The organism is Sphingorhabdus sp. EL138 (assembly GCF_945862485.1).
Taxonomy (GTDB): domain Bacteria; phylum Pseudomonadota; class Alphaproteobacteria; order Sphingomonadales; family Sphingomonadaceae; genus Sphingorhabdus_B.
The window spans coordinates 1-54,564 of record NZ_CAMAYF010000008.1; the positions used below are offsets into that span (position 1 = coordinate 1).

Sequence of the window (54,564 nt, forward strand, 5' to 3'; positions counted from 1 at the left end):
GTGCAAGCAAGTTTAAACGTCAAATTAGGTCTTGCACAACTTTACCGCCGTCCCTAATAGCGGCGCTCCAGTGCACCCGTAGCTCAGCTGGATAGAGCATCAGACTACGAATCTGAGGGCCGGGCGTTCGAATCGCTCCGGGTGCACCATTTTTTCAACGGCTTAGCTGCACTTTTTTGTGCAGATGTGGTACAGATGGTTCGCAGCAACCGTATGATAATCACGACCCATTAGAACTTTCTAGATTGTTATGCGGCTTTTTCATACGCGCCTGAGAAGTCGAAGTTGTGCCCAACAAACAAACTCGACGTTAATACCATAGGTGCGCAGGCCGATCGCAATACAGAACAGTTGAAATTAGTGTCAGAAGCGGAAGGGCGTCTTGCGACCGCTATCGACGATAAGGGTGGCCGGTTTGTTGACCAACTCGACTCTCTGCGTAAGGAGCTGTCGGTTGCCCAACATGGGGTGTTCCCGGTATTTGGACGGCTGGGGCTTGCCTTTGCGGTTATCGGGGCACTTGCGGGACTTGCTGCAGCTGCGCTTTCGCTCGGTTCGGCTACTGTCGCCACCTCGCCGAATGTCACTCCTGCCGCTGTCGTTGCGCCAACAACCGTTGCACCAAAATCGGAATCGGTGCCAGCTGTGGAGGTAGCCACAGAGGCGCCGGTAACCGCCGACATCGCGCCGGAGCAGGTGATCGTTGCCGAAGGTGACAGCCTATCCAGAATAGCAATGAGAAGGGGTATTCCCATTGAAGCCATGATTGCGGCAAACCCGCAATTGGCTGATCCCACGCGACTATATCCGGTATATCCGGGCGATATGGTTAATCTGCCAAAAGCGGCACCGTCACCTGCGGAGTAAAGTGGATCCACGCAACAATTCGCTTTACCGAACATGTGAAGATAAAAGGCGGGGTGCGTAGCCCCGCCTTTTTTTTATGGATTGCTCGGCCCGCGTTATAACGCTTCCTTCAAAACCAAATGATTGTAGGGACCCGAACACCGACATGAAAAAGCCCGCCGCTGCGTAAGCGCAGGGCGGGCTGATATTCTACGCGAAAGCAAAACCGATTATTCGGCAGCTTTCTGCATTTCTTTGCCAGCTTCTTCAACAGCAGCGCCGGCTTCGGCAGTTGCGTCAGCGGCGGCCTCTGCGGTTGCGTCGGCTGCACCTTCTGTGGCCATCATTGCGTTTTCCGCACCAGCTTCCATAGCATCGCCAGTTGCGTCGGCGGCTTCGGCGGTTTCTTCCGCAGCCTTTTCACCAGCTTCACCACATGCGGTCAAGGATGCTGCAAAGGCAAGAGCAGCAACAGTTGCGACTAATTTCTTCATCTTGATTCTCCTAAGTCCCTATAATCCCTCACGGGTGTGTAGGGGTAACGGATGTTGTTGGCTTTATGCAACTATTTTTCCAGCCCGCGTGAAATACCCCATTGGCGAGCGACGGTGTAACCGAGATAGCCCGTGCCAAATAGTGCATATAAAGGCTCTGGCAGTCCGTTCAGATACGCGTTCATACCACGCGCGATATTGGCTGCGGCCTCTGGCTGCACGGCGGCAATCAACCCCATCGGGATCGCCCACAACAGCATGGCATACATGACATATAGAAAACTTGGCCGTGCGCGGCTTGTCCATGGGTCTGCGGATTGCGCTTCCGCCAAGACGGCGGACAATTGCGTGCGCAATGCATCCATTTCCTGACTGCCTTGCAGTTTGATGAGTTCCAGCTTTGCCGCATCCCGGGCTTTCGGGTCGGGAATGATTTTGTCGATCAGGCCGGCAATCGGGCCGATGATACCTTCAATGAGTGACATGGCATGTTCCTTTTTTAAGATTAACCAATACGGCTTGTGAGCCAGCCATATAGAAATGCCTCTTGTGCAGGCCGTGCTTCGGCCAAGCGGACATAATGCGCCCCTTGCAGTGCATCGATTGCCTTGGTCAGAACGCCCTCGGCTGCTGGCCCGCGTGTCGCCAAAAATGCTTCCAGCGCGCGCAACGTGTCGGGGCCGATTGTGCGGTCTATAGCGATCTCTGGATAATCTGCGCCATTGCGGTTCAGTGCATTCAACGCGCGTTGCAAAAATCCGGTTGCTGTGCCGGGGCCCATATTGACGCCAGTGTCCAATAGCTCCTGTGCCAATATCGGCGCCATCTGTGCCACTTTATCGAAGGCGGGCGCCCGCCAATAATGCTTTTTGTAAATCAACACCGCAACGCTGCGTGGCAAGATTTCCATCTGCCCCATATAGCCATGCTGACGGGCGACGGCCTGCGTAATGCCCCAACGCGTCGGCCCGCCTTTGTCGGCGGGATGATCGACAAAACCGCCCTCGCGCGCAATCAGGTCGTCAATCCATTCGTCAATAATGTCACGCATCGGCATAACCTCACTTTCGTTTATAAAATAACCAAATAGGTTATTTGTAGGAAAGTAAAATGTGCCAGTTGCGCGGCCACCGCGCGTTTGCGCGCGGTTTGTCTTGAAATTTTATCTTGAATTATTGGTCGGGACGACAGGATTCGAACCTGCGACCCCCACACCCCCAGTGTGATGCGCTACCAGGCTGCGCTACGTCCCGACCGCCAATGACCTCGCCGAGGTCAGTGGAAGCGCGCGTATATGGTGGTGGTTTTGGAAAAGCAAGCGCGCTGTCTGCGCTTTGACGTTGCGTCAGCAGGGTGCAGGTGATAATCGCGCCCGATTGGTTCGAGGCGGCGCTGCATGTTGGCGCTTAATTTCATTAGTGCGAGGTTTTTCATGGCGTTTGTTATCTTGACTGCTGCCGTCGGTGGTGCCGGTGGTTCTGCATTTTTCGTGCAGTTGTTTCCGCTCCTGCTGATCTTTGTGGTATTCTACTTCTTCCTCATCCGCCCGCAACAAAAGCGTGCCAAGGCGCACGAGGCCAAAATTGCCGCCGTGCAGAAGAATGACGACGTCGTAACCGCAGGTGGCCTGATGGGCAAAGTGACTAAGGTCGCCGACGAATATGTTGAAGTTGAAATTGCGCCGAATGTCCGGGTGAAGGCGGTTAAGTCGACTATTGCCAACGTGCAGCCGCGCAATGCCAAAGCGGCGAACGATTAACCGTCGGGGTTGAACGGCTTTGCCGCCGACCCCAGATATTGATTTCATAGTTCGTTCGGAACCCATCTATGCTTGATTTTCCCCGTTGGCGCATATGGATGCTCAACACCTTAATTGTCGTGGGGATGGCCTTTGCTATTCCGAGCCTGCTACCAGCGTCGATGCGGGCGCAGCTTGCCCAATTTGTGCCGACCCCGACGATCAACCTGGGGCTCGACCTTGCCGGCGGTAGCCATATCTTGCTGGAGGCGGACACGTCGCAACTTGCAGAGGCCCGGCTCGAAGCGTTGGAGGATAGCGTCCGCACTGCCATGCGCCGTGCCAATCCGCAAATTGCGATTGCGGATGTTTCGCGCAGTGAGGGCGAACTCAGCTTTAACGTCACCGACATGTCCAAGGTGGATGCGGCGCGTGAAGTTATCTTGCCGCTGATCAGCAACGCGACTGGCACGCGCGACTGGAACATCGGCGTCAACAACGGCAACCGAATTATCCTGTCCCCAGCAAGCTCTGGCGACGAAACGGCGCTGGACCAAGCGATGGATACGGCCAAGGACGTTATTGACCGCCGGATTAACGCGCTTGGTACGTTGGAGCCTACGATCATTCGGCAGGGTGATAACCGCATCGTGGTTCAGGTTCCCGGATTAGATGATCCAGAAGCGCTGAAGGCACTGATTGGTAAGACAGCAAAGCTTGAATTCAAGCTGGTCGATGAACAAGCCGACCCCGATCAAACCGCACAGGGCAAGGCGCGCGTTGGTAGCCAAGTTCTGCCCTATCCCGACAACCCCACTGGGTTGCCGTATATCGCGGTGCGCCGCCTGGGCGGTATATCCGGGGACAAGTTGGTCAAAGCGGACCCGACATTTGACCCGCAGACCAATGAGCCTGCTGTCACCATCCAATTTGATTCCGAAGGTGGACAAAGATTTGCCCGCATGACTCAGCAAAATGTGAACAAATTGTTCGCGATTGTGCTCGACGGCCAAGTCATATCCGCACCGCAAATTCGGGAACCGATTTTCGGCGGGGTTTCGCAGATTTCGGGTAGCTTCACGACCGAAAGCGCCAATGCACTATCGATCTCTCTGCGCTCAGGTGCATTGCCGGTGGATTTAACCATCGTCGAGGAACGTTCGGTTGGTCCTGACCTTGGCGCTGACTCTATCCGCCGCGGGGTTTTGGCTGCGGTCATTGGTACCACTGCCATTCTGGTGCTCATGTTCCTCGTCTATGGCCGGTTCGGCATGTATGCGAATGTCGCCCTCATCGTTAACGTTTTGATGATTTTGGGTGTCATGTCCTTTGCCAATGCGACATTGACCTTGCCGGGGATCGCGGGATTTGTTCTGACGATTGGTGCGGCCGTTGACGCAAACGTGCTGATCAACGAACGTATCCGCGAAGAACTGAAACGAGGCCGCCGTGTGGTGCAGGCCATCGAGTTCGGCTATAAAGAAGCGAGCCGCGCGATTTTCGACGCAAACAGTACAAACGTTATTGCGGCGGTTTTGCTCTTCATTTTCGGGTCGGGACCTATTCGCGGATTTGCCGTGGTGCTGATGATCGGGATTGTAACCTCGGTTTTCACCGCTGTGACCATCACCCGCATGTGGGTGTCGCTCTGGGTGAAGCGCACGCGTCCCACTGACTTGACGATTTGAGGATATTGCCATGAAACTGCTCAAACTCGTTCGGGATGACACCAATATCGACTTTCTCAAATGGCGCGGTTGGGCCTTTGCGATCAGCTTGGTTTTGATGGCGGCATCGGTGGGCTTGGTCGCGACCAAGGGCCTCAATTTTGGCGTCGATTTCATCGGTGGCCAGATGATCCGCGCGACATTTACGCAAAGCGCGACGGCTCCGGTGACCGAGTTGCGCGAGACCGTGGGTAGCCTTGGCTATGGGGATCCGACAATTCAGCGTTTCGGCGCGGAAAATCAGGTTTCGATCCGCATGAAACTGCCCGAAGGCGCGGACAAAAATCCTGAACTCGCTAATGCGATGGCGGAAAAAATCACCAGCAAGTTGAAGGCCGATCATCCTGATGTGCGAATTGACGGGGTCGACTCCGTGTCCGGCAAGGTTTCGGAGGAATTGTTCGGCAAGGGTGTTTTGGCACTTCTGGCCGCCATGGCGGGGGTTTCGATCTATATCTGGTTCCGTTTCGAGTGGCAGTTTGGTGTCGGCGCAATCTGGTCTTTGGTCCACGACGTAACGCTAACCTTCGGGCTATTTTCGCTTACGGGGTGGGAATTTGACCTGAACATCATTGCCGCCTTGCTGACCATCATCGGCTATTCCTTGAACGATACCGTTGTGATTTACGACCGGATCCGCGAAAACCTGATGAAGTTCCGAAAAATGGAAATGGCGTCATTGTTGAACCTGTCGGTCAATGAAACCTTATCGCGTACAGTGATGACCAGCGTATCGATTTCGCTGCCATTGATCGTTCTGGTGCTGTTCGGACCGGACGTCATCTTTGGTTTCAGCATGGCAATGGCATTTGGTATTGTTGTCGGAACCTACTCGTCCATCTATCAGGCGGCACCAATCCTGATTTGGCTCAAGGTTGGATCGCATAGCTTTGTCCCGACCGACGAAGGGACGGGATCGAAGGCTGAGCGGATCGGCGCAGACTTCGGCGCGCAGCCTTAAGGGCTATAACTTGCGGATGAGCCGGACGGCTTTGGCAATCCAGGCTGGATCGGTCACGACCTGTTGACGTGCGCCTGCCTCAAGCGGCAGAAGGTGGAGCTTGCTTGCGTCACGGCCAAGCAAGCGGCCAAAGATGAACCGCCCGCCCGGCCGGGGCACAAGCACATCCAAATTCAGCGCAGAGGAAAAATCGTCCGGTTGTAGCTGCTCAAGCCATAATTCATCGCCGCGTCGATATTCGCCCATTGCCGCTGCAACCCGAAGCCCGACCATGCGGCCGCCAACATTGGGAACCATCATGCGTTCAGCCTGTGCTGGCGCATAATTTCCATCCTCCTGCAGCACCGCCGCGACGGGCAAAAATTGTTGTTCGGGCAGGGCAACGAGATCACTTGAATCGACGCCCAATGCATCCGCAATGCGGTTAATCCAAATGAGCGACAGGACGCGCATGCCGGTCTCTAGGCGGCCGATGGTTTGTGCCGTTGTTGGTGGATTGCAGCGTTCGGCCACATCAGCAAGTGTTAGGCCCTTCGCCCTTCGAACATCGCGAATTCGACTTTGCATGGCGCACTCCATTACCAAATAGGTTTTTTCTTTCCTACAATATTTACCACATGGCAAGGGTGATTCGAACAGTCAAAGGAGATTATCGATGCCCAGCAAATCCCATTCGAACCGAAAATGTCACCATCAACGCATGCTGGCCGAACATCCTGTGGCAGAAGCTTGTGCAACCCGGCGCACTGTCACGATTAACCTTTCGGAATCACCACTGTCGTGGCTGCACGCGCGCGGCCATTTGTCGAACCGACAAATGTTAGCAGGCGAGACATTACGCGGGGATTATGAAACCGCCGCACTTGGACCGCATGTGACCATGTCGTGGGAGAATATTCCGCGCAGCCGGCAAAAACGCGGCGCACCATCGGGGCTGAACCAAACGGAACGGATGATGCAGGCCAAACGCCGCTTTGACGGCGCGCTGATCGCGCTTGGGCCCGATTTGTCGGATATTGCATGGCGCGTCATTTGCGTTGGGGAAAGCGTACCCGCGGCGGAACGCGAAATGTCGTGGCCCGTGCGATCGGGAAAGCTCGTGTTAAAAATCGCGCTAGACCGGCTTGCGGCTTTTTACCGCATCCCCGGCTAGGATGCGGAATCCTCGACCATCATCGCGAGTTCGAGCCATCGTTCCTCTGCTGCATCCTTTTCTGCGCGCAGGCTTTCGGTCTTATTGGTCAGTTCGGCAAAGCGCGCTGGCTTTTGTGTGTACAAAGCCGGGTCGCTCATTTCCTGTTCTGCCTTTGCAATCTCGGCATCAATGTCTGTGATGCGTTTTGGCAAAAGGTCATAGTCGCGCTGGTCTTTGTAGGTCAGCTTGACCTTCTTTGGTGCGGCCGGGGCAGGGGAGGCGGTCGAAACGAGCTTTTCGGGCTTCTTGGCGGCGGGCTTATCCCGTTTGTCGCGTTTTTCTTCCCAATCAGCATATCCGCCCGCGATAATATCAACATGGCCTGAGCCATCCAAACCTAACGTCAAATTGACCGTCCGGTCGAGAAAATCACGGTCATGGCTCACGATCAAAACCGTGCCGTCATAATCGGCGATAACTTCCTGCAGCAGATCCAGCGTTTCGAGATCAAGGTCGTTGGTCGGTTCATCGAGCACCAACAAATTGGCTTCGCGGGCAAATTCCCGGGCGAGCAAAATGCGCGATTGCTCGCCGCCGGATAAGGAACCGATCCGCGCCTCAATCAACGCGGGATCGAACAGGAATTCCTTAAGATAACCTTGCACATGCTTGCGCACGCCGCGCACATCGATCCAGTCGCTGCCATCGGCTAGCACATCGCGCACGCGCTTTTCGGGCGTCAGCAATTTGCGTTGCTGGTCAATGACGATCCCCGTCAAGGTTGGGGACAGCGAGATATTGCCCGTGTCGGGTTCGGTCTCACCCGTTAACATGCGGATGAGCGATGTTTTGCCTGTGCCATTGGCACCCACAATACCGATGCGGTCGCCGCGTTGAATGCGCAGGGTAAAATCCTTGATAATCGTGCGGTCGCCAAAGCTTTTGCCGACATTTTGTGCACTGATGACCGTTTTGGTTTTGCTATCGTCGCTTGAAGCGGCGAGCTTGGCTGTCCCTTGCGGGCCAATCATCGCGGCCCGCGCGGCACGCATTTCCCATAGTTTGGCCAAACGACCCTGGTTACGCTTGCGCCGCGCCGTGACGCCGCGTTCCAGCCAATGCGCCTCAATTTTCAACTTGGCATCGAGGCGATCTGCATTGCGGGCATCTTCGGCAAAGACGCGTTCGGTCCATGCGTCATAGCCGCCAAAACCTATTTCGTTGCGGCGCAGCAGCCCGCGATCCAGCCAGAATGTCTGCCGCGTCAACCGCGTCAAAAAGGTCCGGTCATGGCTGATCACCATGAATGCACCACGATAGCGTGTCAGCCATTCTTCCAGCCATTCAATCGCGGCAAGGTCAAGGTGGTTGGTCGGCTCGTCCAGCAGCAAAAGGTCAGGCTCGCTCGCCAGTGCGCGGCAAATTGCAGCGCGGCGCTTTTCCCCGCCGCTTGCGGTTTTGGCTTCCCGGTCCAAGTTGATGCCCAATTGGTCCGCGATTGCGCGCACGGCATAATCGGGTGGACCTTTTTCGCCATGAATGGCAAAATCGACGAGCCGGTCAAAGGCGCTAACATCGGGATCTTGTTCGAGCATTACGATGTTGGTGCCAGGTGTCACAACGCGGTTGCCCTTGTCAGCTTCGACAGTTCCCGCCACCAGTTTCATCAATGTCGTTTTGCCTGCCCCATTGCGACCGATCAGTGCCAATCGGTCGCGCGCGCCGATAAACAAATCAATATCCTGAAACAGCCAGCCGCCACCTTGTTGGAGCGCAAGATTTTCGAAGGCGAAGATGGGAGGTTGCGACATAAGGGCTGGCGGATAGGGGGTAGCAACGGCAGGGGCAAGCCAGATTGTCCATCTGCCGTTTTTTGTCATTTCCGGGAATGACAATGTGGTTGTTGACGATGGGCGAAGCTTCAAGCAAAGACTTGCTATGCGCAAATTATATCTTAACGGACATTTCGTCCCTGAAACTGAAGGCAAAGTGTCGGTGTTCGACCGAGGCTTCCTTTTTGCGGACGCTGTTTACGAGGTTGTCTCCGTGCTCGACGGCAAGCTTGTGGACTTTTACGGCCATGTGCAACGCCTTGCCCGCTCACTTGGTGAAATTGGTATTATTGGAGCGCCAGACGCAGACGAGTGGCTTGCAATCTGCCGCGAATTGGTTGCGCGCAATAATCTCGAAGAAGGCATGATTTATTGGCAAGTGACACGCGGTTCGCCTGAAGACCGCGACTTTGTATTTCCCCCCGCTGATATACTGCCGACGGTTCTTGCCTTTACCCAATCCCGCACGCTGGCGGACAATCCATTGGCACAACGCGGCATTCGGGTGATAACCATGCCTGATTTACGCTGGGGCAGGGCGGACATCAAAACAACGCAATTATTATATGCCTCCATGATGAAAAACGAAGCGATTGCCCGCGGCGCGGACGACGCGTGGATGGAGCGCAATGGCTGGATCACCGAAGGCAGTGCGCAAAACGCGCATATCATCACGCACGAAGGCGTTTTGATTACGCACCCGCTTAACCGGGAAATATTGCACGGCATTACTCGCGCATCGGTGCTTCCGCTTGTGGCACAGCGCATAGAAGAGCGGCCTTTTTCCATTGGCGAGGCGGAGCAAGCCGCCGAAGCCTTTGTGTCGTCCGCCTCAGGCTTTGTGATGCCCGTGGTGCAAATTAACGGACAACTCATTGGAGATGGTAAACCCGGTTCTGCAACTGTTCAGCTTCGCCGTGCCTATATCGATTGGGCACGCCGAACAGCAATCTAACCGGATGGCGTTAATCGGGAGTTTGATATGCGAAAATTGATTGTGGCAGCCATGCTGGTTACGAGTGGGATGATGGCCAGCGGCGCGATGGCGACTGAGGTACATGTTACAACCGTAAATCCGGTTATTGACCTGACGATTTCCGAAACGGTCGAAACCCCGCCAGATATCGCCACATTTTCGACCGGCGTTCAAACACTGGCGCCAACGGCTAGTGCGGCAATCCGCGCCAATAATCTGCAAATGGCATCTGTGGTTGCGCGGCTGAAGGCGCTGGGCATCGCTGATCGTGATATCCAAACCACACAAATCAATTTGAACCAGCAATTTGACTATCGCGACGGGCAGCCGATTTTTAAGGGCTATCAGGCCTCTAACATGGTCAATGCCAAGCTACGCTATTTAACCAAGCTTGGCGCTTTCCTTGACGCGCTTGCGGGCGATGGGGCGACCAGTTTCAATGGGCCAACATTTGGCATTGATGACGACAGCCGTTTTCGGGAAGCCGCCCGGGATAAGGTGTGGGCTTCGGCGATGAATCGTGCGCGCAGATTGGCGCGCAAAGCAGGCTACAATGATGTCCGCGTGTTACGCGTCGAAGAAACGGACAATCAAGGGCGTTATGCACCAATGTCGATAGTCGTGCGTGCGTCTATGAACGTGGCGGCGGACAAAACTACACCGATAGCACCGGGGGAACTCAGCGTTGCAGCAAGCATGTCGTTCACATTTGAAATGGTGAAATAATGGATTTTGTATGTCACGAAACGCGCAACCAAGACGTGCCATTCACTGTGCGTTCAACGCTGAACGCTTAGGAAACGAAGATGGTGAAGCAACCTGTCCTTATCTGCATACTCGCCAGCATCGCTGTGCTTAGCCCTGTTGCGGCCGATCCGCGCCGTGGGGAACAGAATGAGGCGCGGCAGGATATGCGGGCCGGCAAGGTCAAGCCCTTACGAGAGATTGAGGCAAATATTGTGCCGCGTATGCGCGGAATGCAGTATCTGGGACCAGAATATGACCCAACTGCACAAGTGTACCGTTTGAAATTCATCGACCGCGATCGGGTTATCTTTGTCGATGTGGATGGACGGACGGGAGTTGTGCTGCGGCAACGGTGATAGGATTTTGTGGCGGTACGGTAATCTGCTAGCCATATCGCGATACAATGAGTGAGAGTAAAAGGGAACGGCATGCGCATCTTGATCGTGGAAGACGAACCCAATTTAGGCAAGCAGCTCAAGTCAACACTTGAAGGAGCGGGCTATGCCGTTGACCTCTCGGTTGATGGAGAGGACGGCCATTATATGGGCTCCACTGAAAATTATGACGCCGTTATCCTTGATCTTGGTCTGCCGGAAATTGACGGGCTGACTGTTCTTGACCGCTGGCGCAAGGAAGGCAGAAAATTCCCGGTGCTGGTGCTCACCGCGCGGGATAGCTGGTCGGACAAGGTTGCTGGCCTTGATGCAGGTGCAGATGATTATCTTGCCAAGCCGTTCCAGACCGAAGAATTGATTGCACGGTTGCGGGCGCTCATCCGACGTGCGTCGGGCAATGCGTCAAGTGAGCTGAATGTCGGCGATGTCCGTTTAGATACGCGTTCGGGCCGTGTGACGCTTGATAGTCAGCCCGTGAAGCTGACTGCGCAAGAGTATAAACTGCTGTCCTACCTGATGCACCACAAGGGCAAGGTCGTCTCGCGGACGGAACTGATCGAACATATTTATGATCAGGATTTCGACCGCGATTCTAATACCATTGAGGTGTTCGTGACGCGAATCCGCAAGAAGCTAGGACAAGAAGTGATTTCGACGATCAGGGGCCTTGGCTACAGCCTTGAGGAACCCTTGAGCTGAAGCCGCCGGTCGCCATTATGTCCGCACCAAAGCCGCCAACATGGCGCAACCAATTCCAAAGCACGGGTTCGCTTACCCGCCGGATGATTCTGACGGCGGCGGCTTGGATTACGATTTTGCTCATCGGTGGGGGCGCGGCGCTGGACCGTGTGTTGACCAATTCGGTTGAACAGAATTTTGATACTCAGATCGAATATGTCCTTACCGCGATGATTGCTTCGGCAGAAATCGGCCCTGATGGCGAAATCCGGATGAACCGACCGTTGGGTGACCAGCGTTTTTTGGAACCGAACAGCGGGCTTTACTGGCAGATTACTGGAAAAGACGCGATGCCATTTCCCTCTCGCTCGCTTTGGGACCGCGCGCTCAGCCCGCCCGCCAGTCACAATGATCAGGCGGTCCATTTTCGGAACAGTGATGAATTTCCGGACGAGCCGCTGCGCATTGCAGAGCGCTCCATAAGGCTACCGGACTCCGATGTCGCTTGGACCTTCATGGTCGCGCAAAGCCGCGATAGCCTTGATGCGCAAATTCGCGAATTGCGTTCGGTATTGGCGACAAGCTTCTTTTTGTTAGCGCTTGGCCTCATCATTTTGGCGGCGTTACAGACTTTTTATGGTCTGTGGCCACTTCGTGCGGTGCGCATGGCAATTGCTCAGATGCGCAGCGGTCAGGAAAGTCGGGTGACAGATGCATTGCCCGACGAAGTGATGCCGATGGTCAATGAATTGAACGCCTTGCTCGACCATAATGAGAAACAGGCGGAGGAATCGCGTCGTCATGCGGGCAACCTCGCGCACGCGATCAAGACGCCGTTAACGGTCATCATGAATAGCGCGACCGCCCAAGCGCCTGATATATCGGAGACGGTCATCCGCGAAGCCACAACGATGCGGCGTCAGGTGGATCACCATTTGGCCCGCGCCCGTGCCGTTGGCCGCCGGGGGCACAGCCACAGCCGTGCGGTGGTCTGGGGCAGTTTGGAATCGGTGGAACGCGCGGTAAGTCGCCTTTACGCGCATGTCCGGCTCGATAAGGCCGGAGATCAAGCGATTGCCGCCCGAGTGGAGCGGCAGGATCTGGATGAAATGCTCGGTAACCTAATCGAAAACGCGGCCAAATATGGCGGAGGTAGTGTTTTCGTGACGGTTGAGGATGTAGGCGACTTTGTGGAAATGATTATTGAGGATGATGGGCCAGGCATCCCCGAAGATGAGCGTGAGCGGTTGTTTGATCGCGGTGCACGGTTGGATACAGGCAAGCCCGGTACGGGGCTTGGTCTCGCGATTGTCCGCGACGTTGTCGAAATTTATGGCGGTACTGTCGGGTTGGAAAAAAGCGAAGATCTCGGCGGACTTTTGGTCAGGCTGCGCCTACCAAAAGCGACAAGCTGATTAACTTCCGTCGCGGATTTGCTGATGGTGCCTAATAACTTCATCAATGATGAAGCGCAAAAATTTCTCGGTGAAATCAGGGTCAAGCTTGGCGTCGCGTGCCAATTGGCGCAGCCGTTGTATTTGCTTTTCTTCACGTGCGGGGTCTGCGGGTGGCAGCGATGAATTTGCCTTAAATTCGCCCACCGCCTGCGTTATCTTGAACCGCTCGGCGAGCATGAAAACCAACGCCGCATCAATATTGTCGATGCTGTCGCGAAAGCGGGCGAGGGTGTCTGCGTCGTTCATTGATCCCATCTGTGCCGATATTGACCGCAACGGACAAGCAAAAATACGCCATTTGCACTTGCCTATCAACGCTGCGCGCGTCACAGCGTGCGCATTATGACTGCAACTATCCATAAAATCGGCGGACATCAGGCGCCTTCGCTCGATCCGATTCTGAAATTGGTCGCTTTGGGCATGAATAAGGTCAATGCGGTCATTCTGGATCGCATGCAGTCCGAAATCCCGTTAATCCCCGAGCTGGCTGGCCATTTGATAGCAGGCGGCGGCAAAAGAATGCGACCAATGCTCACTTTGGCCTGCGCGCAGTTGCTGGATTATCCAGGCGATCGTCATCACAAATTGGCCGCTGCCGTTGAGTTTATTCACACCGCGACCTTGCTGCATGATGATGTTGTCGATGGCAGCGATATGCGACGCGGCAAGACCGCTGCGAACCTGATTTTCGGCAACCCAGCGGCTGTGCTTGTTGGCGATTTTCTGTTCAGCCGGTCTTTTGAGTTGATGGTCGAGGATGGTTCGCTCAAGGTTCTTAAAATCCTCTCAAATGCGTCGGCGGTTATCGCAGAGGGTGAAGTCAACCAGTTGACCGCACAGCGCCAGATTTCGACGACGGAAGAAAAGTATCTCGATATCATTGGCTCAAAAACGGCGGCCTTATTTGCTGCAGCGTGCCGGATATCGGCGGTTGTCGCCGAAAGCGGGGAGACGCAGGAAATGGCGTTGGATGCCTTTGGCCGCAATCTTGGCATTGCGTTCCAGCTTGTCGATGATGCCATCGACTATGTCTCCGACGGCGCAACCATGGGCAAGGATAGTGGCGACGATTTCCGCGATGGCAAGGTTACGCTGCCAGTTATCCTTGCGCATTGCCGTGGCAACGCCGAAGAACAGAGATTCTGGCGCGACGCGATGCTTGGCAATCGTGTGAGCGACGTAGATTTGGTGCATGCCTGTGCATTGTTGCGCACGCATCGTGCCATTGACGATACTTTGGATCGGGCGCGGCATTATGGTCAGCGCGCGATTGATGCGATTGCACATTTCCCCGCAGGCGAGGCCAAATCTGCGCTGACTGAGACTGTGGAATTCGCAATAGCCCGCGCATATTGAAGGACGCAGCGGTGCCGTCCGCGCTGAACATGTCCGAAGCATTGCCGGTCATGGCGGTTATGCCCGATTTGCTGTCATCTTTGCGCGCGGCGCCCAACGCTGTTCTGATTGCCCCGCCCGGCGCTGGTAAAACCACTATGGTTGCACCAGCCTTGTTGGAAGAACCATATTGCAGCGGCCAGATCCTGCTGCTGTCACCGCGCCGTTTGGCTGCGCGCATGGCGGCGGAGCGTATAGCCGAAAATTTGGACGAAACGGTCGGCGGGCGGGTTGGTTATGCGACGCGGCTCGATAGCAAACATGGCCCTGACACCCGCATATTGGTGATGACCGAGGGCATTTTCCGCAACCGGATTATCAGCGACCCCGAATTATCGGGGGTCTCGGCTGTGTTGTTTGACGAAGTCCATGAACGCAGCATCGATAGCGACTTCGGGCTCGCGCTGGCGTTGGAGGCGCAAGCGGCTTTCCGGCCCGATCTGCGCTTAGTGGCAATGTCAGCAACGCTGGATGGATCGCGTTTTTCGACATTGATGGACAACGCGCCTGTGCTGGAAAGCGAAGGCAAAAGATGGCCTCTGGAATATCTTTATGTCGGCCGCAGGACCGAACTGCAGATTGAAACCGACATGGTGCGCATATTGCGTCAGGCGCTGTCGGAGCAGCAGGGTGATATATTGGCCTTCCTCCCCGGCGTGCGTGAGATTGACCGCGCATTTGACACATTGGGTGATTGCGGTCCTGATATCGTCGTGCACAGGCTGCATGGGCAAATTGATCCAGCGGACCAACGGCTTGCGGTCCGCCGCGACGCGCAAGGCCGCCGCAAGGTCATTTTCGCCACAAACATTGCCGAGACCAGCCTGACCATCGATGGCGTGCGTGTTGTGGTTGACAGCGGCCTTGCACGGCGCGCGCGCTTTGACCAGGCGGCTGGCGTCACGCGGTTGATAACGGAGCGGGCAAGCCTGTCTGCCGCAACCCAACGCGCGGGGCGTGCGGCGCGGCAACAAGCAGGTGTTGCCTATCGATTGTGGGAGGAGGCGGGCAATGGTGGCTTACCGCCGTTCGATCCTCCGGAGATATTGGAGAGCGACCTTGCGCCGTTGTTGATCGATTGCGCGCGATGGGGCGAGAATGATCCTGCAAAACTCCGTTGGCTTGATCCGCCGCCTGCCGCTGCCGTGCAGCAAGCGCGTAAGCTGTTGAAGTCGGTAGACGCGTTGGACGCGCAAGGCCGCATCACGCCGCACGGGACCTCGCTTACCAAGCTGCCTCTACCGCCGAACCTTGCGCATATGGTCGTGACCGCGGCCCATAGCGGGCAAGCAGAGGACGCAGCGATTTTGGCAGTCCTGTTGCAAGAGCGCGGCTTGGGCGGGAAAAGTGAGGACATTGATGCCCGCTACGAACGCTTCGCGCGGGAACGCGGGGCAAAGGCAGAAGCGGCACGCAAGCTGGCGCAGCGCATTGCGCGGCTGTGTGTGGGCAAAGGCGGGCTCGATCCCTTGAGCATCGGCGGGTTGATCGCCACAGCATTTCCTGAGCGCATTGCGAAGCGTCGCGATGCCAAGGGCGAGAAATGGATCAGCGCGATGGGTCGCGGGCTTCAGCTTGACGCGGCATCACCTTTCGCAAGCGCGGAATGGATTGCCGTAGCCGACCTGCAAGGCGCGGCATCGGGCGCGCGTATATTGTCGGCAGCGGCGTTGACCGAAGCGGAAATTATGGGTCGATTTGCACATCGGATCACCAGTCAGGAGACATTGTCCTACGACAAAAATGCCGACCGCGTGGAGGCGCGCGTGCAGCGGCGGCTTGGTGCGATTGTGTTGAGCGAGGGACGTGTTGAAAAGCCTGATCCTGAAGCGGTTGCCTCCGCTTTGTTGGCCGCCGTGCAAGACTTAGGAATCGACATACTGCCATGGTCGGCCTCGGCACGTGCACTTCGGGAACGCGCGCTGTTTGCCGGTATTGCAGCGCTCAGCGACGAAGCGTTGGCGCACAGCGCGGAACAATGGTTTCTGCCCTTGCTTGGTAAGGTGAATCGCTTGCGTGATGTTGCGCCATCGGCCTTGGCGCAAGCACTCGACAATTTGCTCGGATGGGACGTGCGAACTCGCATTGATCAGATCGCGCCGACTTTGTTCAAAAGCCCCGCCGGAACCGCGCATGATATCGATTACGCTGCCGAAGCTGGGCCAACGGTCGAATTGCGCGTGCAGGCTTTGTTTGGCCTTGATACGCACCCGGTGGTGGGCGTTGACCGCATACCGCTCGTTCTGAGCCTCACCTCGCCTGCAGGTCGCCCTATTCAGACCACGCGCAACTTGCACGAATTTTGGCGCGGAAGTTGGCGTGATGTGGCCAAAGAAATGCGCGGTCGTTACCCCAAACATAACTGGCCCGACGCACCATGGGAAAGTGTCGCCAGCCTTAAGACCAAAAAAGCACAAGCGCGCGACACACCCCGCAACGCTTGACGACTCAGATGCTGTTCGGGCAAGGCGGTGGCGAATTAACCGTCAGGAAACACAATATGTCCGCCCGTATCTTTCAACGCCCCAAAAATGCCATGCAGTCGGGCAGTGGACGCCGCGAATGGGTGCTGGAATATGTGCCCGCAGAACCCCGCAAAGCGGACCCGCTTATGGGCTGGGCGGGATCAGGCGATACGCAAGCACAGGTGCAGTTGACTTTCCCAAGCTTAGACGCAGCGCGCGCTTATGCTGAGAAAAAGGGCATTGCCGCGACCTTCATCCCAACACCGCCTAAAACGCTGAAGCTTCAGGCTTATGCGGATAATTTCCGTTAAGCGATCATACCGGGCAGCATCAGCAGCTTGACGTCCATGACGCAGCCCCCCGCGCGTTTTTCCTGAACAAAACCCGGCAAGTCGGCCAAGGCAACGCGGTGGACTATGATATTTTCGCCATCAACGCCGCCACCATCGCTCACCTTCGTTAGACCGCGCGCACGGACGAGTGAGAAGCTTTCGCTGACCATGCCAGGTGAGGAAAAATATTCGCCGACGATTTCCAAATGGTTTGCACGATAGCCGGTTTCTTCTTCGAGTTCGCGGGCGGCGGACATCAGCGTGTCCTCACCTTCTTCATGGTCACCAATTAGACCTGCGGGCAGTTCAATACAATTTGCGCCAAGCGGAACGCGATATTGTTCGACAAGCAGAACATGGTCATCCTCCATCGCTAAGATCACCGCAGCCTTGATACCGCGGGCGCGGCTGACATATTCCCATTTTCCGCGCGTCTTTGCCGTGATGAAGCGCCCTTGCCACATCACGGTTTCTGCTTCGTCTTGTGGCATCATAATTCGATAAGCCTGTCGGGAAGTTCGTTGGGGTTTTCGGTGCCCTTGGGGAAATGTTCCGCTAGCACGACACCCATTTGTGCGACCGCCGCCGCAACGCCAGCGCCCGGATTTCCGGCCTTCACTTGATCCAGCAAGGCAACCATCGCGTCACCCCAAACCTCTGGCGCAACTTTGGAAGCGATGGCTTCATCTGCCAATATTTCCGCGCGATGCTCTTTCATAGATAGATACAAAAGTACGCCCGTTCGGCCCATCGTTTTGGATTCCGCTCCGACCTTGAACAGGCTCATGGCCCGGCGACGGACGCGTGCCAGCTTTATCGCTTTGGGCGTGAGCGCCAGACGTAAAGGCATCCATTTCAGGATGAACCATGTGCCTATCCATTTCAGGGCAACGGCGGTCAAAAGCAGGGCAAGATATTCACCCGTCGAATATTCATGACCCCATGCACCAGACAGACGGGTAATCAGACCGATGTAAAAGTCAGGAAAGGTCGCGTATGTCGCCAACGCTAGGAACGCGACGGCGCTGGCCCATGCCAAGGGAATATCGTCATAATGGTCGGAAAAATCCGTCACAATGGTTACGATTTCGCCGCTTGTGTGTCGTTCCGCCTCTGCAACCGCAGCTGTCACCAGGGCATGGTCGGCTGGGCTCATCTGGCTGATTTTACGTAATGCCATATTAAAATATCCTACCAGCCACCCGACGCCCCGCCGCCGCCGAAGCTGCCGCCTCCGCCGCCAAAGCCACCAAATCCGCCGCCTCCAAAGCTACTGCCGCCACCGCCAAAGCCGCTGCCACCACCCCAGATGATGACTGGCCCCATGCCGCCGCGCCGATGCTTCCGCCCACCCCCATTCATGGAACGGAACATCGGCAGGAATACGAAGAAGATGAGGAACAGCACAAAGATGATCGCGCCAAAAGGACCGCCCTCATCGCGCCCGCGCGGTTCCTGCGCCGCGCCGGCGATCTTTGCTGCCTCTTCAGCGGGAAGTTCAAGTTGCGTGACAATGCGGTCAACGCCTGCATTGATGCCGCCGACAAAATCTCCGTCCTTAAAGCGTGGCGTGATATCATTGCGAATGATCGTCGAGGATAGACCATCCGTCAGCACGGGTTCCAGGCCATAGCCCACCTCGATCCGCATTCTGCGTTCATTGGGAGCAATGATCAGGATCGCGCCATTGTCCTTCTCCGCCTCGCCCTTTCCATCCTGACCCAATGCCCATTCCCGACCAAGCCGGTAGCCATAATCGGATATCTCATAGCCTTCGAGGCTGCTTAGCGTTGCCACCACCAATTGGCGCTTAGTGCGGGTTTCCAGTCCTGCCAGCTTGGCCGTAAGCGCGGCCTCTTGCTGTGGATCAAGCAGATCTGCTTGGTCCACCACACGGCCTGTCAGTTTCGGAAAATTTTGCGCAACTGCTGCTTGGCCGGTGAGGGCCAGCAGCAGCGCAATCATGAGGCCAAGGGCCTTATTCATATGCAATTCCAAAAATTGGCCTTAGGCCGCGGGCGCCATATCCAGCGTCGGTGCGGTCTCGGCACCTTGTGTTGTGGCTTGATAGGGAACCATCGGCTTTGCGCCGTGGATGATTTTTGCGCCAATGATGTCGGGGAATGTGCGGATAGTGGTGTTATATCCTCGCACCGCTTCATTATAGTCGCGCAGCGTAATACGCACGCGGTTTTCCTGACCTTCCAATTGGTCCTGGAGTTTCAAATAGCCTTCCTGGCTTTTCAACTGTGGATATTGTTCAACCGAAACGAGCAAGCGCGACAGGCTACCCGACAATTGATTCTGTGCCGCCTGAAACGCGGCCATTTTTGCAGGATCGCTTAGGTCGTTAGGGTTGACCTGAATGTTGGGCGAGGTCGCGCGCGCACGCGCCTGGATCACTTCCGTCAGCGTCTTATTTTCCTGCGCGGCAGCGCCTTTGACGATATTGGCTAGGTTGGGAATGAGGTTCGCACGCTCTTGAAACGCGGCTTGAACATCAGCCCACTTTGCCTTGGCATTTTCTTCAGCCGTCGGAACGCTATTAATACCGCATCCTGCTAACGAAGCCGCAGCAACGGGCACCAGAAGAAATTTCAAATAAGTTTTACGCATCTAACGAGTTCCTCCATTTGACAAATTGCCGAGAAATCCAGCCCCTAGCGGGCGTGTGTTATATACATAAGGCGCGTTATGGTCTTTCGCAATGATTGCTGTCGTTTGTGCAATGAATTTTACCAACCGGTTTTGATGATGAATTTGCTTCGCTTTGGCACTATTTTCTGATGTACTGCGACCATGAGTTTAGCGGCGGCGGCATCATTGTCGTACAGGCCATTTAAGGCACAGAGTAAATTAGGGGAGCAGGATGAAAAAATGGATATTCGGGGTTTTGCTGGTCATGGCATCGGCAGCGGGCGGTTTCTGGGTGAGCGCGGACAAGGATATGAAAGCGCTCATCTCCCATCTACCCACGGACGCTAATGTGCTTTTCTGGAGCGTAGAGCAACGCGACGCCGCGTTTCGCACGATGGACCGAATTCCCATCCTTGCCAAAGCTAATGTGATTGCGAAAGGTGACAAGGTATATCCTTTACCCAATGGCGCGCCGCTGACGATCGAGACGGACGTCGATGCGTATATGAAGGCGCAGCGTACCGCGGGACTTGTCATTATTCAGGATGGCAAAGTGCGGATGGAAAAATATGGTCTGGATTTTGATGCAGAGGGCAAATGGACCAGCTTCTCTGTCGCGAAATCCTTCACCTCAACCTTGGTCGGCGCGGCGATAAAAGACGGCTATATCAAAAGCATCGATGATAAGGTTTCGGCTTACATCCCTGATCTGAAGGGTTCGGCTTATGATGACGTAACTATCGAACAATTGCTGACGATGACCTCCGGCGTCAAATGGAATGAGGATTATGAGGACCCCAAGTCCGATGTCGCTTTGTTTAACATGCATAAGGCCGAAAAAGGCATGGACGTGACGGTTAGCTACATGCGGAATTTGCCGCGTGAGGCGCCGGCGGGCACCAAATGGGTCTACAAAACCGGCGAAACCAACTTAATCGGCGTGTTGGTCAGCTCGGCGACGAAGAAGACCTTATCCGCTTATCTGTCCGAGAAGCTATGGGCGCCATTTGGCATGGAGCAGGACGCAAGCTGGCTCTTGGGTGCGACTGGGCACGAGATCAGCGGTTGCTGTATTCAGGCATCAACGCGTGATTATGCACGTTTTGGCGTGTTCATGCTGGGCGCCGCGAAGGTCAACGGCGCAAGCATCTTGCCCGACAACTGGATCGCGCCAGCGACTAGCAAGCAGGCCGACATCGGTATGCCGGGTAAGGGCTATGGCTATCAATGGTGGACTTATGACGATGGCAGTTACGCCGCCCAAGGCATTTTCGGGCAAGGTATCTTCATCGACCCCAAGCGTAACCTTGTCATCGCATCGAACAGTAACTGGCCCAAGGCAACGGACCCCAACACGGTCGGTGTACAGCGGGAAGCCTTTTATAAAGCAGTTCAAGCGGCGGTTGATGCAGAAGCAACCCCGCGCGCCAAATAGTTATGTTGCGGTGCAAAATAATTGCGATGTATCGTAACTAAATTGCGCCGCAAAACATGGAAAAAAGGGCTTTTCTAAGTCTGGATATTAGTTCAGCATCATCGCTTCACAGACAGGGCCTTAGTGGGAGATTAGCTATGGATTTCAAGACATTTTTGAACGCGGGTAGCAATCGCCGCGCCATGTTGAAGGGCATGGGCGTTGCGGCTGTCGGATTTTCATTAACCGGTGCGCTCACTGGATGCGGCGAGAAAGAAGCTGCAAAGCTTGCCAATGGCGAAGAGGCCAAGCTGAACTTTTATAACTGGGACACCTATATTGGTGAGACCACGTTGGAAGATTACAAAGACAGCGCCGGCGTTGACGTGAACATGACCTTGTTCGCCAGCAATGACGAATTATTTGCCAAGCTGCGCGCAGGCAACCCGGGCTATGACGTTATCGTGCCATCAAACGACTTTGTTGAGCGCATGGCCGCAGCGGATATGTTGGTTGAAATCGACAAGGCGCAGATCCCCAACTTCAAGAACATCGCGCCTGAGTATCAGGATGTGCCTTATGATCCGGCGCGCAAATATTCCATGCCGTACACATGGCTGGCGCTTGGCATTGGATATCGCAAGTCCAAGGTGAAGTCGGTGCCCGATAGCTGGAAAGTCCTATTCGACAGCGATGAATATAAGGGCCGCATTGCGGTGCTGTCCGAGGCCGGCGACATGTTCCGGCTATATGGCAAATATATGGGTAAATCGGTCAATGGCCTGACCGACGCCGATATCAAAATGATTGAAGCGATGATGATCAAGCAAAAGCCCAACATCAAATCCTTCCATGAAGACAATGGACAGGATCTATTGCTGAAGGGCGAGGTGGATCTTGTGCTTGAGTATAATGGCGACATTGCGCAGATTATGACAGAAGACCCTGACATTGGCTTTGCCATTCCCAAGGAAGGTAGCCAGTTGAACTCGGACAATCTGTGCATTCCAAAGGGTGCGCCGCACCCAAAAAATGCCCATGCCTTCATTAACTATTTGTTGGATGCTGAGGCCGGTAAAAAGATTACCGAAACGATCCTGTATCCAACGCCAAATGCGGCGGCAAAGGCGCTGATGCCCGATGATTATAAAAATAATCCAGTCATTTTCCCGCCCGCGGCTGTTCTGGCGAAATGCGAATATGCCAAATTCAATCCAGAGCTACAGCCGAAATATGAGGAGGCGTTCACCCGCGTGCGGGCGGCTTAATTAATGTCAGGGCCGATGCAGGACTGGAAAAGCCAGAAGAAGCCTTTTGCCGCCGTTGCCACGGCACCGGTGTTCTGGCTTGCCCTGTTTTTCATCGCGCCCATGACGATCGTCTGGCTCTACAGCTTTGGGCAGAATGCTGGTCCAGCCGACATTGATATTTCCGGCACGCTCGACAATTACAAGCGCGCGACCGAGTGGCTGTATCTTTCAATCTTTCTGAAAAGCCTTGCGGTGGCCGCGCTCACAACATTGATTTGCCTGATCATTGGCTTTCCGGTGGCTATGGCAATTACCTTTGCCGCACCGAAATGGCGGCCTTGGCTGCTGCTGGGTATCATGCTGCCCTTTTGGACTAATCTGTTGATCCGCACTTACGCGCTGATGGCGTTGATGGGTACGAATGGTTATATGAACAAGGGACTGGGCGGGCTGTGGGAGGGGGCAAGCTGGTTGCGTACTTTGGTCGGTATGCAACCGCTTGAGGCATGGACACCCGTACAGTTGCTCTACAATAATTTCGCGGTCGTATTGGGGCTGGTCTATGTGCATCTGCCTTTCATGGTATTGCCCTTATATTCGGCGCTCGACCGGCTGGACAAAAGCCTGATTGAGGCCAGCCTTGATTTAGGAGCAGGCCATTTCAAAACCTTTATGCAGGTCGTGGTGCCTCTCGCCGCGCCGGGTATTGTTGCAGGCGTCATGATTACGCTGATCCCGGCTCTCGGGGCCTATCTGACGCCCGACCTGATGGGCGGCACCGATAGCCAGATGATTGCAAATGTTATTGAACGGCAGTTCAAGCGCGCCAATGATTGGCCGTTTGGCGCGGCTTTGTCCTTCTTGCTCATTTACGCAATGTTCATTTTGATTGCGCTACAATCTATGCGGTCGAACAAAGTGAAGGAGGCGCGTTGATGTTTAACCGTACCGCCATTGCTCCACTTGAATACACCCGCAAGCTTTGGATGCGCAGCTGGGTGGGGCTGACCATGCTGTTCCTCTATGCGCCGCTTATCGTCCTCATGATTTTCAGCTTCAACGACAGCAAGCGCAACGTCGTGTGGAAAGGTTTCACGCTCAAATATTATGAAAAGGCGCTGAACAATGACAGTCTGGTGGAGGCAATGGTCAATTCGCTCACCATCGCGTTTTTGGCGACCATCATCAGCCTGGTCATAGGCGCCCTAGCTGCCGTGATGCTCTGGCGCTTCCGCTTTCCGTTCAAGGGGCTGGTTGAAGGCACGATGTCTTTGCCTATCATCGTTCCTGAAATCTGTTTGGGCGTCGCGTTTTTGATCTTCTTTGCCAAAATCGACTGGCCAACTGACCTGCCATGGCCGTTGAACCTGTCGGCCATTACTATTGCGCACATCACCTTCTGCTTTCCTTTTGTTGCCATGGTCGTCCGCGCGCGGTTGGCGAGTTTCAACAAGGAAGAGGAAGAGGCCGCAAAGGACCTTGGCGCGACGGAGTGGCAGGCGTTTCGCGACGTCCTGCTGCCGCATATAAAGCCGTCTTTAGTGGCAGGCGCCTTGCTCGCCTTCACGCTCAGCCTCGACGATTTCGTCATAACCTTTTTCACCAGCGGTCCCGACACCATTACTTTTCCGGTAAAGGTCTATTCCATGGTACGCTTCTCGGTGACACCAGAGGTGAATGCCGCGTCGACTATCCTCATCGTCCTCACTGTAGCCCTGACCTTCATCGCTCTGAAATATCAGGGTTTGAAGGGTATATCGGACGCCCATTGAGATGCGCACCGCCGCCTGCGGAACACTCATATGACCGAAGCCAAACAACCTATCATTCAAATCCGCAATGTGTCCAAACGCTTTGGCAAGGTAACGGCGGTCGACAATGTCAGTCTAGACATTCGCGCAGGCGAATTTTTCGTTCTGCTTGGTCCTTCGGGCTGCGGCAAGACAACTTTGTTGCGGATGATCGCGGGGTTTGAATTGCCGACTGAGGGGCAGATCCTGATCGATGGACAGGATATGAGCCATGTTCCGCCCAACAAGCGGCCCGTGAACATGGTGTTCCAAAGCTACGCCGTGTTTCCGCATATGAACGTGACCGATAATGTGGGCTATGGCCTGCGCATATCGGGCGTATCGAAAGGCCAGATTCGCGACCGCGTGGCCGAGGCGCTTGAACTGGTAAAACTTGGCGGATTTGAGGACCGGATGCCCGACCAAATGTCAGGCGGGCAGCGGCAGCGGGTTGCGCTCGCACGCAGCTTGGTCATGCGGCCCAAGGTATTGTTGCTTGATGAGCCGCTCTCCGCGCTCGACGCCAAATTGCGTGCGCAAATGCAATTCGAACTGGCGGATTTGCAGGACAAAGTCGGCATTACCTTCGTGACGGTCACCCATGATCAAGACGAGGCGCTGTCAATGGCAAGCCGTGTTGCCGTGATCAACAAAGGCGAAGTCGCACAACTCGCGCCACCATCGGATCTTTATGAATATCCCGCCAACCGCTTTGTTGCGGATTTCGTGGGTTCGGTGAACATATTTGAAGGCACGCTGACGCTGGATGAGCCCGATAAGGCTGCCGTCGATTGCCCGGGCCTTGGTAAGGTTTACCTGAACCACGGTGTCACCGGCCCCCATGGAGCAAATGTCTGGATCGCGTTGCGGCCTGAAAAAATTTATCTACATGTCCCCGGTGCGGGCAAAGCCGTCCGTGCCGCCGCGCAAGATGCGCCAGACGGCCACAATCTCGCGCGCGGTACGATTAAGGGCATGAGCTATCTTGGCGATGTCACTTTATATGATATTCAACTTGAGGGCGGCCAAATCATCCGCGTCAGCCGCCCCAACCTGTCCCGCCATGACCAAGAAGATTTCACTTGGGATGACAAGGTCAGCATGCACTGGCGCGCGGACAGCCCGGTTGTTTTGTTGAGCTAAGGGGCTGGCCCTCAATTGTCATCGCTTGATGCTGGCCTCAAATCGATCAACGTGACGATGATATTGCTTTCTGGCGATCCGTTGGGGGCTTTAGGCATGCAAAAGCGGTAAGTTGACCCGATGGACATCATGTTCAGGCTTTCTCGGAAGATCGGCGATACTTGGCTCAACGGGATTTTTTCCCATTCGCTTTTTTGCTGCACAACGCCCTTTGACGCGTCAAAAACGGTGAGGTCGACCAAAGCCATGTCGCCATCGGCTGGACTTCTACCCGCGGCGGATTTCACGATTTCGAAACCGAGGCCGGATGCGGTGGCTTTGCTACATGTGCGTTCGGCGGCGGGAATGATGGGTTTTGGTGGCGGGTTAGTGAAGGAGAGAAGGTCAACTTCAAATACCAGATCGGCGTTTGCAGGGATGGGACCAGTGCCCGCTGCGCCATAGCCCAATGCCGCAGGGATACAGAGGCGATAGCTGCCGCCAGCTTGCATCAATTGTAGGCCTTGTGCAAACCCGGGAATGACGCCGCCAACGGGGAATTGAGCTGCTTGACCGGAATCAAATTCGGTGCCGTCTGCGGTCAGCATGCCTTTATAATTCACTATGACCTTGGATTCGGCATTTGGCCGTTCACCTTTGCCCGGCTTGATGACAGTGTAGGACAGGCCTTCGGCTGTTGTTGTCGCGCACGAAAGTACGGGCGGCTTGGGCTTAACCGCAACTGGCGCAGCGGCCTGTGCAGGTGCAAATTGCAGGAGCAGGGCGGGGGTGATAGCAGCAAATGCGGCGCACTTAAGCATATGTGATTTCATAAAATGTCCTTGGTAAAGGTCGGAAGTTGTTTTCTAGGTAACCGGAATAGTTACCCAATTGCGCGTAATTTTGGCTCCGCCTCATCCAGCGATTTGTGAATGATGCCGACAAGCTCGTCAATTTGGGCGGGGCTAATAATCAGCGGCGGGCACATCACGATGCTATCGCGGATGCCACGCACCATCAGACCGTTGCGGATGCAAATATCGCGGACGAGCGGCCCTGCTGTGCCCTCCGCACCGCCAAAGCGCGCGCCTGTTGCCTTGTCCGCAACAACCTCGATCGCGCCGAGCAAACCAACGGAGCGCGCTTCACCGACCAAAGGATGATCGCGTAATGGTGCCAGTGCCTTGGCAAGATATGGCCCAGTTTCATTGCGAACCTTGTCGACCAGACCTTCGCGTTCCATGATCTCGATATTGCGCAGGGCAACGGCGGACGCGACCGGGTGACCCGAATAGGTATATCCATGGACGAAATCACCGCCGGTCTTGATTACCTTTACGATTTCCGCGCTGACCGCAACGGCGGAGATAGGCAGATATCCTGACGATAGGCCCTTGGCCATGGCGATGATGTCGGGCTGGATGCCCATGGTCTCATGGCCCCAGATATTGCCGGTACGACCAAAGCCACAGATGACCTCATCACAGACCAAAAGTATCCCATATTTTCGGCAAATCGCTTCGACCTGCGGCCAGTAATTGGCAGGTGGAATGATAACACCGCCAGCGCCTTGTACGGGTTCGCCAATGAAGGCGGCTACATTTTCGGGACCGACTTCCAATATCTTGTCTTCAATCGCTTGCGCGCATGCAGTGCCAAAATCTTCCGGCGTCATGTCGCGGCCTTCATTATAATGATAAGGCTGGCGCACATGCTCTATGCCAGCCATTGGCAGTATGCCTGGTGCTGGAAAGCCTTGGCCATGCATCACCTTCATGCCGCCCATGCTGACGCCTGCGACCGTAGAGCCATGATAGGCATTATGGCGGCTGATCATGATCGTGCGGCTATGCTCGCCCTTAACTTGCCAATAATGGCGGACCATGCGCAAAATCGTGTCATTGGCTTCGGAGCCGGAGCTGTTAAAAAATACATGTGGCAGGCGGCCACCTGTTAGGCTGGCAATCTTGTCCGCCAGCATGATGGCAGGGGCGTTCGCGGTTTTGAAGAAGCTGTTATAATATGGCAGCTCAAGCATTTGCTCGCGCGCGACCTCGGCTAATTCGTCACGGCCATAACCTACATTAACGCACCACAGGCCAGCCATGCCGTCCAATATGCGGTTTCCATCGCCATCGTGAATATAGCAGCCTTCGGCATGAGTGATGATCCGGCTGCCCCCCAAATCCTCAATTTCCTGCCAATCAGCTTGCGCAGGCAAATGATGTGCGATGTCCAAACGGCGTAGTTCAGCGATGTCGTAATTGCGTGGCATGTCTATGTCCCTCAGTCTTTTCGTCGCACCATCTTTGGCTGGTGCTTATTCCGTCTCGCGGTTTGTTTCGAGACGCGCGATAGCCCCCCAGCCTTTGCTAGGGTGAGGATGCATTAAGGCGAAAAGCCTATCCGCGCTTGATAGCGATTAAATCGGGTCACTTTTGTGTTCACAGATTACCTCTTAACGCTTTTCCCAAAAGGTGGAAATAGGTTTGCGAATCCGGATCATTTTCTGTGCCCCATTCGGGGTGCCATTGCACCGCGAGCAACGGCGCGCCGTTGGGTCGTGCGCTATAGGCCTCCACCAAGCCGTCAGGCGCGCGGGCTTCGACATTTAGGCCGTCGGCGAGCCTACCAATCCCCTGATAATGGACCGAGTTTACGTTCAATGCGCCTTTGGCATAAGCGCTCGCCAATATGCCGCCATCGTTAAGTTCGACCGCATGGCGATGGTCAAACATTGCGTCAAACGGGACATCATCCGGCGCATGGTGGCGAAGGAGGGTGTCATTAACGCTGGTGTCGCGGCGTAAGCTTCCGCCCAAAGCGACGTTGATTTCCTGAAAGCCTCGGCAAATGCCAAATACGGGCTTTTGCGCATCAATCATGCGGTCGACCATCGACATCGCAATTGCGTCCCGACCGTCATCATAAGGTCCGTCGCCGCCTTCTTCGCCATAGAGCCGGGTTGCGACGTTCGATGGGCTACCCGTCAGCAATATGCCGTCTATGCGCGGCGCGACGTCGGCGGCGGTCATCAGGTCGGGCAGGGAAGGGATAATCAGCGCCGCTACATCGGCATAGGTCATAGCCGCGCGAATATAGCGGTTCATGACGGCTTGGGCGACTTCGCTGCCGACCATGCGGTTGCAGGCGATAATACCCAGGACAGGACGAACCGTCACAAAAGGGGACCGATCCACGCGCTCATTCTGCCGCTCCGATCAGCTCCCGGCCAATCAGCATCCGCCGAATTTCATTTGTGCCCGCACCAATGTCGAGCAATTTGGCATCGCGCCAATAGCGCTCGACGGGCCAATCCTTGGTATAGCCAGCGCCGCCAAGCGCCTGAATCCCTTCGCCAGCGACCTTAACCGCGCTTTCGCTGGCGAGCAGAATCGCGCCCGCCGCATCAAAGCGCGTCGTTTGCCCCGCGTCACAAGCCCGCGCCACATTGTAGACATAGCTGCGGGCGGAATTGAGCGCGACATACATGTCCGCGACCTTCGCCTGCATAAGCTGGAAACTGCCAATGGGTTTGCCGAATTGCTTGCGTTCGCGCACATACGGCAAGACCACATCCAAACAGGCCTGCATCACGCCAAGTTGAAGCCCGGCGAGCACCACACGCTCATAATCCAGACCCGACATCAATACGCCAACGCCGCCATGCAACGGACCCATCATTTGTTCTTCGGATACGAAGCAGTCGTTAAACACCAGTTCCGCCGTGGGCGAACCACGCATCCCAACTTTATCAATTTTCTGGCCAATGGAGAAACCCTCCATGCCTTTTTCAATCAGAAACGCGGTAATGCCGCGCGACGCAGCCTCCGGTGCGGTTTTGGCATAGACAACCAAAGTGTCAGCATAAGGCGCGTTAGTGATCCAATATTTGGTGCCGTTCAGGATATAGCCGCCTTGAACCGCTTCGGCCTTCAGCTTCATTGACACAACGTCCGACCCGGCACCCACTTCGGACATGGCAAGGCTGCCGACATGTTCGCCCGAAATCAGCTTGGGTAGATATTTCGCCTTTTGCTCTGGGTTCGCCCAACGGGCGATTTGATTAACGCAGAGGTTGGAATGCGCGCCATAGGACAGGCCAATCGAGGCAGAAGCACGGCTGACTTCTTCAACCGCGACAACATGCTCCAAATAGCCAAGGCCAAGGCCGCCATCGGCCGCATCAACGGTTATGCCATGCAAGCCAAGCGCACCCATGGCGCGCCACAGCTCATCTCGAGGAAACCAGTCATCCGCGTCGATTTTGGCTGCGAGCGGCGCGATTTTCTCGGTGGCAAAACGCTTGGTCGTTTCGCGGATCATGTCGGCGTTATCGCCAAGGGCAAAGTCTAATGTCATGCTTGTCATGGCCTTGCTCTGCCAGTTAATTGCATGTGCTGCAAGCATAGGACTAGCCAGTGGGCGACCTTTTGCTTACCGCTCATCGGATGTTTTTTAAGCGAGCGAATCTTCACTAATGCATTATGATATTCTTATTGTTGGTGGCGGCCATGGCGGTGCCCAGGCCGCGATTGCGTTACGGCAGGCCAAATATGAAGGCAGCATTGGCGTGGTGAACGCTGAGCCTGAATATCCTTATGAGCGTCCGCCTTTGTCGAAAGACTATTTCGCGGGAGATAAAGCCTTTGAACGTATCATGATACGGCCAGCGGCTTTTTGGGACGAACGCGGGGTAGACATGATTCTGGGATCGCGCGTCGAGGCGGTCGATCCAGCTGCCCATAATGTGAGCCTGTCTGACGGAGCGGTTATTTCCTATGGCAAGATGATTTGGGCGACGGGCGGTAGTCCGCGGCCATTGCCTGTTGAGGGCGGCAATTTGCCTGGAATGCATGTGGTACGGACGCGTTCTGACGTTGATGGAATGCTGGACGGCCTCGACGATATCGCTGAGATTGCGATTGTAGGCGGCGGGTATATCGGACTTGAGGCCGCGGCTGTGCTCCGTAAAATGGGCAAGAAAGTCACAGTGCTTGAGGCAATGGACCGCGTTTTGGCGCGGGTTGCTGGCGAGCCTTTATCGCGCTTTTACGAGGCGGAGCATCGCGCGCATGGCGTCGATGTACGCTTGGGCGTTGCGATTAGTGGCGTACAAGGTGAAGATTTCGTCACCGGTGTGTGTTTGGCGGATGGGGAAGTGATCCCCGCCCAAATGGTGATTGTCGGCATAGGTATCATTCCCGCAGTTGCGCCATTGCTAACCGCCGGTGCCGCTGGCGGGGCAGGGGTTGATGTTGATGCCTATTGTCGGACGTCCTTACCGGACATTTATGCCATTGGCGACTGCGCGGCCCATGCTAATGATTTTGCAGGCGGCAACGTTATGCGTGTTGAATCGGTCCAGAACGCGAATGATATGGCGAATGCGGTAGCCAAAAGCCTTATGGGTGAGCTGACGCAATATCATGCCGTGCCATGGTTCTGGTCCAACCAATATGATTTGCGCCTTCAAACGGTCGGCATCAGCGCGGGTTATGATTCCATGGTGTTGCGCGGCGACCCTGACACCCGCAGCTTCTCGGTGGTGTATCTGAAAGCCGGAAAAGTCATTGCGCTCGATTGCGTCAACGCGACTAAAGATTATGTCCAAGGCCGCTTGTTCGTGACCGAAGGGCTGTCGCCGACGGCTGAACAATTAGCCGACACCAACGTGCCATTGAAGGAACTCGCTGCAGCTTTGATGGCCAACTGATGTAAATTTTGCCCCCAGTCCGTTCCGCCCTCACGGCCATTTTAGGCCCAACCAACACTGGCAAGACGCATCTTGCTGTCGAACGGATGTGCGCGCACTCCAGCGGGATGATTGGGTTTCCGCTACGTTTGCTTGCGCGGGAAATTTACGACCGTGTTGTCGCCCTAAAGGGTGTGCAGAATGTTGCTTTAATTACAGGTGAGGAGCGGATCGAACCGCCGCAAGCCCGCTGGTATTGCTGCACCGTTGAAAGCATGCCCATTCAGAAGGACTTTGCTTTCGTCGCCATAGACGAAGCGCAATTGGGGGCAGATCCCGAACGCGGGCATATTTTTACTGACCGAATATTGCGCGCGCGTGGGCGTGAGGAAACGATGATCTTGGGCTCGGAAAGCCTCCGCCCGATTATCCGCGCGTTGCTGCCCGATGCTGAAATCATCTCCCGTCCGCGATTTTCGACATTGAGCTATGCCGGTGCGAAAAAATTGTCGCGCTTACCCAAGCGGTCAGCGATCGTCGCCTTTTCAATCGAGCAAGTATATGCCGTGGCGGAGACTTTGCGCCGTATGCGCGGTGGCGCTGCGGTTGTGATGGGGGCATTGTCCCCACGGACGCGTAATGCGCAAGTCGCGATGTTCCAGTCGGGCGAGGTGGATTATCTTGTCGCGACTGACGCCATTGGCATGGGGTTGAACCTTGATGTCGCGCACGTCGCATTTGTCAGCCTGTCCAAATTCGACGGCTCCCGCCGCCGGCGCTTGACTGTTGCTGAAATGGCCCAAATTGCGGGCCGGGCTGGTCGGCATCAGCGCGATGGTAGTTTCGGGACGTTGGCAGGCGAGGGCAGCGAATTCACGCCGGAAGAAGTGTTGGCAATTGAAGCGCACAACTTCCCGCGCCTGGACTGGTTATATTGGCGTGAAGCCAAGCCACGATTTAATGACATCGCGACTTTGATTTCGGATTTGGAGAAGAAGCCGCATCGCCCGGGGCTGTTGCCAGCGCCAAAGGTCATCGACCTGCTCGTGCTGAAGCGTTTGGCCGAAATGCCCGATGTGAACGCGCTGATCCGCCATCAGGTGGACGTAGCGCGGCTGTGGGAGGTCGCGTGCTTGCCCGACTTCCGCCAAATGGGGGAGGAACATCACAGCCGCTTCGTTGCCTCGCTGTGGCAATATCTCGGCCAAAATGACCGCGTCATTCCGCAAGGCGTCTATGCCAGTGAACTTGCACGGCTGGATAACATCCAAGGCGATGTTGATACGCTCTCGGCGCGAATCGCGGCAGTGCGGACATGGACCTATATTGCCCATCGGAGCGACTGGCTGACAAACCCCCCTGCGATGGCGGAACGTGCACGCGCGCTGGAGGAAAAATTATCGGACGCCTTGCACGATGCATTGCGTCAGCGATTTGTCGATAAACGCACCTCGATGCTATTGCGGAAAAACGCGACGGACGTGGGGTTGTTACCGGTGGAGATTCAAGCCGACACACATGTTCTGGTCGATGGAGAAGACATTGGCACTTTACAGGGCTTCGCGTTTCGGGTTGACCCAGCGGCCAAAGCAAGTGACCGTAAGCTTTTATTGGCTGCCGCCGAACGGCATTTGGCAGCATATTTGAGACAAAAGGCAAAGGACGTAAGCATGGCAGAGGACAGCGAATTCTCGCTCGCAGCCGATGGAGAGGGCAAGCCCGCCATTTTCTGGCAGGGCGAAATACTGGGTGCGCTGACCAAGGGGAAAACACTTCTGCAACCTGCATTTTCGCCCGTAAAGGCGGTTGCTGGGCTTGAAGGCGACGCGTTGCGCGAAATTACGACCCGCGCCGAAAGCTGGATTGCAGCGCAATTGGTCAAAGCCATGGGCGGCATAATCGGGCTATTGGAACTTGCGCAGCAAGCCGACGTCGATGGCAATGTCCGCGCGCTTGCGGTGCGTTTGGCAGACGAAGGCGGCATTGCCGGCCGGCATTATCTGGCCGACGCGATTGCGGCATTGCCCAAGGAAGCACGCGGCGCGGCGCGCAAGGGCGGTATCGTTTTTGGCGCACTTGATATCTATCACCATGCTGCGCTGAAGCCAGCGGCGGCCAAATGGCGTGCGGCATTATTTGCGGCCCGCGACAACCGCGCGATGCCGGAACTTCCGCCCGAAAGCGCGGTGCATTTGAAGGTATGGAATTTTGCCAATGCCTCCGAAGCACGCAACGCAGGCTATCGCCGGATTGGCGACGAATATGTCCGCATTGACTTGGCCGAACGCGTCATCAAAAAAGCACATGAAGCGCGTGGGCAGGGGAATCTGTTTGGTATGGACATGGCGTTCGCCACGTCTCTGGGTATCAGCGAAAACGGGTTGAGGGCGCTGATGCGCGACGCAGGCTTCCGTTCTGCGGAACAGCCACCCGAGCCGCAGGCGGAGGTTGTTGCTGAAAACGTTGCTGAGACAGTTGATGTTGTCGCGGCAGGATCCGATCCAGCACCCGAAGCCGAGGTCGCAGAAGTGATGGCAACTGCCGAACCCGAAGTGAGCGTCCAAGAGGCCGCCGCGCCACCCGTATCTGAGCCACAAGCCATCACCCTCACACATTGGCGCTGGATTGGCTTGCCAAAGCCCCGCCCTCCCGAGCAGCGTCAGCCGCGCGCCAAACTGCAACACCAAGCATCCCGCGCAACGGGTAAGCCACAAGCCAAACCCGAGCGCGCACCGATTGCCGCAAAGCAAAGCACACAACCATCATCCTTGGCGTTGCAATTGGCGGCGCTTAAGGGGCTTAAGCTCTAAACGCTCGAGGCGCAGTTGCGGATCGACAAGCTTCTGTTCTTTCTAAGATTTGCCAAGAGCCGCACTCTTGCCCAAAACTGGGCGGAGACCGGGCATATCCGAGTCAATGGCCGCCGCGTGGAAAAAGGCAGCCTGCCCATCGCCATCGGCGATGTCATCACATTGCCGATTGGCCAAGCGGTGATAACGTTCAAACTAATGTCGACGCCATTACGGCGCGGTCCCGCCAGTGAGGCATTGCTTTGCTATCAGCGTATAGATTAAAAATTGGCAGGCAGTTGCATTCCGCCGTTGACTTCTCCCCGCGCCTCGCAATAGGCAGCAAAGGGAAGCGGCTACTCCGCCGCTACGTTTGGGAGATTTCTGCAAGTGACTTATGTCGTTACCGATGCCTGCATCCGCTGCAAATATATGGACTGTGTTGAAGTGTGTCCGGTGGATTGCTTTTACGAAGGCGACAACATGCTCGTTATCAGCCCCAATGAATGTATCGATTGCGGCGTTTGCGAGCCTGAATGCCCTGCAGAAGCGATTTTGCCTGACACCGAAAGCGGTCTCGAGCAATGGCTTGAACTGAATGCAACCTATAGCGCGGAATGGCCAAACATTACATCAAGCCGTGAACCACCAGCAGATGCAGATGAGTTTAAGGGCGTCGAAGATAAGTTTGACAAATATTTCAGCCCTGACCCGGGCGAGGGCGACTAGGTCCTGACCCTAAGACCTCGCGGTGCGGGACGCCTTTAACCAGTCTTTCTGATACGCTTCCACTTCACGCAATGCGGCAAAAACCGTCATGTCGGGTGCTATGCGGCCGGTGCGGCCGAGGGCGTAGATCTGGCTATAAAACCAATATTGCGTGGCAAATCCCTCCATGCTGCGCACCATCTTGATCTTGCGTAAGCTTGAAAGCCATTCAGGCAGCAGCTTCAATTGGTTTTCGACCTTGGGTAACATCGCCATACCACCGAGCAGCCTCTTTGGCGCTTCAGGCATTACGCATAATGGCCGGGCAAGGCCGATGACGTCGGCGCCGCCGTTGCGCAACGCTTGTTCCATTGCCGATGCGCTCCGGAAGCCGCCTGTCACCATCAAGGGTATTTTTAACTCGGCCTTCATCGCTTGAGCGAAATCTACGAAATAAGCTTCGCGGGAGAGCGTGGTGTCGGCCACATTCTGGGCCTCTTCCTCCTCCAAGCCTTGAATGCCAAGCAGCTTGGGTTGCTCATAGGTGCCACCAGAAATCTCGATCAGATCCACACCCGCGTCCTGCAACCATCGGGCTACTTGAAGGCTGTCCTCAAAGGCAAAGCCGCCGCGCTGGAAATCTGCGCTGTTCAATTTGACAGAAATGGGGAATTCTGGGCCCACCAAAGTGCGCACAGTGTTTATCGTGAACATCAGGAAACGAGCACGATTCACAAGGCTGCCGCCCCAGCGGTCGGTGCGTTGGTTCGACCGTGGGCTTAAGAATTGCGATATCAGATAGCCATGTGCCGCATGAATTTGAACGCCTGTAAATCCGCCATTTTTGCAATGTAATGCGGCCTGTCCAAAGCGGCCAATGAGGTTCAGAATTTCGTCCTCCGTTAAGGCGACAGGCGTACCAAATTGTCCACCGGGCAACCCTAGCTTGACCGCAGACGGTGCCTTGGGACGCGGGTTAACCGCGCGCATCGTCTGCCGTCCGGCATGGCTGATTTGTGCCCAGAAATGATTGCCGTTGCGGGTCGCTGCCTTTGTCCAGAATTGGAGGGCTGTCATCATCTCGGTGTCTGGATGTCCTTCAAAAAAGACGTTGCCTGGGCGCTCGAGATGGTCCGCATCAATGTGGATATTGCCCGAAATATGCAGGCCAGCACCGCCATCCGACCAAATGCCATATAGGCGCTGCAATTCAGGTGTCGGACGACCCAATGGGTCCGCAAGTCCCTCGGTCATCGCGGCCTTTGCGATGCGGTTGTTTAGCACTGCCCCGCAAGGCAGCTTCAGTGTGTTGCTTAATCTCACTGGGACTCGCCGGATGCTTCGATTTTTGCCTTATCTGGGGCATCGGGTTTGGCTGGGGCAGCTTCTCGGCTGGCGGTGGGTGCCGAAATATTAGCGCCAGACTGACCTGTTGCGTCGTCAACGACTTCGTCCGTGTTGATCATGTCGTCGCTGATCGTGCCCTCTAGACTGTCGAGATTATCCATGCGCGTTTCGGTGGCCTGACTATCTTCCTGCGAACTGCCGCATGCGGACAGCAGCAGCATCATGGCAAAGGCAGGCGTGAAGTTGCAAAAGCGCATAACATCCTCGTTGGTCTAACTCGGCGCATCCGTACAATTTTCACCCGTTTTCGCAAGACTATTGAGAAAATCGGGGAAAGTGGACAGCAATGCGGCGTCAAAATCAGATAAGGTGGCATCAATGCCTAACGCGGCGAGGCTGGTCACCGGAAACTCCGCTATTCCGCAGGGCACGATGCCGGCAAAATGGCTTAGATCAGGGGAAATATTGACGGCAAAGCCATGCATCGTGACCCATTTGCGAATGCGCACGCCAATCGCGCCAATTTTCGCCTCTTGGCCATCGGGCGTGTCACACCAAATGCCGATGCGCCCTTCGGCGCGGCGAGCTTTGATACCAAAATGGCCAAGCGCTTTTATCACCCAGCCTTCAAGTGCATGGACGTAGCAGCGGACATCCTTCCCGTGGCGGGCAAGGTCCAATAGGACATAGCCAACGCGCTGGCCCGGACCATGGTAGGTGTATCGCCCGCCGCGCCCCGTGTCATAGATTGGAAATTGCTGGCTCAACAGCTCTGCGGGGTCCGCACTGGTACCGCTGGTGTATAAGGGCGGGTGTTCCAGCAGCCAGATCAGCTCTCTGGCGTTGTTATCACGTATAGCCGCCTGTAACGCTTCCATACGCTTTAGTGCATCGGGATAGGGTGTCAGGCCCGTTGTTATGTCCCAGTCTATATTGTGATCCTCAATCATGATGCGTCCTTTAGCATGGAGCAAGCGGCTTGCCACCGCATATGTCTGCCTCTACGCCGCGCATAGCTGAGGAGATTTTATGCCAAAGAAGCTTGATTATCGCGCTGTGTGGACTGACGCGCGAGCTTTGCTTGCAGCGCATAAAGAGGCCATTGCCGCAATTGCAGGCTTCTTCATTTTCATGTCGGCATGGATTTCGGCGTTTCTCGTGCCGCCGCTCATTGTTGAAAATCTGGACGATAGAAATCAGACCATATTGGAAATCAGCCGCTATTTCGAAGCCAACTGGCGCGTTCTTGTGCCGACGATGTTGGTAACCACATATGGCAGCCTGTCTCTGTATGTGCTGATGTCGGGCCGTCGCTTGGAAAAAGTGGGACATGCTCTTCGAATCGCAGCGGCATTATTCTTCCCGTATTTGCTGGCAAGCTTGCTGGTTGGCTGGGCCACTTTGGCAGGATTTTTTATGTTGATCATACCCGGCCTGTATCTTTCTGGCCGCTTTGCAATATTGCCCGCCGTCATCGCGCAGGATGTTAAGGGCGGGGTCAACAGTTCCGTCATCCGGACGTGGCGCGTAACCAGTAACTGCGGTTGGGCGATCCTATTTTTGATGCTCTTCGTCGCCGTTATATTGCGCATTTTCTCAGGTGTGGCCGATGCCGCGATCGTCGCTATTTGCCAGTCCATCGCTGGCGAAGGCGGTGTCCCGATTGTCGAGTCCGCCGTAAAGGCGCTGTTTGTCACTTTGGAGGCCGTGGCTTTCATAGTGATGCTGGTTGCCGTCAACCGACAGCTTTCAGCGCAGACAGCTAGGTCCTGACCCTAAGCAATAATCGGGATATGTGGCGCAGCATCGCGCGGGATGAGACCATTAAGGCGCGGATCGGGGAAGGTTTCCAACTGCCGTTGATAGGCGGTGAAACCGGACCTCTGGTAAAAGGACAGCGCATGGGGACCGTCAAGCGTACATGTGTGCACCCACATCCGCTGAACGCTGGCCACCGCCCAGCCCATCTGTAGCGCCATCGCCATTAGCCATTTGCCATGACCCTTGCCTGTCAGCTCTGGCACAAGGCCGAAAAAGGCAATCTCGCATTGTCCGGCCTGCCGGAAATCAAGCTCCAATATTCCGACCTCAATTCCGCGCCGGTCCAGAACGGCCCAGATACGCACGGCCGAGTCGTGGATGATGAGCAACAGGTCGGTGTCATTAAGCGCCAGTCGGGAGAACCAAAGCCATGGTTCGCCAATGCGGCGATATAGCGTGCGGTATGTATCTGCCGTTGGCGCTTGCCAACTTTCCAACCGCAGTTCTGACGCTGGTAGCGGCCGCAAGGGCGGGCGGCGCGTCATTTCCAACGATGTGACAATTGCAGCAAGTTCGCCATGGGTAATGGGGCTAAACACCATCTGGGGTTAGGCCCATACCACTTCGGGCGGCAGGCTCATCAATATCGCATCGACATTTCCGCCGGTCTTCAATCCAAAGGTCGTGCCGCGATCATATACCAAGTTAAACTCGGCATAGAGACCACGCCAGCGCAATTGCGCCTGCTTTTCTTCGGCACTGAAGGGTTGGTTCATGCGGCGGCGGACGAGTTTTGGAAAGATGTCGAGGAAAGAGTTGCCGACATCGCGGGTGAACGCGAAATTCTGTTCAAACAAAGCGTCGCTGGTGTTTTCGAGATGATCGTAGAATATTCCGCCAACGCCGCGATGGACGTTGCGATGCGGAATCCAGAAATAATCCTCCGCCCATTTGCGATAACGTTCATACACATCGGGGCCATAAGGCGTGCAGGTAGCACGAAAACGTGCGTGGAATTCCTCGGTGTCTTCTACATAGGGGATTGGTGGATTGAGATCCGCACCGCCGCCAAACCAGCTTTTTGTGGTGACGAGGTAACGCGTGTTCATATGTACTGCAGGCACATGTGGATTCGCCATATGCGCGACGAGACTGATGCCCGTGGCGAAGAAATTGGGGTCTTCGGCTGCACCATGAATGGTTTTGGCAAATTCGGGGTTGAAGCTGCCACCGACGGTCGACACATTTACGCCGACTTTCTCGAAAACCTTGCCCTTCATCACGCCGCGGACACCGCCACCACCGGGGGAGCCATCATGGTCGTTGCGATCCCATGGGGTATATTCGAACGACGCATCGGACCCAGCTTCGCGCTCGATCGCTTCGAAGGAAGCGCAAATGCTGTCGCGGAGCAATTCGAACCATGTCCGTGCGGCCTGTTGGCGTTGATCTAATATCAGGGTCATTTCTCGCCTCTTGGGAATGAATGGGTCTGTCTAAGACCTTCTGCCAAAGCGATGCCAGCCGATACCGAAATGTTCAAGGATCGAAATCCTGTTGCCATAGGAATACAGACGCGCGCGTCGGCGCGTGCATGCACTTCAGGTGGCGCCCCTTTGCTTTCGGATCCCATGAGAATGATGTCATCAGGTCGAAATGCGAACTGTGGAAGCGGGGTAGACGCCTTGCTAGACATTAAGACAATCCGCGCGCCGTCTAAGGTTTCGAGAAAGGCCGACCAGTCGACATGACGTTGGATCTGGACATGGTCCATATAATCCATGCCTGAACGCTTTAGCGCGCGTTCCGAGAAAGCAAAGCCGCAAGGCTCGATGATATCGCAGATGACGCCAAAGCAAGCCGACGTGCGTAAAACCGCGCCGACATTCCCCGCCATGTCCGGCTGATACAGCGCAATGCGCATAACGAACTCCCTGCTAAAATTTACACGGTCTGGTTAGCGCGCAACATATAGCGCAGGCAACCATATGAGGTGCATGATGGGCTTATGAGGAAAGAATGTTGGAGCGGGTAAGGGGAATCGAACCCCTCTAGCTAGCTTGGAAGGCTAGTGCATTACCACTATGCTATACCCGCGACGGACCCAATGGCCGCTTTGAGCGCCGCTATTGCCATTATCCGGCCAAAGCGTCAACGCCCTGATTGCAAAAGAAAGGGCCGCAAAAGCGGCCCCTTCTAAAATCGGTGTCACACTATCAGTGTTTCTTGTCTGCCCAAATGGTCCTGTAGGACATCCACGCAAGCACGGTGAAGATGATTAGGAAGCCCAAAGCTGCCCAACCTGCACTTTTACGGTTTTCCATCTTTGGCTCTGCGGTCCATGCCAAGAATGCAGACACGTCTTTCGCCATCTGCTCTTTGGTGGCCTTTGTACCATCATCATAGGTTACCTGATCATCACCCGCAATCGGGTTGGCCATCGCGATGTTCAGGTTTGCAAACCATGGGTTGAAGTGCAAACCGGGGGACGTCGCAGCTTCAGGGAATTCCTTCAGCAACTCTTTGCCTTCCGCGTTCTTGTAACCCGCTTGATTGCGGTAGCCCATCAACAAGGAATATACATAGGCCGTGCCATCGGCGCGCGCCTTAGTGATCAGCGAAAGGTCAGGTGGAAGCGCATTATTGTTGGCCGCACGTGCCGCAACTTCATTCGCAAATGGCGAAGGAATCTTGTCGGCAGGAATGGCAGGCCGTGTGGCCGCTTCTCCCGTTTCAGGGTTAATGCTCGGAACTTCGGTCTTCCAAGCCTTGGCCAGGGCCTTCACTTGTTCTTCATTGTATCCCAATGCCCCGAAATCACGAAAGGCAACAAGATTGAGGCTGTGGCACGCCGCGCATACTTCGGAATATACCTTCAATCCGCGCTGTAACTGGCCACGGTCAAACTTGCCGAACGGACCATCATGCGCAAAGCTGACGGCAAGTGGCGTTTCGTGAAACTCATGCTCAGCCGTGGGCTGCTCAGGTTCCTGAATAGCCTTGATAACGGTGTCCCCAAGGCCGAGCAAAAGCATGCCGCTGAAAAACAGGCCTACTAAAAAAGCAACTAAACGAACCATGATACTGCTTTCCCTGTTTTACGCAGCCGCTGTTTCAAGCGGTTTGCCGGTGACAGATTCGGTGATTGAATTTGGCAGCGGAAGCGGCCTTTCAATGCGCGAAACGATTGGCAAGATGATCAAGAAATGGGCGAAATAATATGCCGCCGCAATCTGGCTGAGAATAACCCACTGGGCATAAGGCGGTTTCCCGCCGCAATAGGTCAATAAAACGATGCACGGGATTAGGCCAAACCAGAAAAACTTGCGGAACAGCGGGCGGTAATGCCCTGAACGCACGGGTGATGTGTCCAGCCAAGGCAAGAAGAACAACAGCAGGATCGAACCGAACATCGCAAGCACGCCCATTAACTTGGCTTCGATGATGATAATCCCCGTGAATGGAATGCCAAAGTCGACGGTAAACGCCTTCAAAATTGCATAGAATGGCAAGAAATACCATTCAGGCACAATGTGCGCTGGCGTCGATAGCGGGTTAGCCGGAATATAATTGTCAGGATGACCCAACATATTCGGCGCAAAGAAGGTTACGGCGACGAAGAAGATCAAGAAGATCCCAAGACCGAAGCCGTCCTTTGCAGTGTAATAAGGATGGAACGGAACGGTGTCTTGTTCACCCTTTACGCTTACGCCTGTTGGGTTCGATGAGCCTGGAATATGCAATGCCCAAACGTGCAGGATGATGACGCCTGCAATCACGAAAGGCATCAAATAGTGCAGCGAAAAGAAGCGGTTCAGCGCAGCTTGGTCTGGCGCAAAGCCGCCTAGGAGCCACTGACGCAATGGCTCCCCTACCAACGGAATGGCGGAGAAGAAGCCAGTGATAACCTGCGCCCCCCAGAAGCTCATTTGGCCCCATGGCAGAACATAACCCATGAAGGCGGTCGCCATCATCAACAGGAAGATGGTAACACCCAACAGCCAAATCATTTCCCGTGGCGCTTTATACGAACCGTAGAAAAGTCCGCGGAAAATGTGGATATAGACAACGATGAAGAAGAAGCTCGCGCCGTTCATGTGTGCATAGCGGATAAACCAGCCGGAGTTCACGTCGCGCATGATATGCTCAACGCTGTTGAACGCACCGTCCACGCTTGCATAATAATGCATGGCAAGAATAATGCCGGTTACAATCTGGATTACCAAAGCGACGCCCGCAAGGACGCCGAAGTTCCAGAAATAATTGAGGTTGCGCGGAACCGGATATCCGGCGCCAACGGCGTTATAGACCAAGCGCGGCAAGGGCAGGCGTTCATCGACCCACTTACTTACTGTGCCTTGCGGCTTATACTCTTGTGCCCAAGGGAAGCTCATTACGTTCTAGCTCCTCAACCGATTTTTACGACTGTGTCAGAAATGAATGCGAATTCCGGAACAACGAGGTTCGTCGGGGCTGGGCCCTTCCGGATACGTGCGGCGGTGTCATAATGCGATCCATGGCAAGGGCAGAAATAGCCGCCATACTCACCCTTAACTTCGCCAGCTGCGGCACCCAAAGGCACGCAGCCCAAATGGGTGCAGACGCCAAGGGTTATGAGCCAATTTTCTTTGCCGGGTTTCGTCCGTTCGGCAAGCGTTTCCGGATCGCGCAATGCGCCGACATCGACCTTATTGGCCTCTTCGATTTCGGCAGGTGTTAAATTGCGGATGAAGACGGGCTGCTTGCGCCAGCTGGTCTTGATCGACTGTCCGGGCTGAATGGCGGCTACGTCGACTTCGATAGAAGCCAAGGCCAGAACGTCGGCGCTAGCGCTCATCTGTGATACCAAAGGCATTGCAACGGCGGCCGCGCCTACGCCAGCGAAGCTGACGGTTGCGATGTGGATAAAGTCGCGGCGACGGACGCCTGGTATTTGACCGTTGTTATCAACGTGCAGATTTTCCGCAGGATTAGCGTCCGATGTTGCTTTATCCGCTTTTAAAGTGGCTGCAACGGCAGCCTTTGGCGCTTTTACCGGTTTTTTTCCGGTGCCTTTTGTTTTTTTGACTGTCGACATAACCTGCCCTTTTTGCGTCGCGGAACTGAACCGCGCAATACCGTCGAAATCTTATCGCTCCAACCGCGTCCAGAAATCTGACGCGCGACAGGGGCGATTCAGCGGCCACATAGACGTCTTTCCAGTGATTTGCCAACAGGCAATTTGGGTGCCAATGTGGCAAATGACGCTGGCTGTGTTGCATTTTACGAAACCAACGGAAATTCAGCGGTAACGCTTGCTACCGATAACATGTTACGCCTAAAGAGCGCAAAATTTATCCGATTATTGTTGGAGTATGACCCATGGCGACGAGTTGGACGCCGGAAAGCTGGAGAGACGCAACGGGCATTCACATGCCTGCGTATAAGGATGCTGCCGCATTGTCGGCGACCGAGAACACGCTGCGTAATTATCCACCGCTGGTTTTTGCAGGCGAAGCGCGCAACCTTACCGCCGATCTTGCAAAAGTAGCGGAAGGTAAGGCGTTTCTGCTTCAAGGCGGCGACTGCGCCGAAAGTTTTGCCGAATTTCACCCGAACAATATACGTGATACTTTCCGCGTGATCTTGCAAATGGCGGTCGTGCTGACCTTCGCGGGCAAGTTGCCTGTAGTTAAACTTGGTCGCATGGCAGGTCAATTTGCAAAGCCACGCTCCACACCAACCGAAACCATAAACGGCGTTGAGCTACCGAGCTATTTCGGTGACATCATCAACGACATTGAATTTGTCGCCGAGGGACGCGAGCCGGACCCAGCGCGTATGATCCGCGCCTATAGTCAGGCGGCATCGACATTGAACCTGTTGCGCGCCTTTTCCAGCGGCGGTTATGCCAATCTGCAGCAGGTCAATGCGTGGACGCATGATTATATGGGCCGTTCGCCATGGGCACAGAAATACAAAGAAACCGCAGATCGCATCAGCGAAGCGTTGGCCTTTATGGAAGCGTGCGGCATTACGCCAGACACAGTACCGCAAATTAAGGGAACAAGCTTCTACACCAGCCACGAAGCATTATTACTGCCTTATGAGCAAGCGATGACTCGTCAGGACAGCCTGACCGGTGGCTGGTACGATACGTCTGCACATTTCCTGTGGATTGGGGATCGGACCCGCTTCGAGGGGTCGGCACATGTCGAATTTTTGCGCGGTATCGGCAACCCCATTGGCGTGAAATGTGGCCCCAGCCTTGAACCCGACGCATTGTTGCGGATGCTTGATACGCTGAACCCCGCGCGGGAGGCCGGGCGGATCACTTTGATCTCGCGTTACGGCTATGACAAAGTAGAAGCGGGGCTCCCGAATTTGGTTCGCGCTGTGCAACGTGAAGGGCACCCCGTCATCTGGTCTTGTGACCCGATGCATGGTAACGTCGTCAAATCAGCGAGCGGATATAAAACGCGCCCGTTTGAGCGCATCTTGGCCGAAGTGCGCGGCTTCTTCGCAGTGCACCGTGCTGAGGGCAGCTTTGGCGGCGGCATCCATATCGAAATGACGGGGCAGAATGTCACCGAATGTACCGGCGGTGCAGTTGCCGTGACTGACGAAGGCCTAGCAGATCGATATCACACACATTGCGACCCACGCTTGAACGCGGCACAGTCGCTTGAGCTTGCGTTTCTGTTGGCCGAAATGCTGAACCAAGAAATGGCGGAGCGCGCGAAAAAGCCCGCTTAATGCAGCCTTTTTGCAACCGTTACATTTTACTAAGCAGATTCAAGACGGTAACCGTAACCGAAAACCGTGAAAATCCGGAAGCCGTTTTCGGGTCGCAATGCCAGTTTTGCTCGTACCCTCGAAATATGCATATCTAATGTGCGTGTCGCGAGTGTTGCCGTTGTACGCCAAATGGTTTGCATGATATAGTTACGCGACAATGTCCGGTCTGTGTTCTTGAAGAACATTTCTGCCAACTCAAATTCCTTGGCGGTCAATATTACGGTCTCTCCATGGATACTAACGCTCTGCTCAAGGCGGTTCATTTTGTAGGCGCCGTATGTGACCTCTGTATCAAATGCGCCCGCTATCGCATTGCCGCGCAGCAAAGCGTTTATCCGCGCCGCAATAACATTACGGCTTTCTGGCTTCGTGATATAATCATCAGCGCCCGCATTTAAGGCGTCGGTAATATCCCGTTTAGCAGACCGGTTCGCCATCATGATAAACGGTGGCCGCGTGCGCAAAGTCTTATTCATCCATTCAAGCAGCGACGTGTCGTCGGCGGCGCGAATATTCCAATCTAAGATAACGAGGTCAAAAACCTCCCGCGACAATATTTCAGTAAAGGCATTGCTGTCGGTGCAACCCACGGCAATATACCCCAGGTCTTCAACTATCTGTTTCAAATAATCGACAACATCCAGGCCATGATCGGCAATAAATACTCTCATAACAGGTCCACCCTTTAGCAAACCGCCGATAATTCGGCAATGAGATGTATCTTACGATATATTACTTAGTTACTAGATGATAGTAAAAGTTTTACTTATTTTTACATGCAGTTACAAAACGGTATGGAGTAAAGTATATGTAAAATGGCTGGGGCGGCAGGGATCGAACCTGCGAATGGCGGCATCAAAAGCCGCTGCCTTACCGCTTGGCGACGCCCCAGCAAGCCAGTAATCTGGCCGATGCGGGCGGCTTATATCGCGGGAATCATATTCCGCAACTGCTTAATCAATGCGCTGCACCCAGCCATGGGCATCGGTGACAATTCCGCGCTGGATATCCACAAGTTTTGACCGAATTTGCTGAGTCATCTGACCCGCACCGCCCGCACCGATGGTAAAATCACCCTTTGCAGACCGCACTTTCCCAACTGGCGTGATCACCGCAGCCGTTCCGCAGGCGAAGGTTTCGACCAAGCGTCCCGATTCCGCATCGGCCCGCCATTGGTCGATGGCGTAGCGTTCCTCACGCACGTTCAACCCTTGCGCGCGCGCCAGAGTCAGCACGGAATCGCGGGTGATACCTTCCAATATTGTACCGTCGGCTGGCGGCGTGATGATTGACCCATCGTCGAACAAGAAAAACAGGTTCATGCCGCCCAGTTCCTCGACCCAGCGATGTTCGGCTGCGTCGAGAAAAACGACTTGGTCGCAACCCTGCTTAATGGCTTCGGATTGTGCAATGAGGCTGGCGGCATAATTGCCGCCGCATTTCGCTGCGCCCGTGCCGCCCGGTGCCGCGCGTGTATATTGTTCGGACACCCAGATCGAAATAGCTGGCGCGCCGCTTTTGAAATAATTGCCCGCCGCAGAGGCAATGACCATGAACAGATACTCAGCAGATGGCTTTACGCCCAGAAACACCTCGCTCGCGATCATGAACGGGCGCAGATAAATGGAGCCGCCGTCTACAGGTGGAAACCAGTCTTTATCAACTTCGACCAATTGCTTGCACGCTTGCAGGAACATCTCTTCGGGCAATTCGGGCATTGCCAAGCGCTTTGCCGAGCGTTGAAAGCGGCGGGCATTTTGTTCTGGACGAAACAACGCCATCCCGCCGTCGGCAAGACGATAGGCCTTTAACCCCTCAAAAATTTCTTGCGCATAATGCAAAACGGCCGTCGCAGGGTCTAGCGTAAGGGGACCGCGTGGTCCGACCTTTGCGTCATGCCAGCCCTTCTCATCCGAATAACGGATTGTCACCATATGGTCCGTGAAAACCCGTCCAAAACCGGGGTCGACCAGCCGCGTCGCGCGTTCGCTGGGATCGACGGGATTTGGGTTCGCCTCAAAAGGAAATGGGCCAGCGTTCATCGATGCTCTCGTTCATTAGGGTCTTGCACTGTCCTATGGCCTAGGCCAAGATACGTCAATATGGCTGTCCCATCTTCTGTTTCTGTCCCCCCGACTGCGTCGCCTTTGTTCCTTCGTGAAAATGAAGTGCGCCGCGGGGTTGAGCTTTTGTTCTTCGGATACACGCGGCTCACCCGCGCAATTGACGAAGGGCTGGCGGAACATGGCCTCGGCCGCGCGCACCACCGCGCGCTATATTTTATTGCGCGCCAGCCCGATCTGCCGATTAGCGCGTTACTGAAAATTCTCGCTATCACCAAACAATCGCTTGGCCGCGTGCTTACCGATTTGGCGGACCGGGGGCTTATCGAAACGCAAACGGGTAATATTGACCGGCGTCAGAAACTCTTGCGCCTCACGCCCGAGGGGGTTCAGTTCGAAGCGCAATTGTTTGATGCGTTGCGTAACAGCTTGGCGTCTGCTTATGCCGCCGCGGGTCAGGAATCGGTGACAGGCTTTTGGCGCGTGCTGGAAGGCTTGATCCCTGCTGAGGACAAGGCCATGGTCGTCGCCTTACAGAAAGACATTTGATGCGCGATACTCTCATACGGCTCGAAGACACCATTGCCCAGCGCGCGGACGCTGCCCCTGACAGCAGCTATGTGGCTTCTTTATTCGCCAAAGGCCGTGGCAAAATCGCGCAAAAGGTTGGCGAAGAGGCTACCGAGACTATTATCGCGGCGCTCTCAGGGGATGCGCAAGAGGTTACGGCCGAGGCTGCTGACCTGATTTTCCACTTGCTGATATTGCTACGTGATGTGGGCGTGAAGCTGGACGATGTGCTCGTTGAACTGGACCGCAGGGAAGGTGTGTCTGGCTTGGTCGAAAAAGCGGCGCGGACACAAGCCAAGGAGTGACACATGCCGATTGATCCGACACTGGAATATGACGACCAGAATATTTTCGCCAAAATCCTGCGCGGCGAGATATCGTGCCGCAAGGTGTTTGAGGACGAATGGGCCTTGGCCTTTGACGACATCAACCCACAAGCACCCGTCCATGTGCTGGTGATTCCCAAAGGTGCCTATGTCAGCTGGGACGATTTTAGCACCAAAGCCAGCGATGCGGAAATCGCCGGCTTTGTCCGCGCCGTGGGCCAAGTTGCACGCGAATTGGGGCTGGTTGAGCCGGGATATCGCCTGCTCGCCAACATTGGACTGGACGCGCATCAAGAGGTTCCGCACCTACACGTCCATATTTTTGGTGGAAAACCCCTCGGCCCCATGCTTATGCGGTGAAATTAAGTTGCGCTAATGCACGGAGTGTTTAGTTCGACTTGGGAGCTATTATTTTTTGGGAGATGAGTATGATTTTCGGGCGCGTTAAGCCGCTTGATGCGATCTTGGCTACGGCTGAGAAAAAATCGCTCACGCGAACGCTGGGGGCTTTTCAGCTTACCATGCTAGGTATTGGTGCCATCATTGGTACGGGCATTTTTGTTTTGACAGCTGAGGCTGCAAATAAAGCTGGTCCGGCCATGATGATCAGCTTTGTCATCGCTGCGGTGGTTTGCGGGCTCGCGGCATTATGTTATTCCGAATTGGCATCAATGGTGCCCGTATCAGGTTCTGCTTACACCTATAGCTACGCCACTTTCGGCGAAATCATTGCATGGATTGTCGGCTGGGCGCTTGTTCTCGAATATGCCATTGCTGCTTCTGCTGTTTCGGTTGGCTGGTCCGGCTATATGGTTGGGCTTGTCGAAAATATCTTTGCGATAGAGGTCGGCAATGACTTTGTTGCTGGGCCATTTGACGCGAATCCTGGCATTATCAATGTCCCGGCTATGCTCATCGCTTTATTGTGTATGTCGTTATTGTTGATTGGGACGAAAGAAAGTGCGCGCTTTAACGCAATCTTGGTCGCCATCAAGGTGTCGGCTCTCATGCTCTTTCTTGCTTTGGCATTGCCAGCAATGAACGCAGAAAATTTCCAGCCATTTAGCCCGAACGGTTTTTTTGCGAAGGAAGTGGTCGATCCGATTACCAATAATATGGTCACAGTCGGCGTTGCGGCAGCAGCCGCCTCTATTTTCTTCGCCTATGTTGGTTTCGATGCCGTTTCCACCGCAGCAGAAGAAACAATCAATCCGCAGCGAAATATCCCGATCGGTTTGATTGGATCGCTGGCGATTTGCACGGTCATCTACATGTTGGTTGCGGCTGGTGCTACGGGTGCCGTTGGGGCGCAACCGGGTGGTGAACTGTCCCAATCGAAAGAAGCTTTGGCTTTCGTACTCAACGAAATTGGTCATGGCTGGGCAGGAAAGCTTGTGGCTATTTCGGCTGCCATTGCATTGCCCTCGGTTATCTTGATGATGATGTTCGGCCAAACCCGCATCTTTTTTGTGATGGCGCGCGATGGCTTACTGCCTGACGTGTTTTCCAAACTTCATCCGAAATATGGAACGCCGCATGTCGTAACCTTGTGCACGGGTGTATTTGTCGCATTGTTTGCAGCGCTTTTCCCAGTGGGCAAGTTGGCCGACATTTCAAACTCGGGCACCTTGTTCGCATTCTTTACCGTTGCGGTCGGTGTCATGATTTTGCGCCGGACCAATCCCGACCGCCCTCGGCCATTCCGTACACCTTTGTACTTCTTGGTTTGCCCCTTGGCTGCGGCAGGTTGCGTGTTCCTGTTCTTCCAACTTTCCGGTTACACGGAACTTATGTTCCTAGGATGGACAACAATTGGGTTGGTCGTGTACTTCTTATACAGCCGTGGGCGCAGCCATGTTGGCCGTGGGATTGTCTAAAGTTAGCGCGCTGAAAAGCGGTTTATCCCCGATTTGGTAAATTGGTTGCCAAATAACAAAAGGACAGGGGCGCTTCGGCGTCCCTTTTCTTTGCGCTAATTGCGCGGGTTGGTGGGCAGGGGCAATGTGGTGCCGGGGCGAGTGAACAGCTTCCCCTTTTCGCACCACAAGACAAGGCTAAGCGCAACGAGGCCGCAGCACAGGAAACCTAGCGCCACCGGATATACCGTGCCGTCAAACTGCTGCCCGATAAATGCGCCCAGCGAAGCCGCAAGCAATGTTCGGACGAAGGTTTGGAAGGATGATGCCGCCCCTGCGACATGACCAAAGGGGGACATGGCAATCGACGAGAAGTTGGAACCGATAAAGCCAATCATCGCCATATTGCCAGTTAGTAAGATGAGAAAGATCGGCAAGGACGTTGGCGCAAATTTGGCCGCAAGCAGTTGCAACGCGCCAAGGGCAATGAAGGTCAGCAACGCGGTTTGCGACACGCGGCGGGCGCCAAAGCGTTCGACGACGCGCGAATCGGTGAAGTTGGATACCGCTATGCCGATGGCGATGATTGCAAAACCAATGGTGAAGAAGTCTGCCGCTTTGAACACCTTGTCAAACATTTGCTGCGAACTGTTGAGATAGCCGAACAAAGCGCCCTGCGTGACGCCGGCACCAATCATATAGCCCGCAGCGTTGCGGTTCAGGACAACAATCTTCCATGCCTTGGCAAGCGCCTTTGGTTGAATAGGAATGACATTTTCGGGCGCCAATGTTTCGGGCAAGCGCAGATAGACCCAAATAGCGGCGGCGACGGCCATGAAGGCCATCAGGTCAAAAATCACGCGCCAGCCCGCAAACAGCAACACCAACTGGCCAATTGTCGGCGCGATAATCGGGACGATCATGAAGATAAGGAAGATGGTCGACATGCGCCGCGCCATGGCGTCGCCTTCAAACTGGTCGCGGATGACCGAAACCACGAGAACGCCCATCGCCGCCGCCAACAGCCCGTGGATAAAGCGCATGATCAGCATCATTTCAAAATCAGGCGCGAAGGAACATGCCAGCGACGCTATCGCCGCACCAATGGTTGCAAACAACAATATCGGCTTTCGTCCATAGCGGTCGGACAATGAACCGTAGATGAGCGCGCCTATTCCTGTGCCAGCCAGAAAAATCGAGATGATATATTGGATCTGGTTCGGCTCGGCGAGGCTGAGGCCGCGCACCATAGCGGGGAAGGCGGGCAACATCGCGTCAATGGCCAGCGCATTGAGCGCCATGAGCGCCGACATCATGACGGTCAGCTCGCGCGGACCAATGGATTTTTGAACGGGAGTCGAGGATGGCATTTTGTGGCTATGCGGGAGCGGTCACCATTTTGCCACCCGCTAAATTAGCCCAGAGCTACGCATGCTGCTGAATCCGTTTTTGCCGATGATGATATGGTCATGCACGGCTATGCCGAACTTTTTCCCCGCATCCGCAATGTCGCGCGTCATAGCGATATCTTGGCGGCTGGGCGCGCTGTCCCCGCTTGGGTGGTTGTGGACAAGAATAATCGCTGCCGCGCCAAGGTCCATCGCCCGTCGGATGACTTCGCGGGTGTAAATGGCGGCTTGGTCTATGGAGCCCTCGCTTGCCACCTCATCGCGGATCAACATGTTTTTGCTGTTAAGATACAGCGTGCGTACGCGCTCGATTGTCAGATGTGCCATGTCGGCGCGCAAATAATCGAGTAAAGATTGCCATGACGAGAGGACTGGCAGCTCGCGCACGGGTTCGCTGAGGAGGCGCAGTGCCGCCACTTGGACTATCTTCAACGCCGCAACGCTGGTTTCGCCCATCCATTTTTCTTGCAAGATACTGTCGGCGTCCGCGGTCAGCAAAGCAGACAGGCTGCCGTAACGGTGAATCAAATCCTTCGCGATCTGCTTGGTATCTCGGCGCGGAATGGCGAGCGCGAGGAGATATTCGACCAATTCATGATCATGCAGGCTCTCGCCATTTTTCTCCAACAAACGTTTACGCAAACGCGCGAGGTGGCCCGTGCCATGATGTTCGCTCTTGTCCGCAATATCTGTCATCAGGTCTATCCTGTTGTGATATAGTTCTTTTCTGTGATTTTTACTTCAGGCGCAAGCAGCATAAAGCGTATAGCGTTGCGTACAGTATGGTGCCTGATTATCGTACGCGGGGTTGCACGTAATAAACACCACTCACCATCGGGCGCTTGGAAAACCAATAACGGCAGCGCGCCCGAATTGGACCCACGTTGCCCGCGTTGAGACTGCCAAGATAGTTTGGATAGGCCGCGGCAGAGATGCTGCGGCCTTTTCTATTGCGTCGCAACAATCTTGCAGGCGCGCTGTTGACTTGGCGCAGACGCTCTCCTAAAGCACCGGTGCCTAGGCGGGGTTGCCCCGATTTCGTGGTGGTTCCCTTTGATAAAGAGGATGCAATCACATGACGTCGGACAATTCCGGGCAGGATGGCAAAGGCAAAAGTGACGCTCGGCTCGATTCGTTAGACATGCAGCTGAAAGCGGCGCGGAAGGCCGAAGCAGAACGCGCAGGTAAAGATCAGGTTCCAGCCAAAGGAATGCGGCAAGGGAACAGGGTTTTGACCGAGCTGATCGCTGGTCCTGCTGGTGGTGCACTGGTTGGGTGGTTGTTTGACCGCTTGCTGGGTACTTCGCCTGCGCTTCTGTTGGTCTGCATGTTTTTGGGCATCGCAGTCGCCTTCAGGAATATTATAAAGATATCAGGGGAGCGTCCGGAATAATCTGGGCGCTTGCGTCGTATAATATGCCCACGCGATTGCGCTTGGGTGTGGAAAAAACAGGGTAGTGAACGTGGCAGGCGAAAGCGGCAAAATCGATCCGATGTACCAGTTCAAGATTGAGCCGCTCGCGCAGCTCCAGCTTGCTGGATACGACGTCTCCTTCACAAACTCTTCGTTGTTCATGATCCTCGTATTGGGAGCCTTGTGGCTGTTCATGTGGGGCGGAATGAAGCGTGATCTGGTTCCCGGTCGCTGGCAGATGGCGGTTGAAGGCGTAGCCGGCTTCGTCAACAATATGCTGACCTCAAGCGTTGGTCCCGAAGGCAAGAAATATGTGCCTTTGGTGTTCTCGCTGTTCATGTTCATTCTGATGGCAAATTTCATGGGCATGATGCCATTTGGTATCGTCCCTGGCGTACACCCGTTCACTGTGACCAGCCACCTGACCATCACCGCCGTGCTTGCGGTCATCAGCTTTGGCACCGTTCTGATTGTTGGTTTTTGGAAGCATGGCCTTCACTTTTTCAGCCTGTTTGTGCCACATGGAACACCTTGGTGGTTGCTGTGGCTTATCCCGCTGATCGAACTGTTTTCGTTCCTTATCCGCCCCTTCAGCCTCGCACTTCGTCTTTTTGTCGCCATGACAGCTGGGCACGTGTTGATGAAGGTGTTGGCGGGCTTCGTCATTAACGGCCTGAACGCAGAAGCTGCGTGGGTGCCATTGGTGGTCAGCATTCCTTCTTTCATCCTGATGATCGGTATCACGCTCCTTGAGCTGCTGGTATGCGCCATTCAGGCTTATGTATTTGCCCTTTTGACCTCGTTATACATCAACGACGCGGTCAATTTGCACTGAGTTTTTTCGACTACCCATATGTATTTTTGACAGGAGTTATTATCATGGACGCAGAAGCAGCAAAATTGATCGGTGCAGGTCTTGCAGCAATTGGTGCCGGCCTCGCCGCTGGTGGTGTTGGCAACGTTTTCGGTTCGTTTCTTCAGGGCGCTTTGCGTAATCCTGCAGCAGCAGACGGTCAGCAGGGTCGTTTGTTCATCGGCTTCGCAGCCGCCGAACTTCTCGGTCTGCTTGCGTTCGTTGTTGCGATGATCCTGATCTTCGTTGCCTAATTGACGGTTTCGCCCCGGCAACCGCCGGGGCATTCTTTCATAAGGACAAGCGCGTAACATGCCCCAGATTAGTCAGATCCTTGAAACCTATGCATCGCAGTTTTTTTGGCTGCTCATTGTCTTTGGCCTGATCTATTTTACGATCGGTCATGGCATGTTGCCAAAAATTGAAGCGAGCATGGACGCGCGCGATCGAAAGATTGCGGACGACCTTGCGGCAGCCGAGCGTGCGCGGGCAGAGGCCGACAATCTGGGCGACAGCGGTGCTGCCGACCTGAAGGCGGCACGAAATGAGGCGCAAGCCAAATCCTCCGCTGCCAAGGCGAAGGCTGCAAAGGACGCAGATGCGCGTCTGGCGAAGGCCGATGCCGAAATCAGCACAAAGGTCGCTGCGTCTGAAGCGGCATTGTCCAAGGCAACCGCCAAAGCATTATCCGGCATCGAAACCGTGGCCGCAGAAGCCGCAGCCGATATCGTCGCCAAGGTTTCGGGTGCCAAGGTCACATCTGCGCAAGCCGCAAAAGCAGTGAAGGCGGTAATGTCCCATGGCTAATCCAGCAGAAGCAACCGAAGCAGCCGCAACCGCAACCGCAACCGCGTCTGCACCAGACGCAGCCGCCATTGCTACGCCAGCCGCAGAAGCACATGCCTCAACAGAAGCGCACGCTGGCGCTGAAGAACATGTCGCACCGTCGGCGTTGGGCTTTGATGCCTCTATGCTCGTCGCATTGGCGATGCTCGCGGTGATTGCCTTGGCACTTTGGAAAAAAGTTCCTGCGATGATCGCCGGCGCGCTGGATAACCAAATTGCGGGCATCCGTGCGCAATTGGATCAGGCGACCGCTTTGCGGGCCGAAGCTGAAGCTATCAAAGCCGAATATGAAGCCAAGGCGAAGCAAGCCGCGATTGATGCCGAAGCGATGAAGTCTGCTGCGGAAGAAGAAGCTAAGCTGATCATATCGCGCGCCAAGTCCGACGCCACCGCGTTGATTGGCCGCCGTGCGCAAGCGGCAGAAGAAAAAATCGCTGCCGCCGAGCGCGCCGCGATTGCCGATGTGCGTAAGACTGCTGCCACGGCTGCTGCGGCCGCTGCGACACAGCTTATCGCTGCGCATCATGACGCAAAGGCCGATGCCGCGTTGATCGATCAGTCGATTGCGTCGCTAAACTAAGCTAACAAGCCATCATTTCGTCATTTCCCTGCTCACGCGGGAATGACGTTGTGTAGTGTAAAGACGTTGCCTACATGGCAGGCAACATGTCCAAAGCCGACCGCCCCGACCAACCCAACGCAGCCTCCCGCTTTAGCGAGGAAAAGGCGACCTATGCGGTGCGCGGTGCGGACACGCCA

At 55.1% G+C, this 54,564-nt stretch carries 61 protein-coding genes and 4 tRNA genes (1 of these 65 only partly in view); 35 read left to right on the forward strand and 30 right to left on the reverse strand.

The genetic code is table 11. From position 1 onward, the window contains the following. The first annotated feature begins 72 nt into the window (after window positions 1–72). Window positions 73–149: transfer RNA gene (locus tag Q0O33_RS05115), tRNA-Arg, on the forward strand. 211 nt (window positions 150–360) lie between these two features. Then, entirely contained in the window at window positions 361–867 is a 507-nt protein-coding gene (locus Q0O33_RS05120; RefSeq protein WP_295497159.1) for a LysM peptidoglycan-binding domain-containing protein, read from the forward strand. 209 nt (window positions 868–1,076) lie between these two features. Here the strand turns inward: Q0O33_RS05120 and Q0O33_RS05125 are convergent, their stop codons facing one another. The 4 genes from Q0O33_RS05125 to Q0O33_RS05140 all read right to left on the reverse strand — a co-directional run bounded on the left by Q0O33_RS05125 (window position 1,077) and on the right by Q0O33_RS05140 (window position 2,593). Beyond that, on the reverse strand, window positions 1,077–1,340 hold the full coding sequence (locus tag Q0O33_RS05125; protein ID WP_295496938.1) for a hypothetical protein: 264 nt from the start codon (window positions 1,338–1,340) through the stop codon (window positions 1,077–1,079). 71 nt (window positions 1,341–1,411) lie between these two features. After that, a complete protein-coding gene (locus tag Q0O33_RS05130; protein WP_295496941.1) occupies window positions 1,412–1,825 on the reverse strand; it encodes a holin family protein in 414 nt (137 codons plus the stop codon). Between the two features lie 20 nt (window positions 1,826–1,845). Continuing rightward, the gene (locus Q0O33_RS05135; RefSeq protein ID WP_295496944.1) at window positions 1,846–2,397 is read right to left on the reverse strand and encodes a glycosyl hydrolase 108 family protein; all 552 of its coding nucleotides are present in this window, start codon (window positions 2,395–2,397) and stop codon (window positions 1,846–1,848) included. Window positions 2,398–2,516: 119 nt separating this feature from the next. Beyond that, window positions 2,517–2,593: transfer RNA gene (locus Q0O33_RS05140), tRNA-Pro, on the reverse strand. A 179-nt stretch (window positions 2,594–2,772) separates the two neighbouring features. On the opposite strand from Q0O33_RS05140, the gene yajC reads away from it, so the two are divergent. The 3 genes from yajC (at window position 2,773) to secF (ending at window position 5,766) form a co-directional block, all read left to right on the forward strand. Beyond that, window positions 2,773–3,099, forward strand: a complete 327-nt coding sequence (yajC, locus tag Q0O33_RS05145) for a preprotein translocase subunit YajC (protein ID WP_295496947.1) — start codon at window positions 2,773–2,775, stop codon at window positions 3,097–3,099. Window positions 3,100–3,167: 68 nt separating this feature from the next. After that, a complete protein-coding gene (gene secD / locus Q0O33_RS05150; RefSeq protein ID WP_295496950.1) occupies window positions 3,168–4,766 on the forward strand; it encodes a protein translocase subunit SecD in 1,599 nt (532 codons plus the stop codon). Window positions 4,767–4,776: 10 nt separating this feature from the next. Then, on the forward strand, window positions 4,777–5,766 hold the full coding sequence (gene secF / locus Q0O33_RS05155) for a protein translocase subunit SecF (RefSeq protein ID WP_295496953.1): 990 nt from the start codon (window positions 4,777–4,779) through the stop codon (window positions 5,764–5,766). Window positions 5,767–5,769: 3 nt separating this feature from the next. On the opposite strand, the gene Q0O33_RS05160 is transcribed toward secF, so the two are convergent. Next, window positions 5,770–6,333: a helix-turn-helix transcriptional regulator gene (locus Q0O33_RS05160; RefSeq protein WP_295496955.1), complete on the reverse strand. Its 564-nt coding sequence runs from the start codon at window positions 6,331–6,333 to the stop codon at window positions 5,770–5,772. Between the two features lie 88 nt (window positions 6,334–6,421). Between Q0O33_RS05160 and Q0O33_RS05165 the strand changes: the two genes are divergently transcribed. Continuing rightward, window positions 6,422–6,919: a DUF6456 domain-containing protein gene (locus Q0O33_RS05165; RefSeq protein WP_295496957.1), complete on the forward strand. Its 498-nt coding sequence runs from the start codon at window positions 6,422–6,424 to the stop codon at window positions 6,917–6,919. Here the strand turns inward: Q0O33_RS05165 and Q0O33_RS05170 are convergent. Then, window positions 6,916–8,712 carry an ATP-binding cassette domain-containing protein gene (locus Q0O33_RS05170; RefSeq protein WP_295496960.1) on the reverse strand — a complete coding sequence of 599 codons (1,797 nt, stop codon included), beginning with the start codon at window positions 8,710–8,712 and terminating at the stop codon, window positions 6,916–6,918. The genes Q0O33_RS05165 and Q0O33_RS05170 overlap by 4 nt on opposite strands. Window positions 8,713–8,839: 127 nt before the next feature. Here Q0O33_RS05170 and Q0O33_RS05175 point away from each other — a divergent pair, with 127 nt between their 5' ends. The 5 genes from Q0O33_RS05175 (at window position 8,840) to Q0O33_RS05195 (ending at window position 12,944) form a co-directional block, all read left to right on the forward strand. After that, complete coding sequence (locus Q0O33_RS05175; protein WP_295496963.1) at window positions 8,840–9,688, forward strand: D-amino-acid transaminase; 849 nt, start codon at window positions 8,840–8,842, stop codon at window positions 9,686–9,688. A gap of 27 nt (window positions 9,689–9,715) precedes the next feature. Continuing rightward, window positions 9,716–10,435: an SIMPL domain-containing protein gene (locus Q0O33_RS05180; protein WP_295496966.1), complete on the forward strand. Its 720-nt coding sequence runs from the start codon at window positions 9,716–9,718 to the stop codon at window positions 10,433–10,435. An 80-nt stretch (window positions 10,436–10,515) separates the two neighbouring features. Continuing rightward, entirely contained in the window at window positions 10,516–10,812 is a 297-nt protein-coding gene (locus tag Q0O33_RS05185) for a hypothetical protein (protein WP_295496969.1), read from the forward strand. A gap of 72 nt (window positions 10,813–10,884) precedes the next feature. After that, a complete protein-coding gene (locus Q0O33_RS05190; RefSeq protein WP_295496972.1) occupies window positions 10,885–11,550 on the forward strand; it encodes a response regulator transcription factor in 666 nt (221 codons plus the stop codon). A gap of 17 nt (window positions 11,551–11,567) precedes the next feature. After that, on the forward strand, window positions 11,568–12,944 hold the full coding sequence (locus Q0O33_RS05195) for an ATP-binding protein (protein WP_295496975.1): 1,377 nt from the start codon (window positions 11,568–11,570) through the stop codon (window positions 12,942–12,944). Here Q0O33_RS05195 and Q0O33_RS05200 read toward each other — a convergent pair whose 3' ends face one another. Next, window positions 12,945–13,232 carry a chorismate mutase gene (locus Q0O33_RS05200; RefSeq protein ID WP_295496978.1) on the reverse strand — a complete coding sequence of 96 codons (288 nt, stop codon included), beginning with the start codon at window positions 13,230–13,232 and terminating at the stop codon, window positions 12,945–12,947. Between the two features lie 96 nt (window positions 13,233–13,328). Between Q0O33_RS05200 and Q0O33_RS05205 the strand changes: the two genes are divergently transcribed. The 3 genes from Q0O33_RS05205 to Q0O33_RS05215 are packed head-to-tail and all read left to right on the forward strand — an operon-like array spanning window position 13,329 to window position 17,157. After that, the gene (locus tag Q0O33_RS05205; protein WP_295496981.1) at window positions 13,329–14,342 is read left to right on the forward strand and encodes a polyprenyl synthetase family protein; all 1,014 of its coding nucleotides are present in this window, start codon (window positions 13,329–13,331) and stop codon (window positions 14,340–14,342) included. 29 nt (window positions 14,343–14,371) lie between these two features. After that, window positions 14,372–16,825 carry an ATP-dependent helicase HrpB gene (hrpB, locus tag Q0O33_RS05210; protein WP_295497161.1) on the forward strand — a complete coding sequence of 818 codons (2,454 nt, stop codon included), beginning with the start codon at window positions 14,372–14,374 and terminating at the stop codon, window positions 16,823–16,825. Between the two features lie 56 nt (window positions 16,826–16,881). Further along, on the forward strand, window positions 16,882–17,157 hold the full coding sequence (locus Q0O33_RS05215; RefSeq protein ID WP_125229865.1) for an ETC complex I subunit: 276 nt from the start codon (window positions 16,882–16,884) through the stop codon (window positions 17,155–17,157). Here the strand turns inward: Q0O33_RS05215 and Q0O33_RS05220 are convergent. Genes Q0O33_RS05220 through Q0O33_RS05235 form a run of 4 tightly spaced genes read right to left on the reverse strand, consistent with a single transcriptional unit; the run spans window position 17,154 to window position 19,794 of the window. Continuing rightward, on the reverse strand, window positions 17,154–17,672 hold the full coding sequence (locus tag Q0O33_RS05220; protein WP_295496985.1) for an NUDIX hydrolase: 519 nt from the start codon (window positions 17,670–17,672) through the stop codon (window positions 17,154–17,156). The two genes, Q0O33_RS05215 and Q0O33_RS05220, sit on opposite strands and share 4 nt — an antisense overlap. Then, window positions 17,669–18,358 carry a hypothetical protein gene (locus tag Q0O33_RS05225; protein WP_295496988.1) on the reverse strand — a complete coding sequence of 230 codons (690 nt, stop codon included), beginning with the start codon at window positions 18,356–18,358 and terminating at the stop codon, window positions 17,669–17,671. The genes Q0O33_RS05220 and Q0O33_RS05225 overlap by 4 nt, the downstream gene beginning before the upstream one ends. Window positions 18,359–18,369: 11 nt before the next feature. Continuing rightward, window positions 18,370–19,164: a TPM domain-containing protein gene (locus tag Q0O33_RS05230; protein ID WP_295496991.1), complete on the reverse strand. Its 795-nt coding sequence runs from the start codon at window positions 19,162–19,164 to the stop codon at window positions 18,370–18,372. 21 nt (window positions 19,165–19,185) lie between these two features. Continuing rightward, on the reverse strand, window positions 19,186–19,794 hold the full coding sequence (locus tag Q0O33_RS05235) for a LemA family protein (protein WP_295496995.1): 609 nt from the start codon (window positions 19,792–19,794) through the stop codon (window positions 19,186–19,188). Between the two features lie 253 nt (window positions 19,795–20,047). Here Q0O33_RS05235 and Q0O33_RS05240 point away from each other — a divergent pair, with 253 nt between their 5' ends. The 5 genes from Q0O33_RS05240 to Q0O33_RS05260 all read left to right on the forward strand — a co-directional run bounded on the left by Q0O33_RS05240 (window position 20,048) and on the right by Q0O33_RS05260 (window position 25,412). Beyond that, window positions 20,048–21,250, forward strand: coding sequence for a serine hydrolase (locus tag Q0O33_RS05240; RefSeq protein WP_295496997.1), 1,203 nt, complete (start codon window positions 20,048–20,050; stop codon window positions 21,248–21,250). 137 nt (window positions 21,251–21,387) lie between these two features. Then, a complete protein-coding gene (locus Q0O33_RS05245) occupies window positions 21,388–22,497 on the forward strand; it encodes a spermidine/putrescine ABC transporter substrate-binding protein (protein WP_295497000.1) in 1,110 nt (369 codons plus the stop codon). A gap of 3 nt (window positions 22,498–22,500) precedes the next feature. Further along, window positions 22,501–23,415 (forward strand): ABC transporter permease, encoded by a 915-nt coding sequence (locus Q0O33_RS05250; RefSeq protein ID WP_295497003.1) that lies wholly within the window; start codon window positions 22,501–22,503, stop codon window positions 23,413–23,415. After that, window positions 23,415–24,251 carry an ABC transporter permease gene (locus tag Q0O33_RS05255; protein ID WP_295497006.1) on the forward strand — a complete coding sequence of 279 codons (837 nt, stop codon included), beginning with the start codon at window positions 23,415–23,417 and terminating at the stop codon, window positions 24,249–24,251. The genes Q0O33_RS05250 and Q0O33_RS05255 overlap by 1 nt, the downstream gene beginning before the upstream one ends. Window positions 24,252–24,281: 30 nt before the next feature. Further along, the gene (locus tag Q0O33_RS05260) at window positions 24,282–25,412 is read left to right on the forward strand and encodes an ABC transporter ATP-binding protein (protein ID WP_295497009.1); all 1,131 of its coding nucleotides are present in this window, start codon (window positions 24,282–24,284) and stop codon (window positions 25,410–25,412) included. Between the two features lie 11 nt (window positions 25,413–25,423). Here Q0O33_RS05260 and Q0O33_RS05265 read toward each other — a convergent pair whose 3' ends face one another. The 4 genes from Q0O33_RS05265 to Q0O33_RS05280 form a co-directional block, all read right to left on the reverse strand. Then, a complete protein-coding gene (locus tag Q0O33_RS05265; protein ID WP_295497012.1) occupies window positions 25,424–26,224 on the reverse strand; it encodes an FKBP-type peptidyl-prolyl cis-trans isomerase in 801 nt (266 codons plus the stop codon). A gap of 50 nt (window positions 26,225–26,274) precedes the next feature. Continuing rightward, the gene (locus Q0O33_RS05270; protein WP_295497014.1) at window positions 26,275–27,666 is read right to left on the reverse strand and encodes an aspartate aminotransferase family protein; all 1,392 of its coding nucleotides are present in this window, start codon (window positions 27,664–27,666) and stop codon (window positions 26,275–26,277) included. A 169-nt stretch (window positions 27,667–27,835) separates the two neighbouring features. Next, window positions 27,836–28,591: a gamma-glutamyl-gamma-aminobutyrate hydrolase family protein gene (locus tag Q0O33_RS05275; protein ID WP_295497017.1), complete on the reverse strand. Its 756-nt coding sequence runs from the start codon at window positions 28,589–28,591 to the stop codon at window positions 27,836–27,838. A 4-nt stretch (window positions 28,592–28,595) separates the two neighbouring features. Continuing rightward, a complete protein-coding gene (locus Q0O33_RS05280; protein ID WP_295497020.1) occupies window positions 28,596–29,762 on the reverse strand; it encodes an isovaleryl-CoA dehydrogenase in 1,167 nt (388 codons plus the stop codon). Between the two features lie 109 nt (window positions 29,763–29,871). Between Q0O33_RS05280 and Q0O33_RS05285 the strand changes: the two genes are divergently transcribed. The 4 genes from Q0O33_RS05285 (at window position 29,872) to fdxA (ending at window position 34,604) form a co-directional block, all read left to right on the forward strand. Further along, window positions 29,872–31,107, forward strand: coding sequence for an FAD-dependent oxidoreductase (locus tag Q0O33_RS05285; RefSeq protein ID WP_295497022.1), 1,236 nt, complete (start codon window positions 29,872–29,874; stop codon window positions 31,105–31,107). 8 nt (window positions 31,108–31,115) lie between these two features. Further along, window positions 31,116–33,896, forward strand: a complete 2,781-nt coding sequence (locus Q0O33_RS05290; RefSeq protein WP_295497025.1) for a helicase-related protein — start codon at window positions 31,116–31,118, stop codon at window positions 33,894–33,896. A gap of 15 nt (window positions 33,897–33,911) precedes the next feature. After that, complete coding sequence (locus Q0O33_RS05295; protein ID WP_295497028.1) at window positions 33,912–34,160, forward strand: S4 domain-containing protein; 249 nt, start codon at window positions 33,912–33,914, stop codon at window positions 34,158–34,160. Window positions 34,161–34,265: 105 nt separating this feature from the next. Then, entirely contained in the window at window positions 34,266–34,604 is a 339-nt protein-coding gene (gene fdxA, locus Q0O33_RS05300; RefSeq protein ID WP_295497030.1) for a ferredoxin FdxA, read from the forward strand. Between the two features lie 9 nt (window positions 34,605–34,613). Here the strand turns inward: fdxA and Q0O33_RS05305 are convergent, their stop codons facing one another. The 3 genes from Q0O33_RS05305 to lipB are packed head-to-tail and all read right to left on the reverse strand — an operon-like array spanning window position 34,614 to window position 36,880. Continuing rightward, window positions 34,614–35,906 (reverse strand): NADH:flavin oxidoreductase/NADH oxidase family protein, encoded by a 1,293-nt coding sequence (locus tag Q0O33_RS05305; RefSeq protein WP_295497033.1) that lies wholly within the window; start codon window positions 35,904–35,906, stop codon window positions 34,614–34,616. Further along, entirely contained in the window at window positions 35,903–36,187 is a 285-nt protein-coding gene (locus Q0O33_RS05310) for a hypothetical protein (RefSeq protein WP_295497035.1), read from the reverse strand. The genes Q0O33_RS05305 and Q0O33_RS05310 overlap by 4 nt, the downstream gene beginning before the upstream one ends. Before the next feature lie 15 nt (window positions 36,188–36,202). Beyond that, window positions 36,203–36,880: a lipoyl(octanoyl) transferase LipB gene (lipB, locus tag Q0O33_RS05315; RefSeq protein ID WP_295497038.1), complete on the reverse strand. Its 678-nt coding sequence runs from the start codon at window positions 36,878–36,880 to the stop codon at window positions 36,203–36,205. A gap of 79 nt (window positions 36,881–36,959) precedes the next feature. Between lipB and Q0O33_RS05320 the strand changes: the two genes are divergently transcribed. Next, window positions 36,960–37,703 (forward strand): hypothetical protein, encoded by a 744-nt coding sequence (locus Q0O33_RS05320; RefSeq protein WP_295497040.1) that lies wholly within the window; start codon window positions 36,960–36,962, stop codon window positions 37,701–37,703. Window positions 37,704–37,705: 2 nt separating this feature from the next. Here the strand turns inward: Q0O33_RS05320 and Q0O33_RS05325 are convergent, their stop codons facing one another. The 7 genes from Q0O33_RS05325 to petA all read right to left on the reverse strand — a co-directional run bounded on the left by Q0O33_RS05325 (window position 37,706) and on the right by petA (window position 42,648). Next, window positions 37,706–38,293: a GNAT family N-acetyltransferase gene (locus tag Q0O33_RS05325; protein WP_295497043.1), complete on the reverse strand. Its 588-nt coding sequence runs from the start codon at window positions 38,291–38,293 to the stop codon at window positions 37,706–37,708. A gap of 6 nt (window positions 38,294–38,299) precedes the next feature. Then, window positions 38,300–39,157: an oxygen-dependent coproporphyrinogen oxidase gene (gene hemF / locus Q0O33_RS05330; RefSeq protein ID WP_295497046.1), complete on the reverse strand. Its 858-nt coding sequence runs from the start codon at window positions 39,155–39,157 to the stop codon at window positions 38,300–38,302. Next, window positions 39,154–39,615, reverse strand: a complete 462-nt coding sequence (locus Q0O33_RS05335) for a tRNA (cytidine(34)-2'-O)-methyltransferase (RefSeq protein ID WP_295497048.1) — start codon at window positions 39,613–39,615, stop codon at window positions 39,154–39,156. The genes hemF and Q0O33_RS05335 overlap by 4 nt, the downstream gene beginning before the upstream one ends. A 99-nt stretch (window positions 39,616–39,714) precedes the next feature. Next, window positions 39,715–39,788: transfer RNA gene (locus Q0O33_RS05340), tRNA-Gly, on the reverse strand. 119 nt (window positions 39,789–39,907) lie between these two features. After that, window positions 39,908–40,771, reverse strand: a complete 864-nt coding sequence (locus tag Q0O33_RS05345) for a cytochrome c1 (RefSeq protein ID WP_295497052.1) — start codon at window positions 40,769–40,771, stop codon at window positions 39,908–39,910. A gap of 18 nt (window positions 40,772–40,789) precedes the next feature. Continuing rightward, window positions 40,790–42,085: a cytochrome b/b6 gene (locus tag Q0O33_RS05350; protein WP_295497054.1), complete on the reverse strand. Its 1,296-nt coding sequence runs from the start codon at window positions 42,083–42,085 to the stop codon at window positions 40,790–40,792. Between the two features lie 14 nt (window positions 42,086–42,099). Next, entirely contained in the window at window positions 42,100–42,648 is a 549-nt protein-coding gene (gene petA / locus Q0O33_RS05355) for a ubiquinol-cytochrome c reductase iron-sulfur subunit (RefSeq protein WP_366048311.1), read from the reverse strand. Window positions 42,649–43,052: 404 nt separating this feature from the next. On the opposite strand from petA, the gene Q0O33_RS05360 reads away from it, so the two are divergent. Continuing rightward, window positions 43,053–44,426: a class II 3-deoxy-7-phosphoheptulonate synthase gene (locus Q0O33_RS05360; RefSeq protein ID WP_295497059.1), complete on the forward strand. Its 1,374-nt coding sequence runs from the start codon at window positions 43,053–43,055 to the stop codon at window positions 44,424–44,426. Window positions 44,427–44,455: 29 nt separating this feature from the next. Here Q0O33_RS05360 and Q0O33_RS05365 read toward each other — a convergent pair whose 3' ends face one another. The 3 genes from Q0O33_RS05365 to Q0O33_RS05375 form a co-directional block, all read right to left on the reverse strand. Next, the gene (locus Q0O33_RS05365; protein WP_295497062.1) at window positions 44,456–45,139 is read right to left on the reverse strand and encodes a response regulator transcription factor; all 684 of its coding nucleotides are present in this window, start codon (window positions 45,137–45,139) and stop codon (window positions 44,456–44,458) included. A 145-nt stretch (window positions 45,140–45,284) separates the two neighbouring features. Further along, window positions 45,285–45,359: transfer RNA gene (locus tag Q0O33_RS05370), tRNA-Gln, on the reverse strand. Between the two features lie 62 nt (window positions 45,360–45,421). Beyond that, window positions 45,422–46,510 (reverse strand): branched-chain amino acid aminotransferase, encoded by a 1,089-nt coding sequence (locus tag Q0O33_RS05375; RefSeq protein WP_295497065.1) that lies wholly within the window; start codon window positions 46,508–46,510, stop codon window positions 45,422–45,424. 60 nt (window positions 46,511–46,570) lie between these two features. On the opposite strand from Q0O33_RS05375, the gene Q0O33_RS05380 reads away from it, so the two are divergent. The 4 genes from Q0O33_RS05380 (at window position 46,571) to Q0O33_RS05395 (ending at window position 49,304) form a co-directional block, all read left to right on the forward strand. Next, window positions 46,571–47,080 (forward strand): MarR family transcriptional regulator, encoded by a 510-nt coding sequence (locus Q0O33_RS05380; protein ID WP_295497067.1) that lies wholly within the window; start codon window positions 46,571–46,573, stop codon window positions 47,078–47,080. Next, complete coding sequence (locus Q0O33_RS05385) at window positions 47,080–47,406, forward strand: phosphoribosyl-ATP diphosphatase (RefSeq protein WP_295497069.1); 327 nt, start codon at window positions 47,080–47,082, stop codon at window positions 47,404–47,406. The genes Q0O33_RS05380 and Q0O33_RS05385 overlap by 1 nt, the downstream gene beginning before the upstream one ends. A 3-nt stretch (window positions 47,407–47,409) precedes the next feature. Beyond that, window positions 47,410–47,787 (forward strand): histidine triad nucleotide-binding protein, encoded by a 378-nt coding sequence (locus Q0O33_RS05390; protein WP_295497072.1) that lies wholly within the window; start codon window positions 47,410–47,412, stop codon window positions 47,785–47,787. A gap of 68 nt (window positions 47,788–47,855) precedes the next feature. Next, window positions 47,856–49,304, forward strand: a complete 1,449-nt coding sequence (locus Q0O33_RS05395; RefSeq protein WP_295497075.1) for an amino acid permease — start codon at window positions 47,856–47,858, stop codon at window positions 49,302–49,304. A 95-nt stretch (window positions 49,305–49,399) separates the two neighbouring features. On the opposite strand, the gene Q0O33_RS05400 is transcribed toward Q0O33_RS05395, so the two are convergent. Further along, window positions 49,400–50,653 (reverse strand): multidrug effflux MFS transporter, encoded by a 1,254-nt coding sequence (locus Q0O33_RS05400; protein ID WP_295497078.1) that lies wholly within the window; start codon window positions 50,651–50,653, stop codon window positions 49,400–49,402. Window positions 50,654–50,692: 39 nt separating this feature from the next. Then, window positions 50,693–51,388, reverse strand: a complete 696-nt coding sequence (gene radC, locus Q0O33_RS05405) for a DNA repair protein RadC (RefSeq protein WP_295497082.1) — start codon at window positions 51,386–51,388, stop codon at window positions 50,693–50,695. A gap of 379 nt (window positions 51,389–51,767) precedes the next feature. Here radC and Q0O33_RS05410 point away from each other — a divergent pair, with 379 nt between their 5' ends. The 6 genes from Q0O33_RS05410 to uvrC form a co-directional block, all read left to right on the forward strand. After that, the gene (locus Q0O33_RS05410; RefSeq protein ID WP_295497086.1) at window positions 51,768–52,085 is read left to right on the forward strand and encodes an AtpZ/AtpI family protein; all 318 of its coding nucleotides are present in this window, start codon (window positions 51,768–51,770) and stop codon (window positions 52,083–52,085) included. Between the two features lie 100 nt (window positions 52,086–52,185). After that, entirely contained in the window at window positions 52,186–52,941 is a 756-nt protein-coding gene (locus Q0O33_RS05415; protein WP_295497163.1) for a F0F1 ATP synthase subunit A, read from the forward strand. A 44-nt stretch (window positions 52,942–52,985) separates the two neighbouring features. Next, complete coding sequence (locus Q0O33_RS05420; RefSeq protein ID WP_123153826.1) at window positions 52,986–53,213, forward strand: F0F1 ATP synthase subunit C; 228 nt, start codon at window positions 52,986–52,988, stop codon at window positions 53,211–53,213. A 58-nt stretch (window positions 53,214–53,271) separates the two neighbouring features. After that, on the forward strand, window positions 53,272–53,766 hold the full coding sequence (locus Q0O33_RS05425) for an ATPase (RefSeq protein ID WP_295497092.1): 495 nt from the start codon (window positions 53,272–53,274) through the stop codon (window positions 53,764–53,766). After that, window positions 53,759–54,385 carry a F0F1 ATP synthase subunit B gene (locus tag Q0O33_RS05430; RefSeq protein WP_295497094.1) on the forward strand — a complete coding sequence of 209 codons (627 nt, stop codon included), beginning with the start codon at window positions 53,759–53,761 and terminating at the stop codon, window positions 54,383–54,385. Before Q0O33_RS05425 ends, Q0O33_RS05430 begins: the two co-directional genes overlap by 8 nt. Before the next feature lie 86 nt (window positions 54,386–54,471). Next, window positions 54,472–54,564 carry the 5' end (the start) of an excinuclease ABC subunit UvrC gene (uvrC, locus tag Q0O33_RS05435; RefSeq protein ID WP_295497095.1) on the forward strand. It continues 1,851 nt past the right edge of the window, so the window shows 93 of its 1,944 coding nt (coding positions 1–93); its start codon is at window positions 54,472–54,474; the stop codon falls past the right edge of the window.

Excerpts from the sequence above, each read along its gene's own strand:
- Q0O33_RS05125 (WP_295496938.1), bottom strand. The coding sequence starts at position 1,340 with ATGAAGAAATTAGTCGCAACTGTTGCTGCTCTTGCCTTTGCAGCATCC.
- Q0O33_RS05130 (WP_295496941.1), bottom strand. The coding sequence starts at position 1,825 with ATGTCACTCATTGAAGGTATCATCGGCCCGATTGCCGGCCTGATCGAC.
- Q0O33_RS05135 (WP_295496944.1), bottom strand. The coding sequence starts at position 2,397 with ATGCCGATGCGTGACATTATTGACGAATGGATTGACGACCTGATTGCG.
- yajC (WP_295496947.1), top strand. The coding sequence starts at position 2,773 with ATGGCGTTTGTTATCTTGACTGCTGCCGTCGGTGGTGCCGGTGGTTCT.
- secD (WP_295496950.1), top strand. The coding sequence starts at position 3,168 with ATGCTTGATTTTCCCCGTTGGCGCATATGGATGCTCAACACCTTAATT.
- secF (WP_295496953.1), top strand. The coding sequence starts at position 4,777 with ATGAAACTGCTCAAACTCGTTCGGGATGACACCAATATCGACTTTCTC.
- Q0O33_RS05160 (WP_295496955.1), bottom strand. The coding sequence starts at position 6,333 with ATGCAAAGTCGAATTCGCGATGTTCGAAGGGCGAAGGGCCTAACACTT.
- Q0O33_RS05165 (WP_295496957.1), top strand. The coding sequence starts at position 6,422 with ATGCCCAGCAAATCCCATTCGAACCGAAAATGTCACCATCAACGCATG.
- Q0O33_RS05170 (WP_295496960.1), bottom strand. The coding sequence starts at position 8,712 with ATGTCGCAACCTCCCATCTTCGCCTTCGAAAATCTTGCGCTCCAACAA.
- Q0O33_RS05175 (WP_295496963.1), top strand. The coding sequence starts at position 8,840 with ATGCGCAAATTATATCTTAACGGACATTTCGTCCCTGAAACTGAAGGC.
- Q0O33_RS05180 (WP_295496966.1), top strand. The coding sequence starts at position 9,716 with ATGCGAAAATTGATTGTGGCAGCCATGCTGGTTACGAGTGGGATGATG.
- Q0O33_RS05185 (WP_295496969.1), top strand. The coding sequence starts at position 10,516 with ATGGTGAAGCAACCTGTCCTTATCTGCATACTCGCCAGCATCGCTGTG.
- Q0O33_RS05190 (WP_295496972.1), top strand. The coding sequence starts at position 10,885 with ATGCGCATCTTGATCGTGGAAGACGAACCCAATTTAGGCAAGCAGCTC.
- Q0O33_RS05195 (WP_295496975.1), top strand. The coding sequence starts at position 11,568 with ATGTCCGCACCAAAGCCGCCAACATGGCGCAACCAATTCCAAAGCACG.
- Q0O33_RS05200 (WP_295496978.1), bottom strand. The coding sequence starts at position 13,232 with ATGAACGACGCAGACACCCTCGCCCGCTTTCGCGACAGCATCGACAAT.
- Q0O33_RS05205 (WP_295496981.1), top strand. The coding sequence starts at position 13,329 with ATGACTGCAACTATCCATAAAATCGGCGGACATCAGGCGCCTTCGCTC.
- hrpB (WP_295497161.1), top strand. The coding sequence starts at position 14,372 with ATGTCCGAAGCATTGCCGGTCATGGCGGTTATGCCCGATTTGCTGTCA.
- Q0O33_RS05215 (WP_125229865.1), top strand. The coding sequence starts at position 16,882 with ATGTCCGCCCGTATCTTTCAACGCCCCAAAAATGCCATGCAGTCGGGC.
- Q0O33_RS05220 (WP_295496985.1), bottom strand. The coding sequence starts at position 17,672 with ATGATGCCACAAGACGAAGCAGAAACCGTGATGTGGCAAGGGCGCTTC.
- Q0O33_RS05225 (WP_295496988.1), bottom strand. The coding sequence starts at position 18,358 with ATGGCATTACGTAAAATCAGCCAGATGAGCCCAGCCGACCATGCCCTG.
- Q0O33_RS05230 (WP_295496991.1), bottom strand. The coding sequence starts at position 19,164 with ATGAATAAGGCCCTTGGCCTCATGATTGCGCTGCTGCTGGCCCTCACC.
- Q0O33_RS05235 (WP_295496995.1), bottom strand. The coding sequence starts at position 19,794 with ATGCGTAAAACTTATTTGAAATTTCTTCTGGTGCCCGTTGCTGCGGCT.
- Q0O33_RS05240 (WP_295496997.1), top strand. The coding sequence starts at position 20,048 with ATGAAAAAATGGATATTCGGGGTTTTGCTGGTCATGGCATCGGCAGCG.
- Q0O33_RS05245 (WP_295497000.1), top strand. The coding sequence starts at position 21,388 with ATGGATTTCAAGACATTTTTGAACGCGGGTAGCAATCGCCGCGCCATG.
- Q0O33_RS05250 (WP_295497003.1), top strand. The coding sequence starts at position 22,501 with ATGTCAGGGCCGATGCAGGACTGGAAAAGCCAGAAGAAGCCTTTTGCC.
- Q0O33_RS05255 (WP_295497006.1), top strand. The coding sequence starts at position 23,415 with ATGTTTAACCGTACCGCCATTGCTCCACTTGAATACACCCGCAAGCTT.
- Q0O33_RS05260 (WP_295497009.1), top strand. The coding sequence starts at position 24,282 with ATGACCGAAGCCAAACAACCTATCATTCAAATCCGCAATGTGTCCAAA.
- Q0O33_RS05265 (WP_295497012.1), bottom strand. The coding sequence starts at position 26,224 with ATGAAATCACATATGCTTAAGTGCGCCGCATTTGCTGCTATCACCCCC.
- Q0O33_RS05270 (WP_295497014.1), bottom strand. The coding sequence starts at position 27,666 with ATGCCACGCAATTACGACATCGCTGAACTACGCCGTTTGGACATCGCA.
- Q0O33_RS05280 (WP_295497020.1), bottom strand. The coding sequence starts at position 29,762 with ATGACAAGCATGACATTAGACTTTGCCCTTGGCGATAACGCCGACATG.
- Q0O33_RS05285 (WP_295497022.1), top strand. The coding sequence starts at position 29,872 with ATGCATTATGATATTCTTATTGTTGGTGGCGGCCATGGCGGTGCCCAG.
- Q0O33_RS05310 (WP_295497035.1), bottom strand. The coding sequence starts at position 36,187 with ATGCGCTTTTGCAACTTCACGCCTGCCTTTGCCATGATGCTGCTGCTG.
- lipB (WP_295497038.1), bottom strand. The coding sequence starts at position 36,880 with ATGATTGAGGATCACAATATAGACTGGGACATAACAACGGGCCTGACA.
- Q0O33_RS05320 (WP_295497040.1), top strand. The coding sequence starts at position 36,960 with ATGCCAAAGAAGCTTGATTATCGCGCTGTGTGGACTGACGCGCGAGCT.
- Q0O33_RS05325 (WP_295497043.1), bottom strand. The coding sequence starts at position 38,293 with ATGGTGTTTAGCCCCATTACCCATGGCGAACTTGCTGCAATTGTCACA.
- hemF (WP_295497046.1), bottom strand. The coding sequence starts at position 39,157 with ATGACCCTGATATTAGATCAACGCCAACAGGCCGCACGGACATGGTTC.
- Q0O33_RS05335 (WP_295497048.1), bottom strand. The coding sequence starts at position 39,615 with ATGCGCATTGCGCTGTATCAGCCGGACATGGCGGGGAATGTCGGCGCG.
- Q0O33_RS05345 (WP_295497052.1), bottom strand. The coding sequence starts at position 40,771 with ATGGTTCGTTTAGTTGCTTTTTTAGTAGGCCTGTTTTTCAGCGGCATG.
- Q0O33_RS05350 (WP_295497054.1), bottom strand. The coding sequence starts at position 42,085 with ATGAGCTTCCCTTGGGCACAAGAGTATAAGCCGCAAGGCACAGTAAGT.
- Q0O33_RS05360 (WP_295497059.1), top strand. The coding sequence starts at position 43,053 with ATGGCGACGAGTTGGACGCCGGAAAGCTGGAGAGACGCAACGGGCATT.
- Q0O33_RS05365 (WP_295497062.1), bottom strand. The coding sequence starts at position 45,139 with ATGAGAGTATTTATTGCCGATCATGGCCTGGATGTTGTCGATTATTTG.
- Q0O33_RS05375 (WP_295497065.1), bottom strand. The coding sequence starts at position 46,510 with ATGAACGCTGGCCCATTTCCTTTTGAGGCGAACCCAAATCCCGTCGAT.
- Q0O33_RS05380 (WP_295497067.1), top strand. The coding sequence starts at position 46,571 with ATGGCTGTCCCATCTTCTGTTTCTGTCCCCCCGACTGCGTCGCCTTTG.
- Q0O33_RS05385 (WP_295497069.1), top strand. The coding sequence starts at position 47,080 with ATGCGCGATACTCTCATACGGCTCGAAGACACCATTGCCCAGCGCGCG.
- Q0O33_RS05390 (WP_295497072.1), top strand. The coding sequence starts at position 47,410 with ATGCCGATTGATCCGACACTGGAATATGACGACCAGAATATTTTCGCC.
- Q0O33_RS05395 (WP_295497075.1), top strand. The coding sequence starts at position 47,856 with ATGATTTTCGGGCGCGTTAAGCCGCTTGATGCGATCTTGGCTACGGCT.
- Q0O33_RS05400 (WP_295497078.1), bottom strand. The coding sequence starts at position 50,653 with ATGCCATCCTCGACTCCCGTTCAAAAATCCATTGGTCCGCGCGAGCTG.
- radC (WP_295497082.1), bottom strand. The coding sequence starts at position 51,388 with ATGACAGATATTGCGGACAAGAGCGAACATCATGGCACGGGCCACCTC.
- Q0O33_RS05410 (WP_295497086.1), top strand. The coding sequence starts at position 51,768 with ATGACGTCGGACAATTCCGGGCAGGATGGCAAAGGCAAAAGTGACGCT.
- Q0O33_RS05415 (WP_295497163.1), top strand. The coding sequence starts at position 52,186 with ATGTACCAGTTCAAGATTGAGCCGCTCGCGCAGCTCCAGCTTGCTGGA.
- Q0O33_RS05420 (WP_123153826.1), top strand. The coding sequence starts at position 52,986 with ATGGACGCAGAAGCAGCAAAATTGATCGGTGCAGGTCTTGCAGCAATT.
- Q0O33_RS05425 (WP_295497092.1), top strand. The coding sequence starts at position 53,272 with ATGCCCCAGATTAGTCAGATCCTTGAAACCTATGCATCGCAGTTTTTT.
- Q0O33_RS05430 (WP_295497094.1), top strand. The coding sequence starts at position 53,759 with ATGGCTAATCCAGCAGAAGCAACCGAAGCAGCCGCAACCGCAACCGCA.